Below are 43,922 nucleotides of genomic sequence, written 5' to 3' on the forward strand. Positions count from 1 at the left end.
ATGCACTGTTTTTGCTCAGGTGTAAGTCGTTGGATAGACTCTAATAGTTGCGTAAAATTGAAGTCTTCCATGCTGGTAGCCTCAAGGAGTTAGCATATCTATCTATAATATAGTTTATCAACTTGAGTACTGAACAGAGCCGTTGGTGTGTCCGCTCATACACTTCGATATTATGAAAAAATCGGATTACTTAAAGAGGTTTGTCGCAATTCCAGTGGACATCGGTTTTATACATCCAAGGATTTGGAGTGGGTAAAGTTTATAGTTAGGCTGAAAGATACAGGGATGCCACTTGAAAAAATTACAGGATATGCAGATTTACGAGAGATGGGAGATATCACTTTACAGCAACGTCAGAAGCTTCTCGAAGAACACCGTATTAGACTAAATTCTGTGATTGAATCTCAGTTAAACCACCTCAAAGCTTTGGATCAAAAAATCACCTACTACAAAGGAAAAATATCTTCTTGACTTAGAGTTAACTCTAACTAGTAGTCTTCTGTAACGGATTGATACAGGAGGTTATTACATGGGTAACACAAGATATAAAATTGGGTTTGAGCAATTGTCACGAATTGATGGTGAGGCTGGGCATAAGGTTATCGAAAGCCTTAAGGAAGTCTGTCCTGATTTAGCCAAGTTCACAATAGAATATCCATTTGGTGATATCTATAGTCGTAGCGGACTTGATTTAAAGTCTCGTGAAATTGCTACCGTGGCAGCGTTAACCGCTTTGGGAAACTGTCAGCCACAATTAAAGGTTCATTTACACGCGGCATTGAACGTTGGCTGTACTGAAGTGGAGATCAAAGAAGTGGTATTGCAAATGTCAGTATATGCAGGATTTCCAGCTGCATTGAATGGTATGTATGCTGTCAAAGATGTCTTGGAAGAACGTCAAAACGGTTAGCTGCCGCTTTTTCACTTGCAACAAGAGTGAGTTTCAAAGCCCTCACGTCTAGTAGCTACCTCTGGTGATTTGCTTTACCAGAGGTTATCCGAAGAGAAATTTTCGGTGTTAAGCTCTAACGCTATTTTTGTCCCACATTGAGCCTGCCGAACACCTCTGGCTCAAAAATGCCCCATAGTGTTAACGTATTTACTCAGTGGCAGGTCATGTCAACTGGCTTTCCATAGACATTTCTTATGGTGGCAGCCTTTCTGCCTACTCTCCATACAATTATCTTATATGTTTAGCGTGGGACAAACTTAGTGTGCCACTATATGTTGAATTTTGAGCAATTTCAAATTGAAAAAAACGCTATAACCCATTGATTTGTATGGATCACCAATCTCATTGTATATTGGGCATGACAGCTGTCAGTACTTGTCTAATATGAGCTTATTTGGTTGGGTAAGGCTGGTTTTCGTTCTTATTTTATTTTTTAAAATCTTTATTTTTATGTTGTTGTGGATTCAGTGGTTCCTGTATAAGGACCGTATAGATGTTGGACTTTGATCAAAAAACTTGAGCTGCTTCACGCTCGCTGAGGTAACTTGGGTATACCGCTTTTTTGTCTTTTTGTGCGCAGGAAGGGAGGTAGTTATAGGAGCCTGACTTAAGGCTGGGGCTTTCATTTATATGACGGTTAGCTAACCGGCGAATTAGAATAAAATCGGGTTAGCTGATAACGAATGCTGCAGGTTATCTCAGGTTATGATGTACTCTCAGGAACCTCTGACTTGGTTTGCTCTAGGGTGGTAAATAAAGCCCTGAAATGGTTTGTCAGCTTGTGGCGGGGTGCTGAATAAATAAGTGGTTGCTGCTGGTAGTGTGATTCTTTCATTTTGATTGATTGAGGTAAATAAGGTTCAAGTACGGGGAGCCCTAAATCTTTAAGATCGGCAATGATTGTCGCAGGGAATTTCGCCTGTGCGTTGAACATGTTGACGATCACACCTTCCACTTCCAGTGTTGGATTATGATCTTCTTTTAGTTCCGCTAAATTATTCAGCAAAGTAATGAGTGCTTGCTGTGAAAAGCTATCGCAGTCGAAAGGAACAAGTAGCCGCTGTGCTGCAATTAATGCAGTTTTGCTATAAAAGTTAAGATTAGGTGGTGTATCAAGGTAAATGCGATCATACTTTTTATCCAGCTCATCAAGCGCGTCACGTAATTTATAAATTTTATAACGACGCTCAAGTTCTGCTTCAATCTTTTCAAGTTTTGGGCTGGAAGGAATAATATCGAGATTGGTAAATGCTGTCGGTTGGGGGAAGTTTATGATCGGAGTTGAGACGGTGAACCAGCCAACGGTTTGGTTTAATAAATCAGCAACGGTTCGTTTATTATCAGCATTGGTATCACAGCCAAGGTAGTGGCTACTGTTTCCTTGCACATCTAAGTCAATAAGTAATGTCTTATACCCCTGTGAAGCACTTAGAGCGGCAAGGTTCGTTGTAATACTGGATTTACCGACTCCACCTTTTTGATTGAAAACCACTCGACGCATTATTCATTCCTTTAATATATCCTATTATTTACAATACGTTACACCAGCACAAATGGAGTGGCAATGTTTGTTTGGTTCTTTTGCGGTGGTGGTAACGCAACACGCGATCTTGACCGTTAATTTTATAATAAGATGATCAATGATATGTTGCGAAGCAGTTCAAATGTAAGCGAAGGCGTTTGTACCGGATCGCAGAAGCCCCCTTACTCAAACTTCAGTGAAGCACTTTACGAGTTAAGGTAAATATATTGCTTCCAACTCTATTTGAGCTTGCTCTAGTAGCGCCATTAATGTGCCCACATTATCATATTTACCCGCAATAATGGCCTTTTGTAATTCAGCTTGAACAGCCTTTACATTATCTACACGGTCTTTCCTGTTCATTAGAAAGCGTAAACCATCAGCTTGGTCCATTTTTGTACATCCGTTATTTATCGAGGCATAAGACACCATCTCGATGGAGTCTTATGTCTCGATGAGCACGGTGATAAAAAATTTCAGCTGAACAATCTACACACTTAAATTTAAGGTAGTTATTTTTCAGAATTTTTTCTAAAAACGTCCTGTGTATTTGATTAAACACAGTATTATCTTTACAGGAAGGGCACTTTTCATAGATCTGCATATAACTAAGCCTTCTCGCGAATAACAAAAGATCACTATATACCATATAGGATATGAAACCGACTGCATCAATAGTATGAGTAATCAGCGTGCTCATGCTGTGATATTGGTCCCAAAAAATAAAATAAGTCGTCATCAGCGTAATGGAACATTTTGGTGTCCATTGAGGTTTATGACCTCCTTAAAACGAGTTGTAAGGAGGCTGAACCGATATTATTCATTGATACTGTTTATCCAACGCTGGAGGCTAGAATTACGGATGGTTGGTGAGGGGTCCACCTATGAACCTTGTGCAAACGAGCATTTTGGCAAAGTCATTATTATTCAACTATAGTTCTTGGTATGAATTTTCTTTTTAATACAGGGGGTTGATATGTCTGAACACCACACTTATAAAAAACTAGAAGTGGTTGGCACATCTAAATGCAGTATCGAAGATGCCATCAGTAACGCCATTGACGAGTGCCATAAAACCATTAAAAACATGGAGTGGTTTGAAGTTGTTGAAACTCGAGGCCATATTGTTGATGGCAAGGTCGGTCACTTTCAGGTGGTTATTAAAATAGGTTTTAAAATAGAGAACAGTTAATCGTATTTACCAGAGAAAACCCGCGCCATGGTGCAATTATGACGGGTTAACTTTGTTCATAACGGCTAACATCACTTTGAGAGTACCTAAGACGAAAATGAAAATGCCTCTTGGTTAGAGATAGCTATACTGAAGGGGGGAGTAAATTCAATTTGTTAGGAGAAGCTTATGACTGGTAAGCCGTCCAATCAGTACCTTAAAATCAAACAAAGGCATCCAGGACTTTTAGATGCGGTTGAATCGCTTGGCAAGGCTGTTAAACAGGAAGGGCCGTTAGAAGAGAAAACGGCGCAGCTTATTCAGTTGGCTGCGGCTGCGGCAATCCGTTCGGAAGGCGCTGTACACAGTCATACCAGAAGAGCACTAGAGGCCGGAGCCAGTATTGATGAAATTCGCCATGTCCTTATTCTGCTGACCAGCACCTTGGGCTTTCCTTGCGTAATGGCGGCACTGAGCTGGGCTGATGAGACGTTAGAAGCCAGTCAGCCAACCGAAGTCGGCTCAGATTGGGAAGTATGAATAAACTGCACAAAGCAAAATAAAACGGGATAGCATGAAAAAACCCGCGTTACAGGCGGGTTTCTTTATTATTCAGCAAATAGTTAGGAGTATGAAAAGCGCGTCGAGAGTTAGCTCTTACAGGGTTCTGCTTCTCTCTCGTTGACCACGCTGCAAGCCCAGAAACTTGCGTGGTTGCTACTCTATTCCCCTCGTCTCACAAGACCTATAGGAAGAAAGATACACTTTTCACTAATAATTATAGATCAGCTTCATCAATCGTCCAGCGATCAGAACCAAGTATTTTGCCTTCTCAAGGAAAACCTCTAAGTGCAATATGGAATTGTTGAGTATTAAGCGGCGAAGAAATCAGCGCTTATTATGCCCAACACTTGCCAAAAATCCAGTTCATGATATTTTCACTTCACAATTTATTTTTTGGATTCATTATCATGCCAAAGGCAAGTGAAATAAAAAAATTTGCAGCCATCGAACATAACGGAAAGGTGCTGCTTGTTAAGGAAATCAGCAAACTAACCCCAAGTGGCCGTGCAGGAGCCAGTCTATACAGAATGCGTCTTTATGATGTTGCAACGGGGGCAAAAGTTGATCAGAGCTTCAAGGCCGATGAGATGATTAACCTTGCTGACTTTAGACGTCACCAAGTGACTTTTTCATACATTGATGGCAATGAGTATGTCTTCATGGATAACGAAGATTACACGCCTTATACTTTCAGTAAAGAGTCGATTTCAGAAGAGCTGCTTTTCATCACCGAAGAGACAAAAGGCCTGCAAGTACTGACCGTTGACGGCTCTCCGGTAGCTATCGAATTGCCTGCTACTGTTGATCTGGTGATTGTTGAAACCGATCCTTCAATTAAAGGTGCATCAGCAAGCGCCCGTACTAAGCCCGCGATCCTTTCTACAGGATTGACAGTTCAAGTTCCTGAATATATTGCAAACGGTGAAAAGATTAAGATCAACACCGCGGAACATAAATTCATGAGCCGTGCTGATTCAAAATAATTGAAGTCGATTCATTTGAATTAGGTTTTGTGATTAAGGTACCTCAAATCAGGTTATGTATTGGCTTGGGGAACCTTATGGCAACCGGTAAGCATCAAAAAGAATGAGATGTTTTGACCGTATTCGATTCGATGCGTGTAATGGAGGTAAGAAACTAATTATTTGTACTTTCTCGTTATCGAAGCCAATTGTACAAGCAAAAATACGTTACGCTCACTCCCAAAGATATCAACGTCTTTAATAATGGTGATACCCCATGAGCGATCAATCTATATTCATCACTCTTCTGACCATTGAATTGGTGATCCCCCATGCACAATCGCTTAAGGAGAAGCGCAGCGAGGTACGCGGGCTAAAAGATCGCATCAGCAATAAATTCAACGCCTCTGTGGCCGAGGTGGGATTCAAAGACAAATGGCAACGTGCCGTTCTGGCGGTTTGTCTTGTGGGCAGCGACAAACGGCAGCTGGAGTCAAATACAGCCCGGATCCGTACCCTTTGTGAAGAAGCCGCCGATATCGAGATAGCGGCAATTGTTCAGGAATGGCTGTAACTCTATATGCATTGCAACCGTAGATAGCCGATCATCAGTGCTGATTTTGCCGTTAATGAACATAAAAGCCGAAAGGTAGCTTCCGGCCTTTCCTATTGATAATTACTTATTCCCGGATGATTTATAGAAGTTATTTTCATAAGCCAGGCTGCCCCATAGCGCTAAACAACTCTGGTTTATATCCACTCCATAACATCCCGAAGACTTCTTTCGGGTAGATCAGGTATTCAAGAAATAGCCGATTGGGGCGGACATCATATTCCATAATGAAAGAAGGCGTCGCGAGTTCCATGTAGACCACAAGCCATAAACCGATAACAATCCAGACTCGTAAAATCAATAACCAGCTTCTGCCGATAAAACCGTTACCTGCAAGCAGACAAGTCAGCAGGGCAGGGAGCACAAGCAGATAGCTTACCGATGAAATATCAATTCGTAAGCCAGAAAAGAGGATGGTTAACCAGCCATCTGCTTCGCTGACACGCTCGCCATGCCACACACTCAACCCTACGCGAGAGAGCATCAGAATGAAAAGGCAGACTAAAAACGTCATGCAGAGAGGGTAGAGAATACCCAAACGCCTTTTTACAACATCTGTCATTTGTAACTTCCTGATTAATTAACTATGTTTTCACAGTGCAAAGTTAGAAAACAAGACATACACCCACGTGGATATCGCCATTAAGAGAGTCAGCAGCACCGCGGCTGATCCCATATCTTTTGCTTGCCCTGACAATTCATGCTTTTCTGTCCCGATCCGATCGACAACAGCTTCTATGGCGGAATTAAGTAATTCGACGACAATAACCGCGATGATTGCACCGATCAGTAGTAACTTCTCTAATCCGCCGACAGGTAAAGCGAGAGCGAGAGGAGTCAGCACACAGAAAGACACCAACTCTTGCCTGAATGCCGCCTCGCAACGCCAGGCTGCACGCAAACCTAACCATGAATATTTAGTGGCGTAGATAAGCCGAACGAATCCTTTTTGATTGGGTTTCACACCATCACTCATATGTAAGAAATAACAGGAGTCTTAAATAGCATCTTTTGCGTGAAAAAAAAGTCAAATCATCTTGAATATAATTGCACCCGTCAGCATTTACGTCGTTGAATGAGTGCGGTAAGTGTTCAGCACAGATCTCATCCACAATCGAGTATCTCGTACACCGATATTGGCTATTTTATCGAGGCAGGATAGATAAATAGTAAGCAGGAGATAATTTATAAAAATTATCAGTCTTTGGCCGCAGGCTATTTTTAATTAACTCACCTTATTATTGTATTGCGATCATGACATGTAAAAAAAACAGGATAAGTCAAAAAAATAAATTTGCATACCGCCTATTAATATGCGTGTTGGATTGAGTCACTTTTATTTATATATCAATCATTAATATCGGGTTAAGGCAGAGCAATACATATTTTTGAGCCAATTACTTTATAAAGGAGTGTAAAATGGCTGATAACTCAATTGTATTAAGCATTGTTCTAGGTTATCTGGTATTACTGGTTTGCATCGGTATATATTCATCAAAAAAAATAAACAACTCTGAAGATTTCTTGGTTGCTGGCCGTCGACTTGGTCCATTTCTTATTGCAGGAACGCTTGCTGCAACTGAAATCGGAGGTGGTTCCTCTTTAGGAGTGGTTGAAAAGGCATACGGAGAGTAGGGATTATCTGCACTATGGTATGTCGCTACGATGGGAGTCACCTTTACTATTATTGCCATGGTTGCACCGATGCTAAGAAAGGCAATGGTCAAAACGATCCCTGAGTTCTTTCGACGTCGGTATGATAAGCCTTCGGCGTTATTTACTGCCATTATTATGATATTGCCATTGATTGGCCTTACTGCTGTTCAGTTTATTGCATCTGGTGTGATCTTATCGGTGATTATGGGGTGGGATTACACGACATCGGTCATTGTTATCTCGCTGGTTGTTATCGCTTACTCCATGATGGGCGGGTTATGGTCTGTATCTCTCACTGACTTTGCTCAGATGCTGATGATTGTGTGCGGTATGGTTGCGGTGCTTCCATATTCGTTAGACATGGTCGGCGGATGGGATGTGGTTGTTGCTAATACGCCGGTTGAAAAAATGTCGATGACAGAAGGAATTGGTTGGCCGACCATAATTAGTTTAATTCTAATCTATGCGGCTTCCTTTATTTGTGGTCAAGAAGTCACTCAGCGGCTATATGCGGCAAAAAATGGAAAAACAGCATTAATGGGAAGCCTGTTAGCTGCCGTTGTCTTTTTCGCTTTTGCCATGATCCCGGCACTGCTTGGTATTATCGCTCATAGTATGGTTGATATGGGAATAATAGATGGTAGCGCCATTGTTGAAAATGGTGCAAGGTATGCGTTACCAACATTAGCCGTTCAGGTCATGCCACCTGTTCTGGTTGGTTTTCTTTTCGCAGGGGTTGCATCAGCAACGATGTCATCGGCGTCATCTGATCTGCTGGGGGCGGGTTCGATCTTTGCGAATGATATTTACAAAGTATATATCAATAAAAATGCTGATCAGAATTCGTTATTAAAAGTCGCAAGACTGACCATGTTCGTTATAGGTATTTTTTCAATTGGTATCGCAGTATTGAATACCAGCGCGATAATTACGCTACTGATGTTCTCATTCAGTCTTCGAGCGGGTGGAACATTAGTTCCGTATTTGATGGGGCATTTCTATCCTAAAGGAAGCAAGTAGGGAACCTGGGTATCTCTATTCTTAGGTACTTTTGGTATTTTAGCCGTCAAATATGAATGGATAGACTTTTTCGGCTTAGATGGAATATTCCTTGGATTACTTTTAAGTCTGACGGGTTATCTGGTTGCCAGTCATCTTTTCCCTAATAAGAATATGTCAGTAGTACTAGAGGACGAAGATGTTGCAGAAGGTGACACCAATCTTGAACAAGCAACGCAAGAGGGTGTGGCTATAGCAACCAAGGACTAGTGGAAAATAATTACGGCTCATTTGAGGTGAGCCGTAATTCCCCCCCATCAAAATTCATCAATCCCTTGTGCAATAAACCCCGATCTTCCCTGTATCTCGTAAAGCACCAACAGGTTTAATCTCAAGCTTAGCCCGGAGGCCAATGCATAGTGCGGCCACCCAATAGGTGAAGGTGGATATGAAACACAGCCTGACCACCCTGACGGTTGCAGTTCCATACCAGTCGGTAGCCGTTGTCGGCGAGCGCCAGATCTTTTGCCAGTTGTGTCGCGGTCAGCACCATATGGCTGATAAGCGCACTCTTATCACTGTCCAGCTGGTTAATCGTGTCAATGTGTTGGCGTGGAATGATCAGTATGTGTGTCGGAGCCTGGGGATCATTATCGGGGAAGGCGACGATCTGACCGTCTTCATAAACCAGTTCCGCCGGGATTTCTTTGTTAGCGATTTTGCAGAAAATACAGTCCATTGGGATCCTCGCTCTGTCTTGAATCATTAAACTATAGTTATTAATAATATCAATTACCCTGAATACTAAGCATAACCGCTTAATCCCTTTTTCACGAAGTTCTGAAATATAAAGTATTGTTGATACAGGGACGAACCAATGACCTTTAACTTGAGGGAGTGACCAGCAATGACCACAGCCTTTATTACCCACGGGGATTACCTGCTGCATGAAATGGGAGCGGATCATCCGGAGTGTCCCGAACGGCTGGGAGCCATTACGCAATACCTGGCATCTTCTGAACTCGGCAACCGGTTAAAGTGGTTGGCTGCGCAACCGGTGGACGAGAAGTTGCTGGAAAAAGTGCATCCTATTGAATACATACGCTGGCTCGAGAACCTGCAATCGGAGAAAGGGCTGGCCTATGCCGATCCCGATACGGCACTTAATTCCCATACCATGCATGCCGCCCGCTTGGCTGCTGGTGCTGTGGCCATGGCAACAGAGATGGTACTCGGCGGTGAGATAAACAATGCATTTTGTGCAGTACGGCCGCCGGGGCACCATGCTGAAAGAAGCATTGCCATGGGGTTTTGTTTTTTTAACAATATTGCTCTGGGAGTAGAGCAGGCACTGAACCATAGCGATATTGAACGGGTTGCCATACTTGATTTTGATGTACACCACTGTAACGGCACGGTCGATATATTTCAAAATCGCTCCGAGGTGTTAGTGTGCTCGACTTTTCAACATCCCTTTTTTCCCCATCGCTACTATGATATTCAACGACCCAACATTATTAATTCCCCGTTACCTGCCGGTACCACAGGCAGCGAGTTTCGCCGCACAGTCGAACGGGACTGGCTGCCAGCCTTGCACTATCATCAGCCGCATATGATATTTGTCTCTGCCGGTTTCGATGCCCACAAGGCTGATCCGCTGGGGCAACTTCTGCTCGATGAAAGTGATTATCGCTGGGTAACCAATCTTATCGTTGAGGCCGCAGCTTGCTTCGCCCGCGGCAGGATTGTCTCGGTACTGGAAGGTGGCTATAATTTGGAGGCTCTGGCTCACAGTGTTCATACCCACCTTGAAGGTTTGGTTGGCGGGTAACCTGATCCGCGGGCTAACCAGTTTTATCATTGACGGAAAAAATAAATCAAATTATTCCTTTACATAAGTTTATAACGTGTTAATTTACATGGGCTCTGTTGTTCAGGGTTATTAATGCAGCATAAGTACAAGTTAAACTCTCAGATACATCTTCGTTAAAGTTTTTGTCCTCAGTGTTTCCCTTAGCTTCATCGTACATTTAATAATTCAACTTCTCAGCATATCGTAATTTTGCGAATAATTTATTAATGAATTTATAAGGGACAATACATGTCTAATTCAAATACTGGTCTAGTAAAATGGTTTAACGAAGAGAAAGGTTTTGGCTTTATTACTCAAGATAACGGCGGCGCTGACGTATTCGTTCATTTCCGTTCTATCGCATCTGAAGGCTTTAAAACGCTAGCTGAAGGTCAAAAGGTTTCTTTTGAAGTTGAGCAGGGCCAGAAAGGTCTTCAAGCTGCAAATGTTGTAGCGCTATAATTCGAAGATTTATTCTTCAAGTAAATGCTGGCCTTTAGCCAGCATTTATCGACTATTTATCATTGGGCTACACTGATAAATAGTAAAAAACAGGCCTAACGATAGACCTATTTATATGTAATACAACCGTGTGCAATAGAAACCTTTCCAACATCTGCCTTATCAGTTCATGTCATGAAGTTTTCCTTTCGTATAATTACATCAGATAAGTAATTCTTTTCAGGCTATACGCATATTGATGCAAATTATTATTAAAGGTAAATCTATGTCTAAATCTACAGGCAGAAAGCGTTTTTGGTTTCAGCAAACACGTGATATTGATCAGTTAACTGCTAAAAAAGCGTAAGACTGAATCAAAATATTACACAAGAGGTCGCCCAATGGGCGGCCTTTTTGCGTTATACCGATCAGCCAGCCACACCATGATTCTTGATCTCTACTAAAATAAGACTCTGTATAAGTAAACATTACTTTCCTTTCAGGTAGTGGTTTCGACCGCCTGCTGATGCTGAGTTGCAAACAAGTAAGGAATCATGATGAATGACAGTGAAAAAAAACAAGTAATTGATTTATTGAATAATATCATGGAGGTGGAGCTAGCCGGTGTTGTTCGCTATACCCACTATTCCTTAATGGTATTTGGCTTTAACCGCATACCGATAGTTTCCTGGCTGAAGGGAAATGCCGATGAGGGTCTTGCTCATGCTCATAAAGCGGGCGAGCTTGTAACTTTGCTGGGCGGGCATCCGTCACTCAAGGTGGGCCCTTTGCTGGAGACCCAAAAACATGATATTGGCGATATACTAAGAGAAAGTTTAGAGCATGAGCAATCGGCTCTGGCCTTGTATTATAAGCTGCTTCATCTGGCAGCAGGTCATTCGGTGTTGCTTGAAGAGTATGCCAGGGAAATGATCGCTCTCGAAGAGCTTCATCTTGATGATGTCGATAAAATGCTGAGAAAGCCCGGTGATGTAGAGCCGTTTCATGGCTAAGCTGAATCTCCGCAGCATGGATGCTGCGCTTAAACCCCTGTCAGATGAATCAATCTTTTACCGGGATTGCCAATTCTTATTCACAACTCACTCCGTCGCTATCTTATCTGCTAATGTATTGACTACGTAGTCTCATTTTTATTTCATCTGTAACAATGTAATTAACCTGATTAGTATTATTTATCCATTGAATAAGGAATAACACCGTAGGTTATGACTCTCGATAATATTGGCAAAATTCAAGATAAACGGGCACTAGACACGTTGTGGCCACTACTTGGCTTTGTGCGACCTTATAAAAAGAGGGTTGCAGCAGCAATGCTGGCCTTAGTGGTGACTGCGGTGGTGAGTCTGTCGATTGGGCAGGGTGTAAGGATGATTATCGACGATGGTTTTATTGCGGGCTCAAAAGAGCAGTTAGGCCACGCGATTGGGATGATGGTCATTATGATCATGGTTCTGGCAGTGGGCACTTTTAGCCGCTTTTATCTGATGTCATGGCTTGGAGAGAGAGTCAGCGCTGATATTCGTAAGGCCGTTTTTGACCGGTTACTCGGTCTTCATCCGAGCTATTTTGAAGAAAACCGCAGCGGTGAAATCATGTCGCGGCTGACGACAGATACCACCTTGTTGCAATCTATCATTGGTTCTTCATTTTCAATGGCCCTGCGCAGTGTGCTTATGTTTGCCGGTGGATTACTGATGCTGGTGATTACGAATCCGAAGCTGACCCTGTTAGTGATGGGGTGTGTACCTGTGGTGTTAATGCCGATGATTTTTTATGGACGAAAAGTTCGGCACCTGGCGCGAAAAAGTCAGGCCAGTATCGCTGATGTAGGAACATATGCCGGTGAAATCATTCAAAATATCAAGGTGGTTCAAAGCTATACCCGTGAGAAACAAGAAAGGGCCGCTTTTGGTGCCGAAGTCGAAGCCGCTTTTGCAGTGGCCAGGCAAAGAATAAAGCAGCGTTCCATTCTTATCGCAACAGTCATATTTTTGGTATTTGGCGCTATTAGCATCATGCTTTGGATTGGCGGCATGGATGTTTTATCGGGTAAAATCAGCGAAGGAGAATTGGCGGCTTTTGTCTTTTACGCCATTATGGTTGCCATGTCTCTGGCGACGATTTCTGAAGTTTACGGTGAGTTACAGCGTGCATCGGGCTCTGCCGAGCGGCTGTTTGAGTTGCTGGCGGTGGAAAGTGCGATTCAGGCCCCTCAACAACTGGCGCAATTAGACGATTTAGCCGAAACCGTTATTGCTTTTGATAAGGTTGATTTCAGTTATCCGTCGCGCCCCGGTAGCCCAGCGCTTAAAGGCATCAATCTGGAAATAAAAAAAGGGCAGGTTGTTGCTTTGGTGGGGCCATCAGGGGCCGGGAAAACAACAATTTTTGAGCTGTTGCAGCGCTTTTATGATCCCTTTAAAGGTGAAGTGCGATTTAAAAATACCCCCATTCAGCAGCTCGATCCCAGCTTCCTTCGTCAGCAAATGGGGATGGTACCACAGCAGCCGATCATGTTTAGCTCCGACGTTTGCCATAACATCCGTTATGGCCGCCCCGAGGCATCGGATGAAGAGGTTATTTGGGCGGCGAAAAGGGCTCACGCTCATGAGTTTATTCTGGAGTTACCTGATGGGTATAAGAGCTATCTGGGTGAGCAGGGCGTCCGTTTATCCGGTGGGCAAAAACAACGTATTGCCCTTGCCAGGGCGATTCTCAAAGATCCGGATGTGCTGTTGCTGGACGAGGCCACCAGTGCCTTAGATGCCGAAAGTGAATATCATGTTCAGGCGGCGTTAAATGAGCTAATGAAAAATCGGACCACGTTGATTATTGCGCACCGGCTTTCAACGGTGATGCATGCCGACACGATAGTGCTATTAGACAAAGGTAAAATATTGACCTGTGGTACACATGCTCAGTTGATGAAAAAATCCAAACTGTATCAAAGGCTGTGTGAGTTGCAATTTGAACCCTATGAGGCCGGAAGAATCCAACGGGTCAGTGACGTTAAATAATTGACCAGTATCTTGAGATTAGTGGGGGATAAGGCACAAAAAAGCCAACAGACTTGCTGTTGGCTCTTTATCGCAGTGCACGATGGCTTACTTACTACGCGGCATCACATGCAAGATTTGTTTGTTTATTTTTTTCTTTCAGCATTTTTGCCAGGAAGTAAATATTGACGCAAGCAATAAAACCATTCGTTGCAACTACTGGCATTGCATCGATCATAAAGCCGTAAGTCGTGAAAAGTACACAGCCAACGAAGTTCAGAACACGAAGCCATACGATGTCTTTCATCATAAGTGAGATTGCCACCATCAGTGACGATGCATAGCCCAATATTTCAACTGTGTTGAATTCCATAATGTTACCCTCTATTTATTTATACCAATCACCTCATCATGAGTCTGTTATCAATTCTGCGATTGATATAAAGGGGGAGATTCCTTGCCCCGAATGGTCTTGTATATGAATTATGGTAAAACTATAACAGCACTGAATGTGATCTTGAACAGGTAAAATTTCACAAAGGGAGCGTTAGCGATTACGCAAACGATTAGCTTTTGGCTTTATTGATATCTCTATCAAAAATTAACCGTTGATAATGATACTTGTTGCTCATATTTTTGTCATAGAATGAACAAAATTCATGTGAATTAGCGCTGTTGGCTTTTACAGTGAACGAGTACTCGAACGGGAGAAATATGGTGAACAAGAGATTAATCGGATGCACTGCATTTGGTGCTATGTTGGCTCTGGGGGGATGCAGTGAAGACGTTCAGGTAACGGTTTCACCCGTTAACAATGTCGAAAAAATGAATATTTCTGACCAGACACAAATTGATGTTTATTGCCCGACAGGGATCTGTCAGTTTGATATATCCTCTAATGAGGCGATAACAGTCACCGTGACCATGCATTACGATAATGCTAAAATGTTTCGCAAAATTGAGGGTGTGAGTGTCACGGGCAAAGCCGGGCCAACCGCTAAAGTATTGAGTGCGAACAGCTTTAGTATGGGTCTTTCTGGTGACAACGAGTCAGCAAAAATTCAGGTCGTGGATTATTACCGCTAGCCGAGTTCTTGTTTATGGTTTGCACGTTGTTTACGTTTGTGTCGGTTAGATGCGCCGGGGTCTGGCTTTTCAGGAACAGGACGTCTCTCTGCGACAAGATGGCGAATAGCCAAAATAGGATGTTTCATTATCATCTTAGGGCCGGCATAGCGCATGATTGTTTGTGACATGGCTTTATAGTCAGCTTTATAGCAGTGAATGGGGCAACGGCGGCAAGTGGGCTTTTGTTCACCGTAAGGACAACGGTCTAAACGTACCAGGGCGTAATCAAGAAAATCTTGGCATTGCTGACAAAGCTCAGACGCCTGATGATGGTCGTGACAATAGATATTCACCATCGCACGAATAGTTTTAAACTCAGTGTTGAGTGTACCGATTAAGATGTTTGTCGTTGTCGATTTCATACTGTTGCCTGGCGAGTGAAACTGGCATTATCCTAAATTATATAACCTGTATTTAAAATGCAATTATAGGGCTAATGACTCAAAAGTTGATCTTAAACCGTGATTTATATGACATAATTTAGGGTACATGTTATCAACATGAAAAAATAACCCATTTTGTCGCAATAATCCGACTTTCATGGGTTGATTTCATTGGTGTTGAGCAGTAGTATCCGCTCCTCTTTTTTATGGTGGTGTATATGAGCAGATTTGAGTGCCTTGAAAGAATCGTTGACGAATATCGCAAGAAAGTTCGTGATTCTGAGTTTAATCGACAGAATGACAGTGAAGTAGCAAAAGTACTTGTACTGCTTGTTGGTAACTCTATGTTCAACCTGGCAGATGAATTTGCTGATTGGGTAAATCGTGGTGGCGACCGCAGCTATGGCGGCAAGTTTTTTGTGTCTAAGCAGTTAATGACCTTGCTTGAGCCTGTCACTTTCCGTGGTGTAACGGTTCGCCGAGATTCGATTAAACTTTTCAGAGTGTCATGATCTGTTTTGTTTCTATCGTTTGTTGAATGACTCTCATAAAGAAAAATTGAAGAACAGATTCTCAATCCAGCTTCGCAATTGTTAAGCATGATTGACAAAAAAGGATGCCGAGGCATCCTTTTTTGCATTTAACGACTGAAAAAAGCCAGCGATTAACCTGGTGATTTTGCTTATACCATTATCTTAGTCGCGGTAGATTCAGCAAACAAAGTGTGGTCAACTAAATGCCAATCGGAACTATTCTCGTCGATTGTCTAGAGAATGGTGCCTATTCCGTTATACACGTCAGTCTAATAAGAAACAGGAACAAACATGAACGCAGAATTTTGGCATAGCCGCTGGGCTGAAAATCGTATTGGTTTTCACCTCAATGATACCAACCCGGCGCTAACAGAACATTGGCATGCAGTAAAACCAACGCGTGATGACCGTGTTCTTGTGCCGATGTGCGGTAAATCAGTTGATCTTATCTGGTTAGCTCAACGGCACAATAACGTCATTGGTATCGAACTGAGTGACATCGCCGTGAAAGCGTTCTTTGCTGAACAGCTCTACACGCCAATGGTAAGTGGAGTTGGTGCTGAAACGGTTTATGAGTTTGATGAAATCACCATTCATTGCGGTGACTTTTTCTCGGCACGGGTTGAACCCGTTGATGTGGTCTATGATCGTGCGGCATTAATTGCGATGCCACAAAATATGCGTCAGATGTACGCAGAGCGTCTGCTGGCGTTGTTGAAAGAAAGCGGGCGTATCCTGTTAGTGACGCTGGATTATCTGCAGGTGCAGCTTGACGGGCCTCCATTCAGTGTTTCTAAAGAAGAAGTCGAGAACTTGTTCAAAGATTGTCGAGTGACTCAGATAGCGCGGAATGATGCCGATGAATCGCATCCACGCCGCCAGCGCGGCTTAACCCGTTTCGCGGAAGAGATTTGGTTGATCGAGAAGTGATAATAAGTTCAACGGCCAGATAAAAGAATCCCTAACCACATAGTGATTAGGGATTATTTTTTAGCCGTTAAACCTACTGACCGTCAGGGATCACATTTCCATTTTCATCATAGGCCTGAACATTAAAGTGGTGCTCAACACATTTCTCATAGTCACCTTTGAATAAAGCGCTGTAAGCATATTGGTAAGGTACCAGTTTGCAGGCAAAGCTCTGATTTCCAGGCGTATCCGGGTTCCAGCTCCAGTCTTTATCCCATGTGATCATCAACGCACCGGCACCATCTGTGTTAAACGGTTTCATATTGGCGCAACCGAGTTTTTCACCGTTGATATCTAAGGTAAGCTCTTTGGCAAACAATTTGTAATAATCAATACGGTTCTGCGCAAGTGCTGTTTCAGACCCTTTGTTGCATTCGTATGCGCCATTGATGATTTGAATTGTTGAACCGAATCCTTTCTCGATCCCGGCGGCCTTATCGGCCGCATTGGGTTGCCATGTACCGTCGATAACGTGCAGCATGCTAGGTTTAGGTGGTTGAGGATAGACATAGAAGAACACGGCGGAAGCAAGGTTTAGCCACGTATCGGCCACCTGAGCGGGGTTTTCGAGAAGGATACTCTGATCGCCGAACATGGCTTCAGAGAACGGTCCATAGTTGTAGTTCCAGCTTAGCTGCTTAGCACCTCGCCCGAAGTAACTCTTACCTGGTGCACACGGCCATTTTTCACCTTGCCAGCCTGTGCACATGTTATAGGTACCGTCTGGTTTATCTTCTGATTTGTACATTTCACGCAGGAAATACAAGCCTTGACGCCATTCCGGCACCCCTTTGGTTGTTTCCCAGTTAGGAGCATGGGCACCCGTTTCCTGTACAAAGTGAGCAAACATGGTAGTGATGGATCGCTTACAGATGTCGTCGGAATCTCGGCCATCAGTGTAGGTGCGGCAGAATGCCGGGAACTTGGCGATAGCCTGTAAGAAGCGAGTATAGGTGTATTTCTCGTTGCGCAGTGGGAACAGGTAATTCCACATAGCTCCGTCGACAATAGATTCGGCCCGCCGGACGTTGTCAGGATTAGCAATATTAAGCGGTTGTACCGCTTCGACAATGGTATTGTCCCGTGTTTCAATATCTGATCGTACTAACTTAAACAGTGGTGTATTGGTGAGATTGGTTTCAATGGCCTCCAACTCGCTGCGTGGCATCAGGTAACCACCTTTGCCATCAGGGAGAACGGTCATCATCCCCGGGATAGGGCCTGGATCTGGTGTGGGGCCGGGACCTGGTGTCGGCGCTGTCGGGCAGTCTACCGCATCCCAGAACCAGCTGATTGCTGATGGTGATTCCCAGGCCCCCGGGTTATTCTTTGCTACATAGCAAGAACCGCTATGAATCACGATGTCGCCATTTGTGACTTGGGTAACTCCACGCTCCCAGACAACAGGATCTTGCGCCGAAAAAGCATGTCCCGTTGCACACACACCAAGCACAAAGCTGGCGAGAAGCATCTTTTTATTAATTATTGTCTTGTTCGTCATTGGATAAAACTCCTTTTTCCTTAGGGTGTTTGTCGATTATTATTCGTACGAACAAGGAGTAAGGCGAATTATTCCAAGGTATATTTTATACCGCTCGGGGCTTATCACGTTATTTGCAATACAGCATGCGAAATTCAGGCGGCCGGCGTGAGTATAAGCAAAAAACAGACATGTGCTGTTTTGCTATCTGCCGATAATGGTACAGATGAATCGCATCCACGCCGCCAGCGCGGCTTAACCCGTTTCGCGGAAGAGATCTGGCTAATCGAGAAGTGATTATGAATTAAATGCAAGAAGGAGCCGATTGGCTCCTTCTGGTATTTTACTTTGATAAATGAATGATACCGGTTTGTATTATTTAAAGTGTTATAAAACGACCTTAACGTCAGCAGCAGCGGCGATCGCATCAGAGACAGCCTGTTCAGTGCTGTTACGGCGTGTCAGAGCCACACCAAGGCGACGACGGCCATTAATCTCTGGCTTAGCAAATAAGCGGACCTGAGTTTGCGGACGGTCCAGAGCGGCAGCCAGATTATCAAATCGGATATTTTCCGAAACGCCTTCAGCAAGAATAACGGCAGATGCTGACGGGCCGTATTGGGTAATGCTGTGAATGGGCAGCCCTAAGAATGCGCGCACGTGCAGGGCGAACTCGGAAAGTTCTTGTGAAATAAGCGTTACCATACCGGTATCATGCGGACGAGGTGATACTTCGCTGAATAAGACGTCGTCACCCTTAATGAACAGTTCAACACCAAACAGGCCATAACCACCCAGCGCGTCAACGACTTTTCCTGCAACGTCCTGTGCGGCTTTCATGGCAGCCTCAGACATCTGCTGCGGTTGCCACGATTCACGATAGTCCCCATCTTCCTGACGGTGACCGATTGGGGCGCAGAAGTGAATACCGTCAACAGCCCGCACGGTTAGCAGGGTGATCTCATAATCAAACTCGACAAAACCTTCAACAATGACGCGACCGGCACCGGCTCGGCCGCCTTCCTGAGCATACTGCCAGGCAGATTCGATATCAGCCGACGTTTTGATCACGCTCTGACCTTTACCGGAAGAACTCATAATCGGCTTAACTACACAGGGAGTACCGATGCGTTCAACAGCAGCGACGAAATCAGTATATTGTCCGGAAAATTCGTAAGGCGATGTCGTAATACCTAGCTCTTCAGCGGCCAGGCGGCGAATGCCTTCTCGGTTCATGGTCAGCTGAGTGGCATTGGCCGTCGGAACAACATTTACGCCGTCAGCCTCCAGCGCTACCAGGGTGTCGGTCGCAATGGCTTCAATTTCGGGAACAACATAATGCGGCTGCTCTAGTTCAATCACTTTTCTCAAGGCTTCGCCATCAAGCATATCAATGACGTGACTGTGATGGGCAACCTGCATCGCAGGCGCGTTGTCATAACGATCAACCGCAATCACCTCAATACCTAAGCGCTGGCACTCAATGGCCACTTCTTTACCGAGCTCTCCAGAACCGAGTAACAGTACCCGGGTTGCATCAGAACGAGTTGCTGAACCTAACATCGAATTTCCTCACGGTATGTTTTTATACTGGGGCAGATCATACCCGATTCCACCATTCACGCAAACGTTTGCCTTTGTGGTTTTCGCTGAAATATTCATCGGTTGGTTATTTCTCTGCCGGTGAGTAGCTATTTTGGAGAACAGGTGGTGATACTGACCAAAGGCTGCTAACGTACTGATATGTGACTCTCATTGTTAAAGTCGTGTCAGACATGCTTTGAGGGTGTCGAGTTAAGTGAACTTTATTGTTAAATTACCTCTTAACTATACAAAAGGCAGAATTAAGATGAAAAAGTTATTAATCGGACTGGGGTTATTTCTAGTTGTTCCATTTTCAGCACATGCTACTCAAAGCCTCGGTATTTTCTTCGGCAGCCCTATGTCAGGGATCCAATATAAACAGAACGATCTACGATTCTCATTAGGTATTGATGACTTTGGGGTCGCAGTTGATAAAAATTTCAATCTGGGAACATTGGTTAACAATCCGGATTTAAACAGTTTTTACACTTATGTGGGCGGCCAGTTTGTCGATAACAAGAACGACAAAGTGGGTATCCGCTCTGGCGTCGGTTTTCAGCTTCCGGTAAATAGTTTTGAGTTCTATGGCGAAGTTGGACCAACATTGTATGTGGTTGAAGACGTTGATATGGATTTAGAAGCAGCGCTGGGCTTCCGAGTGCGGTTCTGATTTATAAAACGGCTTAATGCCGATCTTTTCATTATTGATTAGATTTACTGAAAAATGGTCGGGGTCTCCTAAAAACAAGGGTTAGCCATGTGCTAACCCTTGTTGTTTCTATCTTGCTTATTATTACGGTTTTCTTTTACGGCTTTCCCACTGGGTGATAAAAGCCACCGAAGCGATAATAATTGCCGCTCCCAGCCATAGCCGCCCTGGGGGAGCCCAACCGAACACCATCCAGCCAGCTAACACATTCAGGGGTAATTTTGCATGGTCAAAAGGCTGGACGAATGAAGCATCAGCGGCCGCATACGCTTTGGCGATGGCCCACTGCGCCAGAGCCGTTAATAGACCGGCAGCAACCAGTAATCCCCATGTCAGGCTTTGATCTGGGAATGAAAACTCAGGAGCGGCCAGAAACAAATTAAAGGGAGTGATCAGTAACAGCAGATAAACCACCATCGTCGTCGGCGGATCGTAGACAGAGAGTTTCTTTACCATCAGCGAATAGCAGGCCCAGAAAAAAGCAGCCCCGACCGGTAACAGGGATGCCCAGTTAAATGTATCAGCCCAAGGTTCTAAGATAACCATTGCACCGGTAAAACCGGCTAATGTTGCCACCCACCGCGCTGTGCCCACTTTCTCTTTCAGGAATAAACCCGATCCGATTGTGGCAAACAATGGTGAAGTCATCAACAAAGCGATACCTTGCCAGATAGGTACAGGATAGGCGAGTGCCCATATCCAAAGCTGAATACCAATAACAGAGAGGAATACACGAAAACAATGTTGTCCTAAATGATTGGTACGTAGCGCCTGACGCAGCCCCAAAGATCTCAGCCAGGGAAGCATGGCAATTAATGCAATAAAGTATTGGATGAAGGCGATTGTTGTCGAAGGTAATTGCAGTTTTATGCTCAAATACTGCGCCAAGCTATTTACGAGGGCAAAAGCAAGCCCTGCGGTGAGCATCCAGCTTGCACCTTGTACTGGGTTGTGGGTGTGAGACATGAAAATAGACTGATAATAATAATATTGACAGATAATACGCTGAACGGATTAGAATTGGTATGAGGGTTAGCGTTGATACTTAAAGAAAAACAGTCAGAAGACGGTTTTTCTTTAAGGGAATTATCTCATTCGTTATGGGCACTGTTTTAAACAAAATGCCATATTGAACAATTATGCCGCAACGTAGATCAGCGGGATATCAGGGTTCAGTGCTTCAAGCGTAGCTTGGGTATCGGCAAGATGGCTGATGGTACTGTCAGCTTTTTCAACCAATGCCGCTTCAGCAATTTCAGATAGCGGATAACCAGCCATGTTCATGTTCACCAGCGCAACTTGCAATGGCGGCAGGCTAGGGTTGAATGCTGCATTTTCAGCGTACATGCCCGTAAAGGTTTTACCGTCTTTTGCCTTCAGCGCAACACCACTGTAGTTGTGGGTATAAGGCGCATGAGCAAGGTTCGCAGCTCGGCAGGCAGTGACAGCAAGTTCATCGCTTTCCTGAGTGGTTAACCCGTGATCAACCTTTGCAAGCAGAGCATCAGTAATATTGAGATCGGCCGGGCCAAAAGACTCTGGCAGGTATTGCTGAAGGCTCATTGCATCACGTTCAGGCAGCTGAACAACTAAATCTTTAGCTGTTGTAAGCTCGTTCATGAACTGACGGCAGTGGCCGCATGGGCTGTAGTTAATCGTAATATCAGAGATGCCCGTTTCACCTTTCACCCAAGCATGGCTGATTGCAGATTGTTCAGCATGAATGGTTTGGGAAAGAGATGCACCGACAAATTCCATATTGGCACCAAAATACAGGCGGCCGGAATTGCCTCGAACGATGGCACCAACATAGAACTTAGAAATAGGGGCAACGGAATAAGCAGCAGCAACAGGAAGAAGTGCAACACGTAATTCACTGTCTGTCATTTGTGTTTTCTGGAGCAATTCTTCGAATTGTTCCGGACTCAGGGTCGCGTCAAAGTCAGCATCTTCAAAAATAGGTTTTACCGCTGAAGCAAGATCAGTGGGCAAAGAGCCTAAAGCCTCCATTACTTTAGCATGCATGTGTTGTTACTCCGTATCGTTGATGGAGAAACATTGTAGGCGAGCATTTCAAAATCATATGTGACCAACATCACACAAGCGCAATGTTTGTTTCACTCCATACATTTCTGAGAGTGGTGTCACACAAACTTTTCAAATCAGCCTGCTTATTTATCAATAACTTAGTAATGTATGCGATTGCAGACATTATTAAGCGGTGTCGTTTTATGATTGACAAAGGCAGCATGGTTGAAAGATATACGGGCCTAGTAGCCAAATAATGCCAGGATCACCGGGTACACAACCGGCGCCAGTATCGAGGTGAAAATGCCACAGATCACCAAGGCTAACGAACTAAAAGCCCCTTCCTGATAGTTTTCTTCGGCCGCTTTTGCCGTACCCAACGCATGCGATACCGTACCCATGGTTAACCCTCTTGCAATGGAGGCTTTAATGCCAAATAACCGGAATAGCGGATAACCTAATACCGCACCCAACAATCCTGCGATAATGACCATAACCGCCGCTATAGCAGGAACACCTCCCACTTGCTCTGCGACAGCCATTGCAATAGGAGTTGTTACGGATTTAGGTAAAATACTGGCGGCCAGTTGGGGATCTGCTCCCATGTACAAAGCAATACCGGCCCCGGTGATCATTGATAGCAGGCTGCCGGTTAAACAGACGGTGAAGATCACTTTCCATTTCTGGCGAATTTGCGAGAGTTGCTCATAGAGGGGAAAGGCCAGAGCAACAACCGCAGGCTCTAATAAATAATTCAGCCACTTATTTTGCTCGAAGTAACGCTCATAAGGAACATTCAGCCATATCAGCAATGGAATGATGATGACAAGGCTGATAAGTAGCGGATTAATAATAGGGTGCTGCAAATGTTTAGAAACTAGCCGAGCCAGATAAAAAACAGCCAATGTAGTAACAAGCCAGATCATTGTTTTTCCTTATGATGTGTCGCAATACCAATGACAAGGAAAACGATCAGGCTGCTTCCGATGGTACTGAAAAGGATCGGCCAGGTATTTGCCGTAAGAAGATCTAAATAATTCATTAGCCCAACGCCAACAGGCACAAATAATAAAGCCATATGGCGAATAAGAAGGTGGCAGCCGTCTTTTGCCCAATGTGAAGGGATAAGTCCCATAGATAGCACGACAAAAAGAATCAGCATCCCAATGATGCTGCCAGGAATGGCAACGTGGGTGAATGCTTGAATGCCTTTGCCCAGGATCAGGCAAAGAAAGATGATAATAAAAGAACGCAGATACCCCATAAGCCCTTCAAATACGGTTAATAGCGTATTTATCATACAAAATAATTGTGATCTAAGCCACACTTAATGCGCTTGATATAACCAGGCCGTTCTAGGTGCGGAGTTCAGCGAGAATAGATAGGTACTCTTTCAAATAAATGATGAATAGTCAAAGTACCGAAACATGTCATCCCGGAGTTGAGCAACGAAATATCCGAAATCCAGATCTCGCCACGTGCTCCTTAAATTCTGTATATACGGAATGACGAAGTGTGGTGATTAAAAATATTCAGAGAGCAGAAACAGTGCCACACCCGTCAGCGCTAGCAATAATACGGAGATTTTGTGAAAAAGGCTGTTCTTTACAATATCTTCAGTCGCTGAGAGTTCAGGTTCCGCCGAAGGGGCATTAGACTCAGATTGGGTGCTTTCCTTAACGGTATGTACCAAACGACACGTTTTATCGGGTAACGGAACACGAAAGCCGTAATTCGGGATCACCTGAATCGGAATTGCCATCGAATTATTACGTTCTAGTTTTCGACTAAGCGAAACCAGAATGGTGTTCAAATCAAACGGGGGTTGGTTTAAATCACTATTAGAACCTGTCTGAAGGAACGCTTTGTCATAGAGCGCTTGCAGGTTGATCACTTCGCCAGCGAAGTAGCACAATACCTCCAGTAACTGGGTCTCATGAACCGTCAACTGTGTCTCAGTTTGATCCGGCCAGACCAGTAAGCATAAATCCGGCTCAAAATCGACATGTTGGAATCGGTAACAGCGGGTCATTGTTTTTGTCGTCATGGCAAAATCACTTCATGATATTTGATGGTGAATCGCGTCAGTAACCAGCTATAACTCATCCATAACCAGACACAAAGCGATGCATGCCCATCAATAAAAATGTGTTGCAATAGGCCTCAATTAGCGTCGAGGCGTGAAGTTCATCGGTGATCAAAACAGATCAACGTAATCTGTATCTTTTATTACGACTGATATAAGTGTTGATGGCATTGTGAGGAAGTTCAAATTTCGTTTATGGGATATTGCCTTAAAAAAAAGCCTGTTAGCGATATGGGCTAACGGGCTTCACACGTTATGACTGATTATCTGTTATTTATCATAGGGATAGTTGAGATATGATTGGCGGGCAATTACTTGGCCGGTATCCAGACTAAGATACAGTACTGTTAACATAATCATACAAATCTTTAAGGATTTGCATCTTCTTTTCATTCGATTGATGTATAAGTGCGAGCGATTCAAAGTTTTCCATATAGGCAGGCAGGTTGTCTTCAAAGAAATCCTGACAGTGGTGTTTCCATTTTTGTTGTTCAGCATAATCGAGCGTCATTGGGTAATTACGTGCACGATAACGAAATAGCAAAGGCTTGATGCGCTTATCATCAACCTTCAAATCCAGACTGCCCAATGACTCTGGCGCAGTCTCACGAATAATCTCCATCGCTGAACGATCTGCATGAGAGAAGAAACCGTCGTATAACATGGCATCCACATTATCATTGGCAGCAAACTGACGATCGACACTGAATATGGCCAAGAGTTTTTCCCGAACTTCAGGGTGATCTTTAAGCCGCTGTAAATTTTTCAGGCATTGCTCGCGATCAATACCAAGGCGTTCGGCATCGTCTGCTTTTAGTGTTTTAGCCGGAGCCAGAACCGGGCATTTATTGAGATGCACCAGCTTGACCGGAACAGGCTGTTCATCCGGACCCAACTCACTGCGCTTGGTATACAGCCGCTCTCTTAACGTATCTGCATCCAGGTCAATTAATGGTGCCGGATCCAGCGCAAGGTTAACGGTGATCACGGCATTTTTATTGTCAGGGTGCCATGCCATCGGCACAATCCAGCTGGTATTGCCACAGCCAACCCCAAACATGCCAGAAACATGTACCAGCGGTGTGAGGTTAACAATGTCGATTAACTCTTGCAGCTGACGTTTGTGGCGCAAACTGAACAGGTAGTCAAATAACTTCGGCTGCTTGGTTTTTAAAATTTTAGCCAGTTCAATCGTCGCATACACATCACTCATTGCATCGTGGGCATTGGCATGTTCAATACCATTGGCCACCGAAAGATCCTCAAGTTTAAAACTCGGCAGACCGTCTTCGTTATTAGGCCAGTTAATGCCTTCAGGCCTTAAGGCGTAACAGGTACGCATAATGTCGAGCAAGTCCCAACGTGAGTTACCGTTCTGCCAGCACCATGCGTATGGGTCAAAGAAATTTCGATAAAGCGTATACCGTGTTACTTCATCATCAAAGCGAACATTGTTATAACCTATTATACAGGTATTGGGTTTCGATAATTCTTCATGAATTATGGCGATGAATTCGGGCTCAGAAAGCCCTTTTTGCAGCGCTTCCTGCGGTGTAATGCCGGTGATCAAGCAGGCTTCCGGCGACGGCAGGTAATCACTGGGAGGCTGGCAGTAAATAACCAGAGGCTCACCGAGGATGTTGAGATCCATATCGGTTCGAATACCAGCAAACTGGCAAGGGCGATCGGTGGCTGGTCTTGCACCAAAGGTTTCGTAGTCCAGCCAAAACAGTGTTGGCTGGTTTTCATTGTTGCTCATTATAATCTTCTGCACAGTTAATGATCTGTTGTCTTTGGTAATAATAACAGAGAATTATGACGGCTGCGGAATTAGATTAGATGGAGGTGATCATAAACCAATGATTATGAAGAACGTGTGGTGTGAGTCGTGAAAAGGCATGTTGGTGCTTATGCCATAGACTGTCACCTTGCACTTGTTAACCGTAAGCCGATTCGACGACCAATTCCCACCAAAGCAAGAGCTATTTTAGAAAGAGTGATGGAAAACCATATGGAAAGCAGTGACGATGTATTGTTTCCTGGTCATGAGTTAAATAGCCCTATTACTATTTCAGGGGCTAATCGCTACATCCGGCGCATACGCGACAACCTGCCATTAGAAAGCTGGCGAACCCACGATTTCAGACGTTCTCTATCAACAGGCGTGTCAGAGCTTGGCGTAATGCCCCATGTGGTAGAAAAGATGCTAGGCCACGAGTTGGGTGGGGTACTGGCCGTGTATAACAAGCATGATTGGCTGGATGATCAGCGTGAAGCGTATGAGCTGTATGCTGATAAGTTGACTGACTTATTAGACTCCAGTGATAGATAACATGTATACTTCCTACCTTTCATCTGGTTTCATACTAAACGCTGTGTTGTAGTGGTGGGCAGGTAAGAAATGAGGGGTTAGTTGATCGCGAATATACGAATTCGATTCGTTAATCTTCTTTGTATATCTGCTTAAAATGGAAAGACATACGATCTTAGTTCGTAGAACATAATGCTATATTGCAAAAATAAGTAAGTGGAAATCATGGAAGAACAATCAAAAATTTATCTAGATCAATATCTTGAGTCACTAAGTGATTCTGAGCGTAAAAAGTACAAATCATTTAGTTCTGACTACTTTTGTGGTGATGAGCATAATGCTAATTTATGTGCTGAATTAATTCGTATTGGGCAAAAGACAGCAACCTGCAGCCTGAAATATTGGTATGAATCAGATGATGAACCAATGCCTACAATTGGTCACTTGCAGGTCGTCACAGACTGGGACGGTAAGCCTACTTGTATCGTTGAAATTGATTCGGTAGAAGAGTGCAAGTATTCCGATGTGTCAGCTGATTTTGCGTATCTGGAAGGTGAAGGTGATCGTTCACTTGAATGGTGGCGAAACGCCCATTGGGATTTCTTTGCACAAGAATGTGTAGAGCTAAATATCGAACCAAGTGAAGATATGATGCTTGTTTTAGAGCGATTTCGTGTGGTTCATCAATCAGCAATATAACAAACAACTATGGCGTTATGTGTAAAAGTGAGTCATGGTAAATCTACTCGTATGGTCCACACTTGAGCTATAGATTCGATTATCTATGAAACAAGGAACAAACATATGAGTGACTTACTAGAACAAGCGAAGCTGTTTTTTGAAGCATGCGAAACCGGAAAAGGTTGGGAAATTTGCAAAGCTTACTGCCACCCTGATGCAACATTCTCCGCACAGACAGCAGCGCTCGCAGATATAGATACTCTTCAAGGTTATACCGAATGGATGAAGAACCTATTGACACCAATCCCAGATGGACATTACGAATTGCGGTTCTTCTCTGTTGATGAAGAACGTCAGTGTGTAGCAGCTTACGCTGTGTTTCATGGCACAAATACAGGGCCGGGCGGGCCAGTTGACCCAACGGGAAAAACCATCGCGGCTGACTATGTCTACGCAATGCAGTTTGAAGGCAATCTTATTCGGCATATGACAAAGATTTGGAACGATTCCATTAGTCTTCAACAGCTGGGATGGGCATAAATTTCAACAACAAAAAAACACATAACAAGGCCATCAAGGTGATGCGTTACACTCGCCAGTTTTGGTTTGGGGTTCGGTGCGCTTTGCAGGTTCAGTGGGGCACACCTTATTGCGGTGTTATGGCTTTTGCTCCTAGAATTTCAATAGTGCTAGGAGCAAAGTAGGAAGCTATTAGCTTATGAGCAAGAACCGCAACAACCAGTTGGACTGCTATGTTTATTGCTTTTATCTGAATTGTTATTAGGTTTATTGTTTGAAGCTGACTTTTCTGCTTCAACATTCTTTGGATTATTGTCTTTCTTGCTGAAAATTTTTTTAATTGAAAGTGCCATTTGTAATTCCTGCTTTGGGTGTTTGTAAGCTAAGTATTCGCACAATACCATACTGAAACAGTCAGGTATTGATGTGGAACATGTTTTCTTCGCATGCCCTAACACAGCCATAACAAAGCGTTTAAGAGGGATTCTCAACGCTTGGTATTTTGGGTTTGATTTGGATTAAGTGCTTGAGGAACAATAACTTAGGCTGTGTGATGGGCGTTGTTCACCCCTTGACGCGGCGTTAGCTGGCTGTGTTATCCACAATTAGTGGATGCCTTCTATAGTTAGACTATGTCTAACATTGAGGTGATTAAACATGGCTTACTTTCAGAATCTTGAGCAAATCGTCGCATCCCTTGAGGCTGATGAATCTACGAAATGCGACCCTATCAAGAGAACTTTTGTTTTTGACGGAGAGCATCTGACAGCGAATGTTGGGGTCGTCAGGGATACTGGTAATGCACTCCACATACAGAAAAATCATGATGAGTTGCTTGTCATTATTGAGGGCAATGTGGATTTTAAGGTCGGGGAAGAAATAAAGAATGTAAACAAGGGTGATCTTGTTTTCATTCCCAAAGCAACTCTCCACGGCCCCATCTTAAAGGAAGGGCAAAGCTTCGCGGCTCTTTCGGTTTTTGCGCCCCACTTTGATCGAACGAAGGACAACATTGAGTGGGACAGAGAATCCTAGATGATTAAGGGGCGTAAGGCGCAGCTAACAAGGCATTTAAGAGTGATTCCCTTCAGTTCAAGGTTGGGTTTCGTGTTTACGGTGTTATGGTTTAGGTTTGGTGGCCGCGTTGCTCACACCTTAATGCGACTAGGGCTCAAGCACGCAAGTTAGTACAAGGATGATTATAAATGTTGGAGCAATACTTTTTTATATTACCAATCGCTACGCTGTTACTCTTTGGTGCGATGACACCAGGCCCTTCATTTATCTTGGTGGCGCAAACAGCTATGTCAAAATCTAGATTTGAAGCGATGTGTATTTCTATAGGTTTAGGTTTGGGGGCAAGTACATTCTCATTTATTGCCTCAAAGGGGCTTATTGCACTTTTTGACGCTGTTCCTGAATTTTACGTAGCTTTCAAAGTTGTTGGAGGTCTATATCTATGTTATCTGGGTGTAAAAATGTGGCGCGCGAGCAACAGCAAAGTTGTTTCTGCTGACGCAGAACTAACTAGAAAACCAGCCCATTTTAAAGCTATAGTTCTTGGTTTGGCGACACAGTTAAGTAATCCAAAGACTGCAATTGTTTTTAGCAGTGTATTTGCAGCCATGTTACCCGTGAAAGTTCCTGTTCATACAACATCAATACTAGTTGTTGGTGTGTTTGTCTTAAATTTTGCTTGGTACCTCCTAGTTTCTATTCTGTTATCAAGTCCAAAGGCCCAAGCCAGTTACTTACGATTTAAGTCGCACATTAACAAAGTTTCAGGTGTATTAATGGGGGCAATGGGTAGTAAGTTTGTTACTGAGAGTTTTAAGCCCTAACAAAGCGTTTAAGACAGATTCCTAACGCTTGGCATTTTCAGTTCAAGGTTGGGTTTTGTGTTTACGGTACAATGGATTAGGTTAGGTGGTCGCGCTGCTCACTACTTAACGCGGATACATCAGTTCAGAATGGAGTCATAAATGAATCTTAACCAAGTTACATTGACTGTTAAAAATATGGAAGAATCGGTAAGATTCTATAAAACTCTAGGATTTAACCAAATCGTAGCAGATGATCATTATGCTAGGTTTGAATGTCCCGAAGGGGATTCCACATTTTCTCTTTATTTGGGAGATCCTGACTCTCAAAGTAATAGTGTTATTTATTTTGAACACGAACAACTTGATGCTTTAGTTGAAAGCCTGAAATCCGAAGGAATTGAATTTGTGCAAGAACCAACAGATAAAGATTACTTGTGGAGAGAAGCAATGCTTACTGACCCATCAGGTAATGAAATCAAGCTTTACTGGGCTGGTGATAATAGGAAAAATCCACCTTGGCGTGTAAATGCCTAACAAGGCCTTCAAGTCGGAACAAAAACAGTTGGCTTTGTTTCGTGCATCAACAAGTTTAGCCAACTACTTTTGTCCGCTTAAGGCGGCGTTATAAATACGGGTAAGTTATTCATAATAAGGACATTCAATGAATCAGATTAATATCCAGTACTTTAAACATCCTTATGCCGAATTCGTACTTGGTTCATATGATGGCAAGCTTTGCCTGTGTGACTTTCGATATCGTAAAATGAGAAGTATTGTTGATGACCGTATTAAGCGTGGTCTTCATTCTGAGTTCGTAGAAAGAAACGATGATGTTTTAGAATCTACCAAGGTTCAACTTGAAGAATACTTTCTTGGTGAGCGAAGTGTTTTTGATGTTCCGTTATTACTGATTGGTACGGACTTTCAAAAATTGGTTTGGGATGCACTAGGCAAAGTAAACTACGGTGACATTGTAACGTATAAAGATTTAGCGCTATCAATTGGAAATGAAAGCTCGGTGAGAGCGGTTGGTAATGCTAATGGTGCAAATGGATTGGCGATTATAATTCCTTGTCACAGGGTAATTGGCAGCCAAGGTGAGCTTGTTGGTTATGGTGGCGGTTTGTCATTGAAAAAACGTCTTTTAGAATTAGAGCAGAATCTCTTCATTTAAGTCTAAATAGTATTTATAACAATTGCATCAACACGATGCTTATTAGATTCGGCGTTTTTGGTTTGAAGTGTAATTGGTTTGGAAAGTTAATCGTCAGCACGTTTTATGCAAGCGTTAGCTCCTAAGGGGGGAGTACATAAATGGATTTAGTATTTCAAATTTGGGGAGGATTATTTTACCTTGCTAATAAAATATTGTTTGCGCTTTCTGAAGGCAAACCAGAGAAGGCTAAAAAAAGATTTAAGATTAAAGGCTGGATTATTTATATTCTCGGCGTACCGGCTTGGGTTACCATATTAATTAGTCATCAAGATTGGATTGCAGCATCCATTGAAGCTGGAGGAATTCCCTCTATGTTATTGGGTCTGTACAATACTTATCATGACAATCAGAAAGAAAACAAGTGGTTTAATAAAATTGTGGCCTTGTGTACTTATTCATCTCTGGCGTTTGGGCTTCTTTATAGTGTTATCCATCACGGTGGAATAATATCTATTTCACAAGTTTTAGAGATAGGCGTGATGCTCGGGTTTTTGTTAGGTAGCTACTCCATAGCTAAAAATAACCCCATAGGCTGGTTCTTCTTTATGCTGATGAATCTAAGTATGGCAGCATTGATGCTACTGCAAGATAAGCCAATACTTATGGCACAACAGTTAGTTTCATTGTTTTTTGTAATCTATGGACTTAAAAAATCACGCGACATTTTAAACCAAGAGCTAACAAGTTAATCAACTGGACGTATTACGGTTGTCATCCTTTTTGCAAAAGAAAAAACCGCAAAAATGATACCAACCTCTACGCCAGTTATTAAGGCGTTATAACCATGAGGTTGAATACGGCCACCAAGCTAAACTAGTTTTTATTTGAGCTAGTTGAAGTTGATATGAGTTGATTAAGAAATAGTATTTTAAACGCAGAACGAAAGGGAGACTTAGGCGATACTCTTATGTATTGCCTTTGATAGTATCGCTTGTCTCCAACTTCTTGGAAGATTGGCTACAATACCCAAGTTAGGGTTAGTAACAAAATTACGGCTGAAGTCGCTAGGAACATTGTCGCAAGAGTTGCAATTTCGCTTAGAGTAGAAGGCTTCGTCGCTTTTTTAACTTCCGTGGTTTTTTCAGTGTCCAATATTGATAGGAGTGCTGAATTCATTTTTTTTACCTTATGTAATTTAATTTCAAGACACGGAGCAAATTTTACTACTTTTGTGATGAAGGTCAAATAAATATGATGATTTAATTACACAATTTTACGGATCCAGTTTGGGAAATCTAATTCGCATGTTAAGAAGCACTCTTAGTCCAGGTACTGATATGTCGTACATCCGTCTCCATAGAGAACAAGAAATTCTTTTTTGCGAATTGTGGATGGGTAATCATCGCAGAAAATGTTTATAACAAGTGCTTCAAATGGATTTGCAACGTGTGGCATTTTTATTTCCAATCCGTGTTGGTCTTTACGGCGCAATGCAGAGCCACTCGGTTTCGTTGCTGCACCGCTTAAGCGAGCGTTATCAATTGCGGCCACTCCCATGACCGCTTTTTTCCCTACCTCCCACACCCACCAATCTGCATTTTCCATTCTTCAACAGCAGAAAGTAACCAACGAAGTGGCATGAGTGTTACTGGGTCGGGGAAGCCGCGACTTTGACGCCATTTGTAGATGGTGGCCTTGCTGGTGATCTCAAACATAGCCAGTACGTCTTTATGACTGATCAGTAAAGGTGATGACTGAGCATCTAAGCTTATGACTTCTTCAGATTTTGTCTGTGACGGTGTTGCGTCAACGCAGGTTTAACCTTATATGACATGTCAGCCACAGGATAATTATTGTATGCGTTCATTGTTGTCGTCCTTTTCATCAGTTTGTTCATAAATTGAATATCCAACCCAAAAAATGAGGCAGGCGAGGGCGTATCCGATAAATGTCATTGCAATGTTTTCCTAATTCGAAAATTTACTGGTCAGGTAAATTTGGCTCTATGGTTCGAATAAAATCAGTTAACTTGATTGTGGTACCAGGTTCGCTGATCTGATGAAGTTGAATTCTGTTCAGTGTGTGCCAGCAATCGCCATCACCTTTGAACAGGCCATCGCAACCATTGGGTAAATCGGTTTTACACTTTGAACATTTCCCAGCCGTTACGCGTAACGCTGGAATCATTGAGTGAAAACGGTTAATCATCGAAGATATGGCTTCGTTTTCACTTAATGGTTTGTCGGGTAGGGCGAAGAACTCACAAATTTCATTAAGCTTTTGGGCTTCGTTGTTACTGATAACAGATGACACTTTTTTTAGGCCGAGTGCGTTGCGGCGATTACGGAATGCTTGTTGCCGTTTTCTGCTTTTTTCCTTTTGCTTATCAGTTGTCATGATCATTCCTTTTATCTAAAGGGTGAAAGTTACCAATCACCCTGTAGGCTTGTGAGAACTATAGTGGTCAGCTATACTCATCTAAGCCTTTGTAATAAAAGCTCATTGCAATGTTAAACCCCGTTCGGATTGGTCCCTGAGCGGGGTTTTTCTGTTTCATCACTGGAAATCTCCAACCTGAAGGAGGGGAAGATTTTTATAATCAGCCACAATAATTCCCATCTGATTTCGTAGTGCAATTTCTTCCGGTGAGTCAGCGACGGTAAGTCCAAACTGCCTAGCTCGATTGGTAGTCAGGCTTTTAATGTTCTGTGTTTGAGCAAGCATTTTTTGGAAGCAGTCGGCCTGTTCGGGTCTTCTCTTTATTCCGTTCTCATACATTCTTTCTCGATCATCCAAATCGTTCATGATGGTGATAAAGAAAGCTGTTAGTTCACTGCTCATATTGATCACTCCTTAATATCCACAAACATCAATGCTATCGCCGTAGATATCTTGCAGGCCGCTGATTTTGGTTTGGCGGCAATACATCTTGTAGAAGTAACCGGCTAATCCCATTGCGTGGGTTGCGCCAGTAATGCTGCCACTTATGCGTTTTTCACCTTCGTTGATATAACCGATGTGGTACTGGCAGTCTTTCTCGCCATGGTTATAAAAAGTAATTCTTAGCGAATCGAAATCAAACTCAGGGTGTTTGGCTGTCATATAGATAGCTGAATCGCTTTCTTCCCATTCGATTTCAATCTCGCCACCATTTTCACGGGCCGATTCTTCCCAACATTTTTCGATTTCATCGAGCATGGCCTGGCTGATTTTTCTAACGACGAAGGGTACTGCTGGCCGAGTTTAGAGCGTATCTCGAAGAAGTGCGGTATCTCTCGCAGTACGTTAAAAGCGCAGCTGGCGAACTTGTGTAACGACGGCTTTATTAGGAAAGAATTACGCAAGAAAAGAACGGAATCAGGCGAGCTAACTAACGATACAAATGTGTATTGGATCAGCATTGAAAAGCTTCAAAATCCAGAACCTGACCTAGGTCAGAATTCACCCCAGCCGAAATCCGGCCTAGGCCGAAAAACGTCAGAAGGTGGGCCGAAATCTGACCCCAAACCATCAATAGATCCACCATATAGTATTAATACCCCTATAGTCCCCAAGAAGACTGAGCCTAAAAAACAAAAAGCTAAATCAGTGACAAGTTATTTAACTGAAGACTTTTCTATTCAACCTGAAATGGCTGATTAGTATTCACAGCAAGCAGATTTCGTTTTAGAAATTAATACCGCAACCGCTCAATGGCGTGATGCGATGTTATCGAAGCAACGCAAGTATGCCGATTGGGTAGCCGCTTGGCGGAATGGAATGCGTAACGCGAACAAGTGGGCTGTCGAGCGTGAAAGCCGTCAACAGGGCGGGGTGAATTCGTATTCCGGACAGATTACTCAGCACCAAAAGGATTTAGATCATGAACGTGATGGATCGCTTAGAACGTGCAATGCCAAGCCATATCAAAACGATGACTCGTGAAGAAATCGATGCTTACGGAAAACGCCAAGTGCAGGAGTTTCACCGCAAGAACCGAGAAGAGCGACGCGTGAACATGGCGAAAAGTTTGTTAGGCCGCTCAGGGTTACGCGAAACCCATAAGCAATGCAGCTTCGATAATTACCGTGTGACGTGTACTGAACAGAACGATGCGCTAACCAATGCGAAATCGTGGTTAACCCGTTTTAACCAAGGCGATATTTGCAGTTTCATTTTTGCGGGTACAACCGGTACAGGTAAGAACCACTTAGCCTCGGCCATCGCCAATGAGATCACGGCGAAAGGGCAGTCTGTTGTGTTGGTGACGGTGAATGAATTGATGATCCGCATGCGAGATACCTACCGTGATAATTCTCCAATCTCGGAACGAGAACTGATTGAACGCTTATCGAGTGCCGATTTGCTGATCCTCGATGAAATCGGGGTACAGCGCGGTAACGACAACGAAGCGCTAACCATTAATACCATCGTTGATAATCGCTCTGCCGACGGCTTACCAACAGGAATTCTAACCAACCTCAACTACAGCGAACTTGTTAAGCAACTCGGCGAACGAGTTATAGACCGGCTTAAAACAAATCAAGCGCACTGGGTTGAGTTTAACTGGCCGAGCTACCGCTCAAACGCGTTAGCGGCCTAAGGATAACATTGCAATGAGTATGAATAATTCAGAGGTGCTTACATGGCGATTCTAGTTAAAACCACCTCTCACCAAGATGATAAAAACCGTTGGGGAACGCAGTGGTTGTGCTTTGCTGATGCCGTAAGTCTGTATGGAAAGCCGTTCCAGTTAGATGTATGCGCAGAGCCAGAAACCGCCAAGTGTGAACGCTTTTATGTTTCACCTGATTGGTTCTCACGTAACCGGCTATCGAGCTATGGCTTTCATGGCCATGAGACATTCTGGTTTAACCTGAACAACAAGATCGTTGGTTTCGATGGGCTTTCATGTGACTGGGAGAATGACTGGTACTGTAATCCGCCATTCGATTTAAAGCGTGAGTTCATCACCAAGGCCTACAGCGAAACGAGCGCAGGGAAGTCGGGCATGATGCTGTTGCCATACGAACCGCTAACCAGTTGGTGGCTAGATTTGGTGGAAGACAAAGCCACGGCGGTTTACACGCCAGATGGCCGATACAACTTCTATAAACCCGATGGCGTGACCAAGAAAACAGGTGTCAATTTTGGCTCGGTGTTTGTTCTTTTTACACCGCATACAATCAAAATAACTCAAAGAATTCCATTCAAACGCGGCTGCGGCGCTGGGTTAATGGTAATGGGGGAGGCGGCATGAGTATTGAAAAGCTATTAGCTAAATTCAATCCGAAGGGGTGTTCGTACGAACAGCAAGTTGCTCATGGTGGGAAACCGTTATTAAGCGTTGAAGATCAGATTGCAGCGGTAGGTATTACGTGGAAGCGATCACCAGTTGGTTTTGTCCTGCTATTTGCCGAAGTACTGAATGACAAGACAGCTCGATACGATTTGAACTATGCCGCCTTGATTGAGCTGCAACGCGTGTTGAATAACTGGCGTGGCTCTTACGGTGAGTATGTACCAGGCGCAATTGCCAAGGCTGCGGTTGATGAAGCACTTACGCTGAATGGACAGATCTGCGGTGAGTGCAATGGCGCGGGTGTACTGAAGGATAAGAAGCGAAACAGCCGACCATGTCAGGCCTGAGACGAGGGTAGGGTGAAGTGGGATAAAGACTCCCGATACGCTCGGTTCTGTCATTACCTGCCAACCAAACGGGAACGTTATGAGAGTTTCTATCCATACCATGAAAGCATTTTGAAATGGTTAAGAGGCGAACGAGAAGCAGCTTTGCTTGCTATACAAGCCAGAATGAAAGCGGAGTATGAAGAGGCCGAGAAGGCTGTAGCGTGAGGGGAGGTTGGAAAAGGCGACGGGAGTCGCCTTTTAGGAATAACTTAGCACTAGCTGAATTTGTTCATAACACCTCAAGCAGCGTGAAGTTAAGGGTGTCAGCTAGAACACTTTATGAATTGACAGGCCAAAGAGCAAACTGCCCATAGGCAGCTTCTCCAATTTTACAAAAACTGGTTGGACCATAAGTTTGTTTATTAGCAGCCACTCTGTATAGATGTACATCAGATTGGGATGCTGCTGCTAGTAATAGAGAATATATTTTATCAAATTGTGCATTGTCTTTCGTTAATATCAGTGCCTTTTGGTTATTACATGTAATCCCGTTTGGTAAAGAAATTCCTACATGATCAAAAAAACCAACTGCTACAGATTGAACTTTCCCTAAATATGAATCTGTGTTATCCAAATTTAAAGCGCTTACGTTAAAAGAAACTATCGTCAACAGTATTGGTATAATCTTTTTCATTTTAATCCTTAGTTTTTAATAATATTTTATTATACGATTAATAATCGAATTAAGTTTTTGTTTAGTAATAGATCTTTATGATCTTGTCCTGAATGAAAATTATCGTTGTATCTTCTATTTATCAACCTGTTCCCAGTCAGCATCAAATACGTTTTGTTATCCGTCTTTTTTTAACATGAGATATCTGTCTTCATGAATAGTCTCTTCAATGGTGAGGTTTCTATCAGTAATCATTAAGCCCACTGTTGGGTAGATTTGCCTTATCTGATTAGTTGTAACAACCCCGTATTATCAGCTTATTTTTTACCACCATCCTCCATCATTATCGTCATTGTCACCAGTCGTTCCAGCATCAGCAGGATCACGACTTAAATCCACCTCTCTGGTTTCGCCAGTATTCAAATCTGTCTCTGTAGCAGTAATAGTATAATCCTGTGAAGCCGAATGGTTATCATTTCTGCCATCTCGATCTCTACTAGAACTAGAACTAGAACTAGAACTAGAACCATTGTCGGCTAGGTTCTTTTTACTAACAGCAATTCCATCAATGGTTTTATAGTCATTAGAAGGCATTCCTGTTAATTCTGAATCAAGAGCTAATTGTAAGCCTGACCAGATGTTATATTTTCCAAATAGATCTTCATAGATAGCTTTTTCGAAAGCTCCAGAAACCGACGGGAGGACATCTGTAGTTACATACATTATGCTTCCTGCTGTTGTTATTTCCATCTTGTCATTGACTGTAAATGCAACACCCAAATGTCCAGCTTGAGCACTTGCACCAAGATTTTCAAAAACATTCGGATTACCCGAGTGCATAGCTATACCCAAAGCTACATCAATTGGGAATTTTTTCGGCTTAGATGGCTTATATTCCTTAGAGCTATTGATAGATACATGTAGATTAAGTCCATTTTTTTTGTCGTAAAATGCATGAACGGTTCCACTTAAAGGCCCCTCGCTATAGGTTATTGAAGCATAGCCTGAAGTTTTAACTTGCCCGCCAGATAATTTTTGATCAACTATGCTTTGTGCTACCGCACCACTATAATCATAATCAAAAAATTTTCTCAAAAATCGGTCAGTTTGTTGTGGGGCTGTTTTATTTTCTAGGTTGTATGCTAAATCGGTATCACCAATTGTTATTTTAAATTTTTTATTATGGGCTTGTAAAAGATTTTTGGGATACTTTATTTCTATATAATTAGAGTTACTTTTTACAACAAATCCACTATTTCCAGATTGCGTATATAACCCACTGTTGTATGAATATGCCCATGGTTTAGTTGATAAGTTTAATAGTGCAGTATCATTTTTTAATCCTATGGTAGGGATAGTGGTCTCATTTTCTGATGAAATAAAAACATAAAAATCATTTCCGGTAGGTATAAAAAAAGTGATGCCATTGTTATAAATTGGGATAAAATTTGAAGTTATCTTCTTTATTAGTATGTAAATATTGTTGCTATCATTAGCGATTCTGTAATTGAATTCATTATTCTCTGCTTTGATATTTAATGAGTTACTATCATTCCAATCATCTTCGTTTGCATCGATAGTAAAAGCATGTAAGTTAGAACTTAGTAGCACTAATAGAATTAAAATATATTTCATAGATCCAACACCGATAATACGCGATTCAAGATGTGTTCTTTAGATGTAATTAGGTTAAGGATGTAATGTTTACATCTGCTCATTTAGCCTCCATAGCTTTATTATTTTCTCATTATATAAATAAATCTTATACTTTCCTGAGTTAGGGGTTAATACCCCTCCATTTTCAGCAATAACGCCGTACGCGAATGTTTCCCCTTTCTCATCAAAAGAAAACTTATAACCATTTATGAAAAACTCATTTTCTTGATAACCTTTTTTAGAGCTGTCTTTATAGCTCCTATATTTAATAACTTCACCAGTGACTATTTCGCAATTTGTAATTGAACATCCAGATTTTATTGCTTTTTGTATGCTATCAATCTTATATTTTGCATCCAGTTGGGAGCCCATCATCATCAAAATGAAGAGACCACCTGCTAACTTCGCTTTCACTTCCATATTTCTCAATTTAAAAACAATCCATAAGGACAAAATAAAAGTGATAGGGAATGTTATGTAAATGTTGGATGCATTGTTTGGTGAGGTATATATTAATTCCATTGTTATTTCCGGTTGTGTGTGTATTGCTGGATTCAATTAATAAGTCATATGATTTTAAGAGTGTTTGACTTGTCATTCTTTGAACTATTGCGCAATAAATAAATCAAACATTTCAGAGTTATAATATTTACTCAAACTCAAGAAAAGATACTTTACACCTGGATCTGTAATATGCTTCGTTTGAGTTTAAAAAGACTTTAAGCTTTCGATCTTGTGCCACAGCCATTAATAGAAGACTGATAAGGTGAGTGTCTTCTTTATCAATTCCTGCATATAACGTGTCGAGTTACCAATTTTCGTTAATCCTCCTTCGATTGAAAACTGAGCGATATTTGGTCTTGCTCCTGCGACAGTAGACCCAAAAATTATATTATATGTCTTGCCTCTATTTGTATTTGCTACTACAGTGATAGTGGTATCCTTAACTATGTACGTTCCAGTTACGTTTACTGATGCAGTAAAAATGCAAAAACACCTATTAACAACTTCTTCATTCAATGTTCTTTAGTTATAACGCCTCTTAAATAACTTGTTAGCTACTGAAGTTATTCATTTGAAGCATGTGAATGTCGACCAATGTAATTTAAAGTTTGCGGGTTATTATTTGAAGCCACGCTAGGAAACCCTAAAGTAATCCTTTTCTTTGAAGCTATCTTAGTTAAGATCATACTCCATATTGACTTGCCACCTGGAGTTGTTGTATCAAGGTTATAAGCGTAACAACAAGCACCTTGGGCTGGATCGAATTCATTTAGGTTCCTGAAATAGACAGTACCATTTGCACTCATTTGCCATAACAATTTACTTGCATCATTAACCTCAACCCACGTTTGAGCACTTCCCTGTGAAGAAAAAAACAAAGTTGATAGTAGCAATAATTTTTTCATCATATATTTCCTTTTAAAAATTTGAGCGCAACATATTCTGCACAAGTAATGGTAGCTAACGCCTGCAACTAGGGAATCCCCACAAACTTCCCTTACAGTTCAATGAATAGACAAAAACTTGCCTCAAAATCTTGCGGATTCACCACAAACACAGATGATTAAAAGCTAGGTGCGTGATACTCAATTGAAACACTAACCTTCGAACAATCAGAAGCATGGGGCAGAAAAACCAATAGATATGGTTAGCCTAATCACAAGAAATTACTCATAATTTTGTGGGGATTCTCCAGCGCCTGCAATAAGGTGTGCCCCACTGAAACCAGCCAAGCATACTGAACTCCTTACCAAAACCGCCGAGTATAATGCATCACCTTGATTGCTTTGTATGTTTAATTTGCGGGGTCAAACTGGTTAACTAAACAAAAACCGTTACCGCTTTCTCTTCCCGATGTATAAACAGTTCCAGATTTTTTTCCTGATGCCCAAGCTGCCAATACAACAGAGGTAATTGCAGTGTGTTCCTGCTTAATTAACATCCAGCCATACGGCGAGCCTTCACAATTATCTGGAAGCCCCTTGTCCATCATGATCATTACACCAGACTCCACTGCTGTTAAATTTTCAATGCTTCCGCTCTGATAATTTGGTGCAGCAGAAACACTATACGACATTAGTGCAACAGCCAGTAATGTGAAATTTTTCATTAGTAACATCCTATAATTAATTAAAAATAACGTCTTTCCAAGCAGGAATAATAGTTGATTATAATCGCGAAGCGATGGCCAACTGTTATTTTCCCGTTTAAGCAACTTGTTATGTTTATTTAGTTGCATACTCGAACATATCTAACGTCAAAACATGGTTATTGCTACAAAGTCCTTTCCCTGAATACCATATAGTACTAAAAGTTTGACCTGTTGCATGCGCAGATAATAAAGCAGAAACCATATCTTTGTAGGCTACAGGATCTACATTCTTAACACTAAAGTGCATTCTGTAATGATCGCCTCCACCGCAGCCACTTGGAGCGGGATTTAGAGCGACATGAACAACTCCCGAACCAAATCTTAGTTTTGAAACTTTAAAGTTTCCTCCCTCTGAATCCCAAGCCATTGCAGTCGTAGATAATACACATGTTAAGATGATGGTAAGTATTTTTTTCATTTTATAAACCTTTATAAAAATAGTAAGTAAAACATAACGCCTACAATAAGGTGTGCCACGTTGAACCAACAAAGCACACCGAACTTCAAATCAAAACTGCCGAGTGTAATGCATCACCTTGATTGTTTTGTTATATTTACCGGCTCAAATAAACTGCGTTTGGAATTGTTCTGTTTCCAGAGGCAGCAGTACAGGTTGTCTCACCATAGAACCTCAGTGTTGCTGTTTTCTCTGCGACTAGAGCTGTTTGTAAAAGTGATAGCCTGGCCTTAGTTGCATCATCACTAGGAACCCCTACCCGATAATCCAGGTCTCCTATTCTGACGATTACATAGGCTTCCTGTTTCCCATAATCTCCCATCTTTACGATTTGGGGGATGCCTCCACAATTGACTGCAAATGCACCACCTGAGAATAACAACATCGAAACTACCAATGCCTTTTTAATCATTAATCTTTCCTCTATCTAAAAATATAACGCCGCAATAAGGTGTGCCACGTTGAACCAACAAAGCGCACGGAACTCCAGATCAAAAATGCCGAGTGTAACGCATCACCTTGATTGCCTTGTACATGCTGACTCTGGACTCAAAGCGGCTTGGCCGCCCCACCGAGACAGCAGGAAAACCAACAACAATTGCGGAGCTTGATGTAATCCAAACGACACGCTACCGCCAACCACATAACTGAATTGGCATTATGAAATCAGTGACTTAGTAATCACTGAAATGATAACGCACCAACACTGAATTCAATAGTGCGGCCTCATGAATTTGGAAAGATAATGCCTTTTTGACCAAAGAACATTGGGCATGAGGAACATTAACCGCACTTTCGATGAACGATTCTTTCTGCATTGCCCCCACGGCAGGAACCACAAAAGCCCAATGGGATAAAAACCTTTAAAAACAAGCATGTAACGCCGCCAACACCCGCGAGCAAATGGGGAGCGAGTTTTTGCGGCCCTTTGCAAAAATCGCGCGACGTTTGCGGAGTCGGGTGATTGGCATTGTTATGTTACGAACTAATAATTCTAAGATAGGCTAACGTACAAGCTTAATTTGCGTGGCATAGCAATATGCAGCTGGAGAATGTCCCCACACTCTTGTAGTATCTGCATAAAATATAATATTACTTTGCGAATGAAACGCTGATAAAACAATACTCATATTTTTACTAAAACCAATATCGTCAATCTTTAACCACAGCCCTCCAGGGCACTCTGCGTGTGGCGAATCAACCTGGATTAGTGTATCCCCATTTGGGAATGACGAGTAAGAGTTGATACTCGATATTTTGGAAGCTTTGGTCACGACTATCGCCGAAGAGGCATGAAAACTCATCAGAAACAAACTTAGAACAACTGCAAACTTATACATTGAATCTCCAAATACACAGCAAGTTTAATTAAATTTTGTTTGCGAACACCGACTACTCGGTAATCTCACCAACATGTTGGCTAAACATAACGCCTACAATAAGGTGTGCCACGATGAACCCACCAAGCACACTGAACTTCATACCAAAACCGCCGAGTGTAATGCATCACCTTGATTGTTTGTTAAGCATTTTCAGTCAGAGATCAATAAAAGTTGTCGCGATTAGACCGAGACCACCAATTATCAATAACGCAGCACCCCAGCTTACACCTGCACCAAATACTGCAAGCTCAGCAATTGAGCCAAAAGGGTTGTCAGATAATTGATTAGATAGTTTCAACTTAGCGTCTGCAATACCGTTATGCACAGCAATAGCTTGCCATACTGCTAAAACAGTGACGACTACCCCACAGAACCTTTGCAGAGTGATTCTATATAAATGAGAACAGACTATAGCTACAATGGAAAGAGCTATTGGAAACCATGATACGGAACCAAATCTATCCCAGCCAGCTACATCTCCACCTATCGGTATAGTTGCAAACGGACAAAACATTGCAAAAAATATTATTAATGATGCCAATACAGTTAACCAAGTTTCCATTCTCATATACTTATCTCCATATAACTATTAACTTTTCCTGAAATTTTAGAATGCTTAACGCTCGCCATAAGGTGTGCCCCACCGAACCAGCAAAGCACACCGAACTCCAAACCAAAAATGCCGAGTTAAGGCATCACCTTGATGGCATTGATACTTATTGAGCCTTCTCCGACAACATGCCCCATAGGAGTATGCTGGAAGGCGACTAAACCAAAAATACGGAGAAGACTCATATGCAATTTTATACGAAGAGCCACCCTTATTACTGCGGTATAGATCTCCATGCCC

55 protein-coding genes and 2 pseudogenes are annotated in these 43,922 nt (G+C 42.6%); 29 read left to right on the forward strand and 28 right to left on the reverse strand.

Annotated features, from left to right (window positions below; translation table 11 throughout):
* Positions 1-129: 129 nt before the first annotated feature.
* Together AC2204_RS19650 and AC2204_RS19655 are read left to right on the forward strand one after the other, a co-directional pair.
* On the forward strand, positions 130-471 hold the full coding sequence (locus AC2204_RS19650) for a MerR family transcriptional regulator (protein WP_318927644.1): 342 nt from the start codon (positions 130-132) through the stop codon (positions 469-471).
* Positions 472-529: 58 nt separating this feature from the next.
* Complete coding sequence (locus tag AC2204_RS19655; protein WP_318927592.1) at positions 530-910, forward strand: carboxymuconolactone decarboxylase family protein; 381 nt, start codon at positions 530-532, stop codon at positions 908-910.
* Between the two features lie 745 nt (positions 911-1,655).
* Here the strand turns inward: AC2204_RS19655 and AC2204_RS19660 are convergent.
* Together AC2204_RS19660 and AC2204_RS19665 are read right to left on the reverse strand one after the other, a co-directional pair.
* Complete coding sequence (locus AC2204_RS19660; protein ID WP_318927593.1) at positions 1,656-2,453, reverse strand: ParA family protein; 798 nt, start codon at positions 2,451-2,453, stop codon at positions 1,656-1,658.
* Between the two features lie 234 nt (positions 2,454-2,687).
* Entirely contained in the window at positions 2,688-2,867 is a 180-nt protein-coding gene (locus AC2204_RS19665; protein ID WP_318927594.1) for a hypothetical protein, read from the reverse strand.
* Positions 2,868-3,450: 583 nt separating this feature from the next.
* On the opposite strand from AC2204_RS19665, the gene AC2204_RS19670 reads away from it, so the two are divergent.
* The 4 genes from AC2204_RS19670 (at position 3,451) to AC2204_RS19685 (ending at position 5,745) form a co-directional block, all read left to right on the forward strand.
* Positions 3,451-3,666, forward strand: coding sequence for a dodecin (locus tag AC2204_RS19670; RefSeq protein ID WP_318927595.1), 216 nt, complete (start codon positions 3,451-3,453; stop codon positions 3,664-3,666).
* Positions 3,667-3,834: 168 nt separating this feature from the next.
* On the forward strand, positions 3,835-4,185 hold the full coding sequence (locus AC2204_RS19675; protein WP_318927596.1) for a carboxymuconolactone decarboxylase family protein: 351 nt from the start codon (positions 3,835-3,837) through the stop codon (positions 4,183-4,185).
* Between the two features lie 431 nt (positions 4,186-4,616).
* Positions 4,617-5,192, forward strand: a complete 576-nt coding sequence (efpL, locus tag AC2204_RS19680) for an elongation factor P-like protein EfpL (RefSeq protein WP_318927597.1) — start codon at positions 4,617-4,619, stop codon at positions 5,190-5,192.
* Positions 5,193-5,448: 256 nt separating this feature from the next.
* Entirely contained in the window at positions 5,449-5,745 is a 297-nt protein-coding gene (locus AC2204_RS19685) for a DUF503 domain-containing protein (RefSeq protein ID WP_318927598.1), read from the forward strand.
* A gap of 163 nt (positions 5,746-5,908) precedes the next feature.
* On the opposite strand, the pseudogene AC2204_RS19690 reads toward AC2204_RS19685, so the two are convergent.
* A pseudogene (locus AC2204_RS19690) lies at positions 5,909-6,346 on the reverse strand (LTA synthase family protein); the annotation flags it as partial.
* Positions 6,347-6,376: 30 nt separating this feature from the next.
* Positions 6,377-6,748, reverse strand: a complete 372-nt coding sequence (locus AC2204_RS19695) for a diacylglycerol kinase (RefSeq protein ID WP_318927599.1) — start codon at positions 6,746-6,748, stop codon at positions 6,377-6,379.
* Positions 6,749-7,203: 455 nt separating this feature from the next.
* On the opposite strand from AC2204_RS19695, the gene AC2204_RS19700 reads away from it, so the two are divergent.
* On the forward strand, positions 7,204-7,419 hold the full coding sequence (locus AC2204_RS19700; protein WP_318927600.1) for a hypothetical protein: 216 nt from the start codon (positions 7,204-7,206) through the stop codon (positions 7,417-7,419).
* Between the two features lie 21 nt (positions 7,420-7,440).
* Positions 7,441-8,460, forward strand: a pseudogene (locus AC2204_RS19705) (sodium:solute symporter family protein); the annotation flags it as partial.
* Between the two features lie 376 nt (positions 8,461-8,836).
* Here AC2204_RS19705 and AC2204_RS19710 read toward each other — a convergent pair.
* Complete coding sequence (locus AC2204_RS19710; protein WP_413466727.1) at positions 8,837-9,178, reverse strand: histidine triad nucleotide-binding protein; 342 nt, start codon at positions 9,176-9,178, stop codon at positions 8,837-8,839.
* A gap of 168 nt (positions 9,179-9,346) precedes the next feature.
* Here AC2204_RS19710 and AC2204_RS19715 point away from each other — a divergent pair, with 168 nt between their 5' ends.
* The 4 genes from AC2204_RS19715 to AC2204_RS19730 all read left to right on the forward strand — a co-directional run bounded on the left by AC2204_RS19715 (position 9,347) and on the right by AC2204_RS19730 (position 13,770).
* Positions 9,347-10,270: a histone deacetylase family protein gene (locus AC2204_RS19715; protein WP_318927601.1), complete on the forward strand. Its 924-nt coding sequence runs from the start codon at positions 9,347-9,349 to the stop codon at positions 10,268-10,270.
* 270 nt (positions 10,271-10,540) lie between these two features.
* The gene (cspE, locus tag AC2204_RS19720; RefSeq protein ID WP_318927602.1) at positions 10,541-10,753 is read left to right on the forward strand and encodes a transcription antiterminator/RNA stability regulator CspE; all 213 of its coding nucleotides are present in this window, start codon (positions 10,541-10,543) and stop codon (positions 10,751-10,753) included.
* A gap of 536 nt (positions 10,754-11,289) precedes the next feature.
* A complete protein-coding gene (locus AC2204_RS19725) occupies positions 11,290-11,745 on the forward strand; it encodes a ferritin-like domain-containing protein (RefSeq protein WP_318927603.1) in 456 nt (151 codons plus the stop codon).
* A 213-nt stretch (positions 11,746-11,958) separates the two neighbouring features.
* On the forward strand, positions 11,959-13,770 hold the full coding sequence (locus tag AC2204_RS19730) for an ABC transporter transmembrane domain-containing protein (protein ID WP_318927604.1): 1,812 nt from the start codon (positions 11,959-11,961) through the stop codon (positions 13,768-13,770).
* Between the two features lie 94 nt (positions 13,771-13,864).
* Here AC2204_RS19730 and AC2204_RS19735 read toward each other — a convergent pair whose 3' ends face one another.
* Positions 13,865-14,122: a hypothetical protein gene (locus AC2204_RS19735; RefSeq protein ID WP_318927605.1), complete on the reverse strand. Its 258-nt coding sequence runs from the start codon at positions 14,120-14,122 to the stop codon at positions 13,865-13,867.
* A gap of 344 nt (positions 14,123-14,466) precedes the next feature.
* Here AC2204_RS19735 and AC2204_RS19740 point away from each other — a divergent pair, with 344 nt between their 5' ends.
* Entirely contained in the window at positions 14,467-14,835 is a 369-nt protein-coding gene (locus AC2204_RS19740) for a spore gernimation protein (RefSeq protein WP_318927606.1), read from the forward strand.
* Here the strand turns inward: AC2204_RS19740 and AC2204_RS19745 are convergent.
* Entirely contained in the window at positions 14,832-15,239 is a 408-nt protein-coding gene (locus AC2204_RS19745; RefSeq protein ID WP_318927607.1) for a nitrous oxide-stimulated promoter family protein, read from the reverse strand. The two genes, AC2204_RS19740 and AC2204_RS19745, sit on opposite strands and share 4 nt — an antisense overlap.
* 239 nt (positions 15,240-15,478) lie before the next feature.
* Here AC2204_RS19745 and AC2204_RS19750 point away from each other — a divergent pair, with 239 nt between their 5' ends.
* On the forward strand, positions 15,479-15,772 hold the full coding sequence (locus AC2204_RS19750; RefSeq protein ID WP_318927608.1) for a hypothetical protein: 294 nt from the start codon (positions 15,479-15,481) through the stop codon (positions 15,770-15,772).
* Positions 15,773-16,084: 312 nt separating this feature from the next.
* Positions 16,085-16,723 carry a thiopurine S-methyltransferase gene (locus AC2204_RS19755; RefSeq protein ID WP_318927609.1) on the forward strand — a complete coding sequence of 213 codons (639 nt, stop codon included), beginning with the start codon at positions 16,085-16,087 and terminating at the stop codon, positions 16,721-16,723.
* A 73-nt stretch (positions 16,724-16,796) separates the two neighbouring features.
* Here the strand turns inward: AC2204_RS19755 and AC2204_RS19760 are convergent, their stop codons facing one another.
* Positions 16,797-18,263, reverse strand: coding sequence for a chitinase (locus tag AC2204_RS19760; protein WP_318927610.1), 1,467 nt, complete (start codon positions 18,261-18,263; stop codon positions 16,797-16,799).
* A gap of 147 nt (positions 18,264-18,410) precedes the next feature.
* Between AC2204_RS19760 and AC2204_RS19765 the strand changes: the two genes are divergently transcribed.
* Positions 18,411-18,539 (forward strand): hypothetical protein, encoded by a 129-nt coding sequence (locus AC2204_RS19765; RefSeq protein WP_318927611.1) that lies wholly within the window; start codon positions 18,411-18,413, stop codon positions 18,537-18,539.
* Positions 18,540-18,629: 90 nt separating this feature from the next.
* On the opposite strand, the gene purT is transcribed toward AC2204_RS19765, so the two are convergent.
* Complete coding sequence (gene purT, locus AC2204_RS19770) at positions 18,630-19,805, reverse strand: formate-dependent phosphoribosylglycinamide formyltransferase (protein WP_318927612.1); 1,176 nt, start codon at positions 19,803-19,805, stop codon at positions 18,630-18,632.
* 286 nt (positions 19,806-20,091) lie between these two features.
* Between purT and AC2204_RS19775 the strand changes: the two genes are divergently transcribed.
* On the forward strand, positions 20,092-20,496 hold the full coding sequence (locus AC2204_RS19775) for a hypothetical protein (protein WP_318927613.1): 405 nt from the start codon (positions 20,092-20,094) through the stop codon (positions 20,494-20,496).
* Between the two features lie 123 nt (positions 20,497-20,619).
* Here AC2204_RS19775 and AC2204_RS19780 read toward each other — a convergent pair whose 3' ends face one another.
* From AC2204_RS19780 to sbcB, 6 genes are all read right to left on the reverse strand, one after another.
* Positions 20,620-21,501, reverse strand: coding sequence for a DMT family transporter (locus tag AC2204_RS19780; protein ID WP_318927614.1), 882 nt, complete (start codon positions 21,499-21,501; stop codon positions 20,620-20,622).
* 171 nt (positions 21,502-21,672) lie between these two features.
* A complete protein-coding gene (gene cdd, locus AC2204_RS19785) occupies positions 21,673-22,560 on the reverse strand; it encodes a cytidine deaminase (RefSeq protein ID WP_318927615.1) in 888 nt (295 codons plus the stop codon).
* Between the two features lie 245 nt (positions 22,561-22,805).
* Positions 22,806-23,489 (reverse strand): CidB/LrgB family autolysis modulator, encoded by a 684-nt coding sequence (locus AC2204_RS19790; RefSeq protein WP_318927616.1) that lies wholly within the window; start codon positions 23,487-23,489, stop codon positions 22,806-22,808.
* Positions 23,486-23,863, reverse strand: a complete 378-nt coding sequence (locus tag AC2204_RS19795) for a CidA/LrgA family protein (RefSeq protein ID WP_318927617.1) — start codon at positions 23,861-23,863, stop codon at positions 23,486-23,488. The genes AC2204_RS19790 and AC2204_RS19795 overlap by 4 nt, the downstream gene beginning before the upstream one ends.
* A 222-nt stretch (positions 23,864-24,085) precedes the next feature.
* Positions 24,086-24,610 carry a hypothetical protein gene (locus AC2204_RS19800; RefSeq protein ID WP_318927618.1) on the reverse strand — a complete coding sequence of 175 codons (525 nt, stop codon included), beginning with the start codon at positions 24,608-24,610 and terminating at the stop codon, positions 24,086-24,088.
* Positions 24,611-24,980: 370 nt separating this feature from the next.
* Positions 24,981-26,408 carry an exodeoxyribonuclease I gene (gene sbcB, locus AC2204_RS19805; protein ID WP_318927619.1) on the reverse strand — a complete coding sequence of 476 codons (1,428 nt, stop codon included), beginning with the start codon at positions 26,406-26,408 and terminating at the stop codon, positions 24,981-24,983.
* A gap of 129 nt (positions 26,409-26,537) precedes the next feature.
* On the opposite strand from sbcB, the gene AC2204_RS19810 reads away from it, so the two are divergent.
* The 3 genes from AC2204_RS19810 to AC2204_RS19820 all read left to right on the forward strand — a co-directional run bounded on the left by AC2204_RS19810 (position 26,538) and on the right by AC2204_RS19820 (position 28,181).
* Positions 26,538-26,981: a tyrosine-type recombinase/integrase gene (locus AC2204_RS19810; RefSeq protein WP_318927620.1), complete on the forward strand. Its 444-nt coding sequence runs from the start codon at positions 26,538-26,540 to the stop codon at positions 26,979-26,981.
* Positions 26,982-27,185: 204 nt separating this feature from the next.
* Positions 27,186-27,659: an ASCH domain-containing protein gene (locus AC2204_RS19815; RefSeq protein WP_318927621.1), complete on the forward strand. Its 474-nt coding sequence runs from the start codon at positions 27,186-27,188 to the stop codon at positions 27,657-27,659.
* Between the two features lie 105 nt (positions 27,660-27,764).
* Positions 27,765-28,181, forward strand: coding sequence for an ester cyclase (locus tag AC2204_RS19820; protein ID WP_318927622.1), 417 nt, complete (start codon positions 27,765-27,767; stop codon positions 28,179-28,181).
* Positions 28,182-28,357: 176 nt separating this feature from the next.
* On the opposite strand, the gene AC2204_RS19825 is transcribed toward AC2204_RS19820, so the two are convergent.
* A complete protein-coding gene (locus AC2204_RS19825; protein ID WP_318927623.1) occupies positions 28,358-28,513 on the reverse strand; it encodes a CCGSCS motif protein in 156 nt (51 codons plus the stop codon).
* Between the two features lie 304 nt (positions 28,514-28,817).
* Between AC2204_RS19825 and AC2204_RS19830 the strand changes: the two genes are divergently transcribed.
* The 5 genes from AC2204_RS19830 to AC2204_RS19850 all read left to right on the forward strand — a co-directional run bounded on the left by AC2204_RS19830 (position 28,818) and on the right by AC2204_RS19850 (position 31,888).
* Positions 28,818-29,195: a cupin domain-containing protein gene (locus tag AC2204_RS19830; RefSeq protein WP_318927624.1), complete on the forward strand. Its 378-nt coding sequence runs from the start codon at positions 28,818-28,820 to the stop codon at positions 29,193-29,195.
* 170 nt (positions 29,196-29,365) lie between these two features.
* Positions 29,366-30,001, forward strand: coding sequence for a LysE family translocator (locus AC2204_RS19835; protein WP_318927625.1), 636 nt, complete (start codon positions 29,366-29,368; stop codon positions 29,999-30,001).
* Between the two features lie 141 nt (positions 30,002-30,142).
* Positions 30,143-30,517 (forward strand): VOC family protein, encoded by a 375-nt coding sequence (locus tag AC2204_RS19840; protein ID WP_318927626.1) that lies wholly within the window; start codon positions 30,143-30,145, stop codon positions 30,515-30,517.
* 127 nt (positions 30,518-30,644) lie between these two features.
* The gene (locus tag AC2204_RS19845; protein WP_318927627.1) at positions 30,645-31,157 is read left to right on the forward strand and encodes a methylated-DNA--[protein]-cysteine S-methyltransferase; all 513 of its coding nucleotides are present in this window, start codon (positions 30,645-30,647) and stop codon (positions 31,155-31,157) included.
* A 140-nt stretch (positions 31,158-31,297) separates the two neighbouring features.
* Entirely contained in the window at positions 31,298-31,888 is a 591-nt protein-coding gene (locus AC2204_RS19850) for a hypothetical protein (protein WP_318927628.1), read from the forward strand.
* Between the two features lie 571 nt (positions 31,889-32,459).
* Here the strand turns inward: AC2204_RS19850 and AC2204_RS19855 are convergent.
* The 4 genes from AC2204_RS19855 to AC2204_RS19870 form a co-directional block, all read right to left on the reverse strand.
* Positions 32,460-32,744: a hypothetical protein gene (locus tag AC2204_RS19855; protein WP_318927629.1), complete on the reverse strand. Its 285-nt coding sequence runs from the start codon at positions 32,742-32,744 to the stop codon at positions 32,460-32,462.
* 375 nt (positions 32,745-33,119) lie between these two features.
* Positions 33,120-33,536 carry a hypothetical protein gene (locus AC2204_RS19860; protein WP_318927630.1) on the reverse strand — a complete coding sequence of 139 codons (417 nt, stop codon included), beginning with the start codon at positions 33,534-33,536 and terminating at the stop codon, positions 33,120-33,122.
* A 159-nt stretch (positions 33,537-33,695) separates the two neighbouring features.
* Positions 33,696-33,980: a hypothetical protein gene (locus AC2204_RS19865; protein WP_318927631.1), complete on the reverse strand. Its 285-nt coding sequence runs from the start codon at positions 33,978-33,980 to the stop codon at positions 33,696-33,698.
* Between the two features lie 12 nt (positions 33,981-33,992).
* A complete protein-coding gene (locus tag AC2204_RS19870) occupies positions 33,993-34,337 on the reverse strand; it encodes a hypothetical protein (protein WP_318927632.1) in 345 nt (114 codons plus the stop codon).
* A gap of 3 nt (positions 34,338-34,340) precedes the next feature.
* On the opposite strand from AC2204_RS19870, the gene AC2204_RS19875 reads away from it, so the two are divergent.
* The 4 genes from AC2204_RS19875 to AC2204_RS19890 all read left to right on the forward strand — a co-directional run bounded on the left by AC2204_RS19875 (position 34,341) and on the right by AC2204_RS19890 (position 36,767).
* On the forward strand, positions 34,341-34,781 hold the full coding sequence (locus tag AC2204_RS19875; protein ID WP_413466728.1) for a helix-turn-helix domain-containing protein: 441 nt from the start codon (positions 34,341-34,343) through the stop codon (positions 34,779-34,781).
* Between the two features lie 220 nt (positions 34,782-35,001).
* Complete coding sequence (locus AC2204_RS19880) at positions 35,002-35,721, forward strand: ATP-binding protein (RefSeq protein WP_318927633.1); 720 nt, start codon at positions 35,002-35,004, stop codon at positions 35,719-35,721.
* Between the two features lie 42 nt (positions 35,722-35,763).
* On the forward strand, positions 35,764-36,378 hold the full coding sequence (locus AC2204_RS19885) for a DNA N-6-adenine-methyltransferase (protein WP_318927634.1): 615 nt from the start codon (positions 35,764-35,766) through the stop codon (positions 36,376-36,378).
* Positions 36,375-36,767 carry a hypothetical protein gene (locus AC2204_RS19890; RefSeq protein ID WP_318927635.1) on the forward strand — a complete coding sequence of 131 codons (393 nt, stop codon included), beginning with the start codon at positions 36,375-36,377 and terminating at the stop codon, positions 36,765-36,767. Before AC2204_RS19885 ends, AC2204_RS19890 begins: the two co-directional genes overlap by 4 nt.
* Positions 36,768-37,086: 319 nt before the next feature.
* Here the strand turns inward: AC2204_RS19890 and AC2204_RS19895 are convergent, their stop codons facing one another.
* The 8 genes from AC2204_RS19895 to AC2204_RS19930 form a co-directional block, all read right to left on the reverse strand.
* A complete protein-coding gene (locus AC2204_RS19895; RefSeq protein WP_318927636.1) occupies positions 37,087-37,443 on the reverse strand; it encodes a hypothetical protein in 357 nt (118 codons plus the stop codon).
* 303 nt (positions 37,444-37,746) lie between these two features.
* On the reverse strand, positions 37,747-39,057 hold the full coding sequence (locus AC2204_RS19900) for a hypothetical protein (RefSeq protein WP_318927637.1): 1,311 nt from the start codon (positions 39,055-39,057) through the stop codon (positions 37,747-37,749).
* A gap of 69 nt (positions 39,058-39,126) precedes the next feature.
* On the reverse strand, positions 39,127-39,600 hold the full coding sequence (locus tag AC2204_RS19905; RefSeq protein ID WP_318927638.1) for a hypothetical protein: 474 nt from the start codon (positions 39,598-39,600) through the stop codon (positions 39,127-39,129).
* A gap of 545 nt (positions 39,601-40,145) precedes the next feature.
* Positions 40,146-40,490 (reverse strand): hypothetical protein, encoded by a 345-nt coding sequence (locus AC2204_RS19910; RefSeq protein ID WP_318927639.1) that lies wholly within the window; start codon positions 40,488-40,490, stop codon positions 40,146-40,148.
* A gap of 386 nt (positions 40,491-40,876) precedes the next feature.
* Positions 40,877-41,191 (reverse strand): hypothetical protein, encoded by a 315-nt coding sequence (locus tag AC2204_RS19915; protein ID WP_318927640.1) that lies wholly within the window; start codon positions 41,189-41,191, stop codon positions 40,877-40,879.
* A 115-nt stretch (positions 41,192-41,306) separates the two neighbouring features.
* Complete coding sequence (locus tag AC2204_RS19920) at positions 41,307-41,651, reverse strand: hypothetical protein (RefSeq protein WP_318927641.1); 345 nt, start codon at positions 41,649-41,651, stop codon at positions 41,307-41,309.
* A 136-nt stretch (positions 41,652-41,787) separates the two neighbouring features.
* A complete protein-coding gene (locus AC2204_RS19925) occupies positions 41,788-42,102 on the reverse strand; it encodes a hypothetical protein (RefSeq protein WP_318927642.1) in 315 nt (104 codons plus the stop codon).
* A gap of 1,124 nt (positions 42,103-43,226) precedes the next feature.
* Positions 43,227-43,640, reverse strand: a complete 414-nt coding sequence (locus AC2204_RS19930) for a hypothetical protein (RefSeq protein ID WP_318927643.1) — start codon at positions 43,638-43,640, stop codon at positions 43,227-43,229.
* Positions 43,641-43,922 lie beyond the last annotated feature (282 nt).

It is taken from the genome of Photobacterium sp., from assembly GCF_057456235.1.

Bases quoted from the DNA above. Each gene is read 5' to 3' on its own strand.
- AC2204_RS19655 (WP_318927592.1), top strand. From the start codon at position 530: ATGGGTAACACAAGATATAAAATTGGGTTTGAGCAATTGTCACGAATT.
- AC2204_RS19660 (WP_318927593.1), bottom strand. From the start codon at position 2,453: ATGCGTCGAGTGGTTTTCAATCAAAAAGGTGGAGTCGGTAAATCCAGT.
- AC2204_RS19665 (WP_318927594.1), bottom strand. From the start codon at position 2,867: ATGGACCAAGCTGATGGTTTACGCTTTCTAATGAACAGGAAAGACCGT.
- AC2204_RS19670 (WP_318927595.1), top strand. From the start codon at position 3,451: ATGTCTGAACACCACACTTATAAAAAACTAGAAGTGGTTGGCACATCT.
- AC2204_RS19675 (WP_318927596.1), top strand. From the start codon at position 3,835: ATGACTGGTAAGCCGTCCAATCAGTACCTTAAAATCAAACAAAGGCAT.
- efpL (WP_318927597.1), top strand. From the start codon at position 4,617: ATGCCAAAGGCAAGTGAAATAAAAAAATTTGCAGCCATCGAACATAAC.
- AC2204_RS19685 (WP_318927598.1), top strand. From the start codon at position 5,449: ATGAGCGATCAATCTATATTCATCACTCTTCTGACCATTGAATTGGTG.
- AC2204_RS19700 (WP_318927600.1), top strand. From the start codon at position 7,204: ATGGCTGATAACTCAATTGTATTAAGCATTGTTCTAGGTTATCTGGTA.
- AC2204_RS19710 (WP_413466727.1), bottom strand. From the start codon at position 9,178: ATGGACTGTATTTTCTGCAAAATCGCTAACAAAGAAATCCCGGCGGAA.
- AC2204_RS19715 (WP_318927601.1), top strand. From the start codon at position 9,347: ATGACCACAGCCTTTATTACCCACGGGGATTACCTGCTGCATGAAATG.
- cspE (WP_318927602.1), top strand. From the start codon at position 10,541: ATGTCTAATTCAAATACTGGTCTAGTAAAATGGTTTAACGAAGAGAAA.
- AC2204_RS19725 (WP_318927603.1), top strand. From the start codon at position 11,290: ATGAATGACAGTGAAAAAAAACAAGTAATTGATTTATTGAATAATATC.
- AC2204_RS19730 (WP_318927604.1), top strand. From the start codon at position 11,959: ATGACTCTCGATAATATTGGCAAAATTCAAGATAAACGGGCACTAGAC.
- AC2204_RS19735 (WP_318927605.1), bottom strand. From the start codon at position 14,122: ATGGAATTCAACACAGTTGAAATATTGGGCTATGCATCGTCACTGATG.
- AC2204_RS19745 (WP_318927607.1), bottom strand. From the start codon at position 15,239: ATGAAATCGACAACGACAAACATCTTAATCGGTACACTCAACACTGAG.
- AC2204_RS19750 (WP_318927608.1), top strand. From the start codon at position 15,479: ATGAGCAGATTTGAGTGCCTTGAAAGAATCGTTGACGAATATCGCAAG.
- AC2204_RS19755 (WP_318927609.1), top strand. From the start codon at position 16,085: ATGAACGCAGAATTTTGGCATAGCCGCTGGGCTGAAAATCGTATTGGT.
- AC2204_RS19760 (WP_318927610.1), bottom strand. From the start codon at position 18,263: ATGACGAACAAGACAATAATTAATAAAAAGATGCTTCTCGCCAGCTTT.
- purT (WP_318927612.1), bottom strand. From the start codon at position 19,805: ATGTTAGGTTCAGCAACTCGTTCTGATGCAACCCGGGTACTGTTACTC.
- AC2204_RS19775 (WP_318927613.1), top strand. From the start codon at position 20,092: ATGAAAAAGTTATTAATCGGACTGGGGTTATTTCTAGTTGTTCCATTT.
- AC2204_RS19780 (WP_318927614.1), bottom strand. From the start codon at position 21,501: ATGTCTCACACCCACAACCCAGTACAAGGTGCAAGCTGGATGCTCACC.
- cdd (WP_318927615.1), bottom strand. From the start codon at position 22,560: ATGCATGCTAAAGTAATGGAGGCTTTAGGCTCTTTGCCCACTGATCTT.
- AC2204_RS19790 (WP_318927616.1), bottom strand. From the start codon at position 23,489: ATGATCTGGCTTGTTACTACATTGGCTGTTTTTTATCTGGCTCGGCTA.
- AC2204_RS19795 (WP_318927617.1), bottom strand. From the start codon at position 23,863: ATGATAAATACGCTATTAACCGTATTTGAAGGGCTTATGGGGTATCTG.
- AC2204_RS19800 (WP_318927618.1), bottom strand. From the start codon at position 24,610: ATGACGACAAAAACAATGACCCGCTGTTACCGATTCCAACATGTCGAT.
- sbcB (WP_318927619.1), bottom strand. From the start codon at position 26,408: ATGAGCAACAATGAAAACCAGCCAACACTGTTTTGGCTGGACTACGAA.
- AC2204_RS19815 (WP_318927621.1), top strand. From the start codon at position 27,186: ATGGAAGAACAATCAAAAATTTATCTAGATCAATATCTTGAGTCACTA.
- AC2204_RS19820 (WP_318927622.1), top strand. From the start codon at position 27,765: ATGAGTGACTTACTAGAACAAGCGAAGCTGTTTTTTGAAGCATGCGAA.
- AC2204_RS19825 (WP_318927623.1), bottom strand. From the start codon at position 28,513: ATGGCACTTTCAATTAAAAAAATTTTCAGCAAGAAAGACAATAATCCA.
- AC2204_RS19830 (WP_318927624.1), top strand. From the start codon at position 28,818: ATGGCTTACTTTCAGAATCTTGAGCAAATCGTCGCATCCCTTGAGGCT.
- AC2204_RS19835 (WP_318927625.1), top strand. From the start codon at position 29,366: ATGTTGGAGCAATACTTTTTTATATTACCAATCGCTACGCTGTTACTC.
- AC2204_RS19840 (WP_318927626.1), top strand. From the start codon at position 30,143: ATGAATCTTAACCAAGTTACATTGACTGTTAAAAATATGGAAGAATCG.
- AC2204_RS19845 (WP_318927627.1), top strand. From the start codon at position 30,645: ATGAATCAGATTAATATCCAGTACTTTAAACATCCTTATGCCGAATTC.
- AC2204_RS19850 (WP_318927628.1), top strand. From the start codon at position 31,298: ATGGATTTAGTATTTCAAATTTGGGGAGGATTATTTTACCTTGCTAAT.
- AC2204_RS19855 (WP_318927629.1), bottom strand. From the start codon at position 32,744: ATGGAAAATGCAGATTGGTGGGTGTGGGAGGTAGGGAAAAAAGCGGTC.
- AC2204_RS19860 (WP_318927630.1), bottom strand. From the start codon at position 33,536: ATGACAACTGATAAGCAAAAGGAAAAAAGCAGAAAACGGCAACAAGCA.
- AC2204_RS19865 (WP_318927631.1), bottom strand. From the start codon at position 33,980: ATGAGCAGTGAACTAACAGCTTTCTTTATCACCATCATGAACGATTTG.
- AC2204_RS19870 (WP_318927632.1), bottom strand. From the start codon at position 34,337: ATGCTCGATGAAATCGAAAAATGTTGGGAAGAATCGGCCCGTGAAAAT.
- AC2204_RS19880 (WP_318927633.1), top strand. From the start codon at position 35,002: ATGAACGTGATGGATCGCTTAGAACGTGCAATGCCAAGCCATATCAAA.
- AC2204_RS19885 (WP_318927634.1), top strand. From the start codon at position 35,764: ATGGCGATTCTAGTTAAAACCACCTCTCACCAAGATGATAAAAACCGT.
- AC2204_RS19890 (WP_318927635.1), top strand. From the start codon at position 36,375: ATGAGTATTGAAAAGCTATTAGCTAAATTCAATCCGAAGGGGTGTTCG.
- AC2204_RS19895 (WP_318927636.1), bottom strand. From the start codon at position 37,443: ATGAAAAAGATTATACCAATACTGTTGACGATAGTTTCTTTTAACGTA.
- AC2204_RS19900 (WP_318927637.1), bottom strand. From the start codon at position 39,057: ATGAAATATATTTTAATTCTATTAGTGCTACTAAGTTCTAACTTACAT.
- AC2204_RS19905 (WP_318927638.1), bottom strand. From the start codon at position 39,600: ATGGAATTAATATATACCTCACCAAACAATGCATCCAACATTTACATA.
- AC2204_RS19910 (WP_318927639.1), bottom strand. From the start codon at position 40,490: ATGATGAAAAAATTATTGCTACTATCAACTTTGTTTTTTTCTTCACAG.
- AC2204_RS19915 (WP_318927640.1), bottom strand. From the start codon at position 41,191: ATGAAAAATTTCACATTACTGGCTGTTGCACTAATGTCGTATAGTGTT.
- AC2204_RS19920 (WP_318927641.1), bottom strand. From the start codon at position 41,651: ATGAAAAAAATACTTACCATCATCTTAACATGTGTATTATCTACGACT.
- AC2204_RS19925 (WP_318927642.1), bottom strand. From the start codon at position 42,102: ATGATTAAAAAGGCATTGGTAGTTTCGATGTTGTTATTCTCAGGTGGT.
- AC2204_RS19930 (WP_318927643.1), bottom strand. From the start codon at position 43,640: ATGAGAATGGAAACTTGGTTAACTGTATTGGCATCATTAATAATATTT.